Genomic DNA, 57,671 nt, shown 5'->3' on the forward strand with positions numbered 1-57,671 from the left:
AGCATAAAAATTCTATAATGCTAAACAACTCTTATTTAGTTTATAAATATAATAAATAGGGAAGTGAAAATTTGTGCAATTAAATAAGTAAAATTGGTTTTAAAATTTTACAGTCAGATGTATTTAAAATAAAAAAAGGCTATAAAAATAGCCTTTAAAATTTGTTAAAATTTAAATCTAAACTTCCATGATTTCAGCTTCTTTGTGTTTGATCAGATCATCAATTTTCTTAATATGTTCATCGGTATATTTTTGTACATCATGTTCTGCATCACGACGTAAATCTTCAGAAAAATGTTTTTCTTTTTCAGCTTTTTTAAGATGATCATTTGCATCTCTTCTTACATTGCGGATTGCAATTTTTGCTTCTTCACCAAATTTTTTAACAAGTTTAACTAAATCGCGTCTTCTTTCTTCATTTAAAGGTGGAATAGGAACTTTGATATTTGTACCATCGCTAATTGGATTTAATCCCAAATCAGCAGAAAGAATAGCTTTATCAATATCATTAATTACACTTCTATCCCAAGGTGTGATTGATAAAGTATGAGAATCTAATACCGAAACATTTCCTACTTGATTTAAAGGAGTTTGTGTTCCGTAATAATGGACTTTTATTCCGTCTAAAAGAGCAGTAGTAGCTTTACCGGTTCTAATTTTTGCAATTTCATTACGAAAAGCTTCAATAGTTTTATCCATTTTTGATTTAGCTTCATTAATAATTTGATTATTCATATTGACCTCGCAAATTATTTTATTCTAATTTTTATTATTTACTTGTGTTCCAAGATTTTCGCCGGTTACTATCTTTAAAAGATTATCTTCTTTATTCATATTAAAAACAACAATTGGGAGCTGATTTTCTTGACACAAACTAATTGCTGTTAAATCCATAACACGAAGATTTTTATTCATAACCTCAAGATATGAAATTTCTGTAAACATTGATGCATTTGGATTTTTTTCCGGATCTGAATCATAAACTCCGTCAACTCTGGTTCCCTTCATAATAACGTCAGCTTCAATTTCAACGGCTCTCAAAGAAGCTGCAGTATCAGTACTAAAATATGGATGTCCGGTTCCGGCACCGAAAATTACAACTCTTCCTTTTTCTAAATGACGAATTGCTCGTCTTCTGATATATGGTTCAGCCATTTCATCCATTCTAATTGATGTCATTAATCGTGTGTACATTCCGTTACTTTCAAATGCATTTTGTAGAGCAAGTGCATTTATCACCGTTGCCAACATTCCCATTTGATCGCCGGTTACTCTATCAATTCCTTGTTTACCGGCATTTAAACCTCTGTAAATATTTCCGCCGCCTATCACAATTCCAACTTCAACACCTAAATCTCTAACTTTCTTAACTTCCTTAGCAAAAAAAATTAAAATATTTGGATCAATTCCGTATCCCAAATTTCCCATTAAAGATTCACCGCTGAGTTTTAAAAGTATTCTTTTGTATTTTATCATTTTCTCCTCTATAAAAAAAAAGGTCTTAAATTAAGACCTTTTAAATTAATTATTTTTTTTCATCACTCAAATGAAAACGATGAAATAGCTTTATTACAGCTTCCGAAGAATTCTTTTTATTGTATTCATTAAGAATATCGCCGACAGATTTTGTATTATCTTTTATAGAAGTTTGTTCAATTAAGCAATTTTCTTGATAGAATTTATTTAATTTCCCCTCAGCAATTTTATCAAGAATTTGTTCTGGTTTACCTTCTTTGCGTGCAACTTCTTTATAAATTTCTTTTTCCTTATTAAGTACATCTTCAGAAACTTCTTTTCTGGTTACGTATGATGGTTTCATTGCTGCAACTTGCATAGCGAAGTCTTTTGCAAGAGCAGTAATTTCAGTTTTTCCAGAATCTTTTACATTATCAACTCTAATTAAAACAGCAAGTTTAGATCCATGATGAATATAATCAACAACAGCTCCATTTTCAGAACTTTCTATCAAAAATCGTGAAACCTCAATTTTCTCACCAATTTTACCAATAATTGCAGTTAATTCTTCTTGAACTAATTTACCATCGTGTTTTAATGCTAATAATTCAGAAGTATTTTTTGGCTGATTTTGAACAATAGCATCCAACACAAAATTCGCAAAATTTACAAAATCATCACTTTTCGCAACAAAATCAGTTTCACAATTAACTTCAACAATTACAGCTTTTGATCCATTATCTAAAGACTTGGTAAGAATGATGCCTTCGTTTGCACTTCTTTCAGCTCTTTTAGCCGCAACTGCCGCACCTTTTTTTCTTAGAACTTCGATAGCTTTTTCAAAATCTCCATTTGCTTCAGTGAGTGCTTTTTTGCAATCCATCATTCCGGCGCCAGTTTTTTCTCTTAGTTCTTTCACTAATTGCGCAGTAATTTCCATAATTTATCTATCCTATTTTTATAAACAATTTCTAAATTAATTTTCTTCTTTTGCTAATCCGGCATCTTTACTTTTTATCCAGCTAAAATCTTTTTCCATTTCATCAGCAGAATCATAATAACAGCTTCTTGCAATTTCTTGTCCGTTAACAGCTTTAAGAATATAATAATGTTGATTATTTTCAGTTGTTCCGGTTGACCATCTTTTTTCATTTCCGGCATTTTTACCAATTGCATCAATTCCATTTAACATTGCTTTTTCAGAAGTATAACCCTCTGATCTTAAATAAGTTTTTCCATTTGTTCCGTTAAATCCAAAATAAAATTCATTTTTTTCATTTGTAAATTTATAAAATCCAGAATCACCTTTATAAGATTCGCAGGGAAGATATTCATCAGTTGAAGCTTCTTTTTTATCAGATACTTTTAAATCTTTTCGTTCACCTTTTTCGTTAAATTTAACTTTTCTGATTTTTGGTTTTAATGATTTTTTGTCTTCACTTGTTTCTTCTTCTTGTTTTTTCTGTTTTTCTTTTTCTGCAGCTTTTTCTGCTTTCACTTCATTGTATTTTAAACCGCCTTCAATAACAGCATCAGAGATTGCTTTTGTAATAATTTCAACTGCGCGAACTGCATCATCATTTGAAGGAATTACATAATCAATTGGATCAGGATTGCAATTTGTATCAACAATTGCAAACAAAGGAATATTTAATCTCAAAGCTTCATTTATTGCAATTGATTCCTTTTTGATATCAACAATAAAAATTGCATTTGGCATTTTTTTCATTGTTTCAACACCATCAAGAATTTTTCTGAGTTTGTCTCTTTCTCTGGATTTATATAATTGTTCTTTTTTTGTAAGTTTTTCAAAAGTACCGTCTGTTTCCATTTTATCAATTTTCTGCATTCTTCCGATACTTTTTCTTATAGTTGTAAAGTTGGTTAACATTCCGCCCAACCATCTTTCGCTAACCCAGTTCATTCCGCATCTTTTTGCTTCTTGCGCAATTACACCTTTCGCTTGTTTTTTTGTACCAACAAAAAGTACAGTTCCGCCATCAGACGTAATTTCTCTTATTTTTTCAACGGCTTCTTCAATTGCAACTTGAGTTTTTTTGAGATCAATAATGTGGATTCCATTTTTCTCCATAAAAATATATGGTCTCATTTTTGGATTCCAACGACGTGTAAGGTGACCGAAATGTGCACCTGCTTCGATGAGTTTGGTAAGTTCTATCTTTGCCATTTTAACTCCTGTTTAATCTTCTATTTTCTTCAACTTTACCTTAGATCCCTATTTTTTTTGTAGGACACAGGCGGTAAATCAGAAAATATGAATGTTTGTGAATAATTGATTATATAATTTAAAATCTCTAGAATTTTATCTTTTAGAGAATTGAAATTTCTTTCTTGCTTTTGGTCTTCCTGGTTTTTTACGTTCAACCATTCTTGGATCTCTTCTTAATAAACCTTCAGGTTTTAACAACTGTCTTAGTTCAGGATTTATACTGATTAATGCTCTTGAAATTCCCAAACGAATTGCTTCAGCTTGTCCGCGAACTCCTCCGCCTTCAACTGTAGCAAGAACATCATATTTACCTAAAGTTTCAGTAAATTTAAATGGTGTAATAACATCATCTCTATTATCTGCAATTGGGAAGAAATTATCAAATTCTCTTTTATTTACTGTTACTTTTCCACTTCCGTTTCTTAAAATAACGCGGGCAACAGCATTTTTTCTTCTTCCAACAAATATTTTATCTGCCATTTAATTTCCTATAAATTTTTATATACTTAAAGCTTCAGGTTTTTGCGCTGAATGAGGATGTTGAGCGCCAGCATAAACTTTTAATTTTTTTAACAAATGTCTTCCTAATCTATTTTTAGGAAGCATTCCTTTTACAGCTTCTGTAATAATATAATCCGGCTTTTTTGCTCGTAATTCTGAAAAAGATTTTGTTTTAGCTCCACCTGGGTACATTGAGTGTGTAAAATAAGTTTTCATTAGTTCTCTTTTACCAGCTAATTTAACTTTTTCTGCATTTACAACAATTACAAAATCACCAGTATCTGTATTGGGTGTAAAAATCGGTTTATGCTTTCCACGAATTACTGATGCAGCTTTTGCTGCTAATCTGCCTAAAATCAAATCATTAGCATCAATTACGTACCATTTCTGATCGGCATCTTCTGTTTTAATAAAACGTGTTAATTTTTCTTGTTTCAACTATTTCCTCCGTTTAAAGAGATTTTTTTAGAGCTTGTAAATATATCTTAATCGATTTGAAATGTCAAGAATTTGAATATAAATTTATTTTCCCGTTTATCTTTAAAAATTATTAGGAATAAATGCAAAAATTGTTTTCGGAAATGTATCTGTAATTATCAGAAATCCTTTTTCATCCAATTTTGCCAAACCTTCCCAATTTCTGCTTTCATTTTCTAACAATTTTATATACATTGGATTTTTCTCAGAAAATGAAATTCTTCCATTTTTAATCTCAAATTCAACAATTCTTTCAACAACTTTGGAATTTTGATGGGATTTCCCAATTCCAAAAATGTTAAAAATATCATCATTTGCGGGATTTAATTTTTTTTCATCTTTTGGGAAAAAATAATTTATTGCCCAAAATTTTCCGTTTTCATCAATTTCCGTTGCATCGGTAATTCTATATTCTATATTAGGAAATATTACTTTTTCCAAGACTTCCAAATTATTGTTATAAATATTTACAAATGTATTTGGATTTACATTTTTTCCGTTAGCTTCATAAATTGGAATTATTGTATCATTTTTGGCAGCGATTGATTCACAGCTTAAATTGTAAATTTCTGTTGAAGTCGGAATTTCTGTAACAGAATTTTTATCCAATGAAATTGTAAAATATATTGTATCAATTTTCCCGGAAATTATTAGTGATTTCATTTTTCCGTCATTCATACTTTCAATAGAAAGATAAATTTTATCATTAATTACAGAAATTGCTTCAAATCCGGAACCGCTGTTTAAATATTCACCTAAATTGGAAAGATTGATTTCAAAAGTTTTGGGTGAAATTTCATTTATTTTTTTTTCGAAAAGATAATCTAATATCTCACTTTTTTTGATGAAATAAATTATTCCATTTTCATTCTCAGAAATAAAGTTTGGATATTGCGGAACTAAAAGTAGAAAATCGTTATACCAGCACAATCCGGAAATTTCAGAATTTCTTCCGGAAATTTCTCCATTTAACGGAATTATTTGCGGTTCAATTTCTTCAATAATTTTATATCTATTTTTATCAAAATTTGATTTTTCATTAATTGTTGAGCAAGAAATTATTACAAAAATTGTAAATAGAATTAAATTGAGAGAAAAGTTTATTTTCATAAGAAATAAAAAAGGTTGTAAAAAAATAGATCACAGATTACAGCGAAAAAACTGATTTTCGCAGTTTTAAATTCGAAAATATTTTGTTACAACCTTTTAGAGTTTTACATTCCCGGAATTTTCATTTCATTATAATCTGAAGGAATTTCGAACAAATCATTACTTAAAGATTGTTTATTTATTTCAACAGCTTCAAAAGTTGAGATTACTTCACCATCTGAATTTTTTGTAATTACTTGAAGCGGAAAATATCCTTTATCTTTTAATGAACTTCCCCAAGTAGGCGAATAACCAGCTCCCATTGGATTTTCCATAAATATAAAATTTCCTAATTCATCGGTTATCCAAGCTTCAACTTCATAATTATCATCATCAAATTCACTTTTATTAATCCATTGATCGCAATCATAACCTAAAAAAGTTTTTGTTTTTCCGGTTTTATAATTTTCAAAATTAAATTCCTTTTTATCTTTTTCATTTTCTTCTTCATCATTTTTCTTAAACATATCACCAAGTTTTGAGAAAAGAGAATTATTTAAATTCATATACATTTTATCTTCCGGCATTAAAATGTATGAATTTTCTTTTTTGTAGATAAAAATTGCAGAAACATCTTCATCTTCAAACATAGTAATTCTAAAATTTCCATCTTTTAAAAAATATTCCATTAAATGAGATTCATCGTCATCATCCGTAATTTTAAATTTAACTTTTCCTTCAAAATAATTTTGAGCATTTGTTAAAATTGCTGATGAAATTAAAATTAGAATTGCGAGATTTAAAATTTTTCTAAGCATATTTTCTCCTTTTCGTTTTAAAAAATTCTTTACAAAACTAAACTAACTCAATATAAATATTTTTGTGTAAAAACTAAATTGGAATTATAATTGACTTTTTAATTTTATAAAATGTAAAAATGATTTATCTTTGCGCTGTAATTAAAAGGAGAAAATAAATGCAAGAAAAAAAAGATTTTTTAAGAGATGTAATTGAACATATTGATATAAAAGAACATAACGTAATTAAGTTAGTTGATTCGATGGAAAAGATGGCATTTTCTGCAAGAGATTTGAATCGTGCTGCAAAAATTTACAACATGATGTTGGAAGATAAAAATTGCTCGGTAATTTTAACTTTAGCCGGAAGTTTATTCAGCGCCGGTTTAAAAAAAGTTGTTTTCGATTTGGTAAATAATAATATGGTTGACGCAATAGTTTCAACCGGAGCAATAATGGTAGATCAAGATTTTTTTGAAGCATTAGGGTTTAAACATTATTTGGGAACTCCGTTTAGCGATGATAATCAATTACGTGATTTACACATTGATAGAATTTATGATACTTATATTGATGAAGATGAATTAAGAATTTGTGATGATACAACTGAAAAAATATTTAATAGTTTGGAACCAAGACCATATTCTTCCAGAGAATTGTTATGGAATTTTGGAAAATATTTGGATGAAAACGGCGGACCAAAAGTTGATGACAGCGTAATTTATGCGGCTTACAAAAAAAATGTTCCGATATTTGTTCCGGCATTTTCAGATTGTTCAGCGGGATTTGGAATAGTTGTACATCAATATAACAATCCAGAAAAACATGTTTCGTTTGATTCCGGGAAAGATTTTCTTGAATTAACAAAAATTAAAATGAATACAAAAGAGACCGGAATTTTTATGATTGGCGGCGGAGTTCCAAAAAATTTCACACAAGATATTGTTGTTGCTGCGGATATTTTAATGGAAGATGCACCAATGCATAAATACGCAGTTCAAATTACAGTTGCTGATGAAAGAGACGGCGCACTTTCCGGTTCTACATTAAAAGAAGCAAGTTCATGGGGAAAAGTTGAAACAACTTATGAACAAATGGTTTATTCTGAAGCAACAATTGCTATGCCTTTAGTTGCCGGATATGCTTATCATAAAGGCGCTTGGAAAAGCAGAGAGAAAAGAGAATTTCAAAAATTGTTTTAAAGTATTTGATAAAAACCTCGGAAGTATTTCCATATTTCCGAGGTTAAAAAAAATTATTTTAGCAAAATCATTTTTTTAGTTGAATTAAAATTTTCACTTTCCAATCTATAGTAATAAATTCCCGAAGCGAAATTCCTTCCATCAAATTCTATAGAATAATTTCCGTTAATAAGATTTTTATTAATCAATGATTTAACCAATTCTCCGTTGCTGTTAAAAACATTTAACTTAACATTTTGCGATTTGGTAATTGTAAAATTTATTTTTGTAGTTGGATTAAATGGATTGGGATAATTCTGATTTAATACAAATTCATTTTCAATTTTTACATTATCTTCAATATTTACGGCACCGTTTGGTTTACCGATAAATAATCCTCTTCCATGTGTTGCAACTGCAATTATTCCATCTGAGGTTCTCGCATCAAGAAATTCTACAATAACATTACCAATTTCATTCGAACTTTCTTGTTCCCAAACTGTATTATTTCCATTTAAAGTAGAAGTTGAATACAATCCCGTACTGGTACCAACAAAATAATTTGTTGAACTATTATTGGGATGAATTATTGCAGATCTTATTGAAGGTCCCGGATTAGTTTCATCGCCTGCTAAATTTCCTTCAATTTCTGTGTAATTTTGTCCTCCATCAGTTGAGTGAAATAAACTTGGAACATTATAATTTGATATAACAACAAGAATTTCGTTACCATTTTCCGGATTGATTGCTATATGATGAATATAAGCTCCTAAACTTGCGGTTGGAATTGAAACATCTACGTTTCCGGTTGTTGCGCTATTTGCACTTTCAAGTTTATAAATTTTTGGAATTTCATTTTCTTTATATCCAGCATAGTAAAGTAAATTTGTTGGATTTGAACTTGTCACATTAATCGCAGTTATTGAATATTCCTCAGGCATTTTCATATTAGCAAGTTCAATCCATCCACTTTCTGTTCCTCCTTGCAAATAAGGAGAAATTAAAGTGATTGCAGCATTTTTCCATACTGAATTTCCTGCTGGATAATACATAATATTTTCTTTATTTGCATCAATTACAAATGGGTTAATAAAAAGTTGCCCGGTTGCATTTAAAGGAGTAATTTCTGTCCAACCAGCATCAAAACTTGGAATACCAGAATTATCATAATTAAGTCTATAAATCTGTCCATCGTAAATTGAGGAATATGCGAATTTCCCGGAAGTAAAATGAGAATAACTACCATCGCCAGAACTTAAGTCAGAAGTTGCTTCATTTGAGTTATTCCATATAAAAAACGGTGTTCCATTATCTTGTGTTCCACCCATTATTCTAAAATCATCAGCTTTACTTGGAATACTTACGGTGTAAAATTGGGTAACATTATATCCATTATTTTTGTTTACCCAAGGAAAAAATTGAGAATATGAAACGTCAGAAATGTTATTAGAAAAACTTAAACCCCCCGTCATGCCCAACCCAAACTTGATTTGAATTATTAGGATCAAATGTTATGTTATGAATATCGGGATGTAAATTTGGATAGAAAAATTCACTTGAATGATATCCACCGATCCATCCTAATTTAGGATTAGTAATTGCTGTAGAAAATCCATCAGTTGATCTAAATAAACTAGTACCGGCAATTAAAACAAAATTATCATCATCAGGTTTTACTGCAATTGCTAAATTATAACTACTTTGAGTATATAAATGACCTTGATATTCGAAAGATTCAGAATCGAATTTTGGTAATTTAGCTGTTAAATTTTCTGTAACTGAATTATCCAAACTCAATTTGAATAATTTCACATCTTCATTTCCGTCAGTTAAATTATTACCGGTAAATGTGAGTATGTAAAAAATTGGTGTAGATAATTTTGAAGTTCCTAAAACACTTCTATGATGATCAGAAGGGAAATCCACCGGAGTAATATTTGTCCAACTAAATCCATTATTTGTTGATTTATAAATTCCCGGTGTATTCGTTTTTGTTTCATTAAATCCATAATCTGAAATTACTCCTATTAAAGTTCCATCAGATTTTACAATTATATCGCTATAATAATGGTCATTCAAAGCACCCAATGAAATATTAAAGTTTACACCACCATCGGTTGACTTAATAATTCCCAAACCATTAGCAACTGCAAATAAAGATCCAGTTGTTGGATGAATTAATAATTTTGACATATAATCAAAATTTGAATCCCATTTGGTTGGATTACTTTTTGAATTTTCAACAGCAGTCCAAGTTTCTCCATTGTCAATAGATTTAAACAATCCGTTTCCGTAATAACGAGCGGTAAATCCTCTATCTGATGCACTGTTTCCATTTATTTCACCACCACAAGCATACCAAGTATTTGTAAATCCGTTTCTTGGATCTTGTACAATTGATGTAATACTGAATGCTTCATTATTACCACTCTTTTGCTGCCAAGTTTCGCCATTATCAATTGATTTCCAAATTCCTCCGGAAACTCCACCGGCAATAATTGTATTTGAATTAGTTACATCAATTGCTAAAGCTCTTGTTCTTCCGCCGACATCGTTTGGTCCAACTTCTGTCCATACAAATCCAGTTGAACTATTTTTGTATAAATCAGTACTATTTTTTTTCGGTAATTTTTTTGCAAACTCTAATTCTCTTCGTCTAATATTTTCCGGAATTGAATTTGTTTTTGGATCACGGATAATATTAAAAAAATAATCAGTTCTTGCTTTTTTTCTTTCCTTTTTACTTAACTTTTTAATTTGCAATTCATTACGATCTATTTTCAAGTTATCAAACAAAATGCTAAACGAGAAATATGATAGTAGGAAAAAGATAGAAAATACTAGGAAATTAGTACTCCAAAGGTTTTTCATAATATGCTCAAATTTATGTTAGAAAAAATCATTTAAATATTTATTCACAATAAAATTATAGTTTATTCTTTAAAAAATTGATTTTCATAATATGTAATAAGAAGTAAAAAATCAAAAATAAAATCTTTCTTAAAATAAATCTTAATGCTAATTTAATAATTAGTAAAGTTGAATTGTTAAAATTTTTGGAGATGTTATGTTTAAAACAGAAACTTATAAAAACAGAAGAGATGAATTAAAGAAAAAGTTCAAAGACGGAATTCTTTTATTCCTTGGAAATAATGAAATGCCAATGAATTATTTAGGAAACACATATCGCTTCAGACAAGATAGTTCCTTTTTATATTATTGGGGAATTAATGAACCAAACTTAGCTGCAGTTATTGATATTTCGAAAAACAAAGAAACTATTTTTGGTGATAACAGAAGTTTGGATGACGTAGTTTGGATGGGATTTGACGATACAATTGAAAATAAATCAGCAAAAGTTGGTGTTGAAAATACAAAACCTTTTTCCAAATTAGAAAGTTTTATAAGAAAGAAAATTTCTCATGGAAATAAAATTCACTATTTACCGCAATATCGATCAGATAATTTATTATTACTTCAAGAAATTTTGGATATAAAAGCTGGTGAAATTAATAACAATTCTTCAGTAAAATTAATTAAATCTGTCATTCAACAAAGGTCAATAAAATCTGAAGAAGAAATTACTGAAATTGAAAAAGCTCTTGAAGTAAGTTATTATATGAATATTACAGCAATGAAAGAAATTAAAGTTGGTATTACAGAAAGAGAAGTTTGCGGAAAAGTTGAAGGTATTGCAATTTCAAAAGGAAATGGAGTTTCGTTTCCAATTATATTTTCAGTTAACGGGGAAATTCTCCATAACCACTCGCATGAAAATATTATGCAAGATGGACAAATTGCAGTTCTGGATTCGGGTTCAGAAACAATGTTAGGTTATGCAAGCGATACAACAAGAACAATTCCGGTAAGTGGAAAGTTCACTCAAAAACAAAAAGAAATTTATAATATTGTTTTGGAATCACAACTTGAATCAATTAAAATGATGAAACCCGGAATTAAATATAAAGATGTTCATTTGAATGCAGCAAAATAATTGCAAACGGTTTGAAAAAATATGGAATTATGAAAGGTAATATTGATAAAGCCGTTGAAGAAGGAGCGCATGCTTTATTTTTTCCGCACAGGCTTGGGCACATGCTCGGCTTGGATGTTCACGATCTTGAAAGTTTAGGTGAAAATTATATTGGTTATGATAAAACTGTAAAAAGAAGTAATCAATTTGGTTTAGCATATTTAAGATTAGCAAAAAAATTAGAAACGGGATTTGTCGTAACAGTTGAACCCGGATGTTATTTTATTCCCGCATTAATTGATAAATGGAAAAGTGAGAAAAAATTTATTAAGTATATCAATTATAAAAAATTAAGTGAGTACAGAAATTTTGGCGGAATTAGAATTGAAGATAATGTTCTAATAACGAAAGATGGAAATAGAGTTTTAGGAAAACCAATACCTAAAACAATTAAAGAAGTTGAATCTGCTTGTTCAAAATAATTTATAGAGTGGAATATCATTTAGATATTCCATTTTTATTTTTCTAAATTTAACTTATCAATACTTCTAAAAATCTTCAAAATGTTAAAAGAAAATTATCAAAGATTAATTAACGAATTAAAAATTGTAATCCCCCAAAATAGAATTTTCGAAGATGAACTAAATACTTTAGCTTACGGGACCGATGCAAGTTTTTATAGGTTGATTCCTAAAATTGTTGTTAAAGTAATTTCAGAAGATGAAATTATTTTTATAATAAATTCATGTAACAAATTTAAAATCCCAATTACATTTCGTGCATCCGGCACAAGCTTATCCGGTCAATCAATTTCAGATTCTGTTTTACTTGTTGCCGATAGGTCATGGAATAAAATTAAAATTTCCGAATGCAAAACTAAAATTACTTTGGAACCAGCTGTTTTAGGCGGAAGAGCAAATCTTGAACTTAGTAAATTCAATAAAAAAATTGGACCAGATCCCGCTTCAATAAATGCCGCAACGGTTTGCGGCATTGCATCAAATAATGCAAGCGGAATGACGAGTGGTATAAAAAATAATGCATACAATACAGTTTCAGAAATGCGTATTGTTTTTCCAAACGGAAAAATTCTTGATACTTCAAACGCCGATCAGAAATTAAAATTTATAGAAGAAAATAGAAAATTAATTGTTGAATTATTAAATCTTTCAATAGAATTAAATCAAAATGAAATTTGTAGAAATAAGATTAAAAAGAAATATCAGATTAAAAAACACTATGGGATATAGCGTAAACTCACTTATTGATTTTAAAGATCCCATAGAAATAATTAAACATTTAATGATTGGTTCAGAAGGCACGTTAGGATTTATTTCAGAAATTACTTTAAATACTGTGAATTCTTTTCCCTATAAAGGAACTTCACTAATAATTTTTCCAAATGTGAAAAAAGCTTGCTCAACAATTCCAATTCTTAATGAACTCCCAATTGATGCCGCAGAATTAATGGATAGAGCAGCTTTAAAATCTGTTGAAGATAAAAATGGAATGCCCGTTTACTTAAAAAATCTTTCGCAAGAATCTGCTGCACTTTTAATTGAAACTTCAGCTCCCGATGAAATTGTTTTAGATTTTAATATCAATAGAATAAAAAATGCGTTGAGTTTAGTAAAAACTGTAAGACCAGTTGAATTTACAAAGGATAAAAATGAATATTTGAAATTATGGAATGTAAGAAAGGGATTGTTCCCATCGGTAAGTAAATCAAGAAAAGAAGGAACAACCGTTATAATTGAGGATCTAAATTTTAATACAAAAGATTTAGCAAATGCCGTTGAAGATCTTAAATCAATTTTGCAAAATATAATTATTCGGAAAATATTATTTGGGGACATGCGCTTTCGGGAAATATACATTTTGTTTTTGCGCAAGATTTTAACGATGAAAAGAAGTCGATCGATATAAAAAATTTATGAATGAAGTTGTTGAATTAGTTATAAATAAATATGATGGCTCGCTTAAGGCAGAACACGGAACCGGAAGAAATATGGCTCCGTTTGTAAAATATGAATGGGGAATGAGATTTATGAAATTATGATCAGAATCAAAAAATTATTTGACCCGAATGGAATTTTAAATCCAGGAGTATTAATAAATAATGATGAGTCAATTCATATAAAAAATTTAAAACCAACACCAATTGTAAATGAATTAATTGATAAATGTATTGATTGCGGATTTTGCGAAAATAATTGTCCTTCAAAAAATTTAACATTAACACCTCGACAAAGAATTACAGTTTGGCGAGAAATTAATAAAATGAAATCTGAAAGTATGAATATTGATTTAATCACAAAACTTGAAAATTCATACCAATATTATGGAGAACAGACTTGTGCAACTGATGGTTTATGCGAATTAAGTTGTCCGGTAAATATTGATACTGGAAAATTAATAAAGCAAATTAGAAGTTCATTGCACACAAAAAGTGAAAAATCTTTTGCGTTATTTATTTCAAAACATTTTTCAGCAATAGTAAGTTTTATAAAATTTGGATTAAACTTCGTAATAATTCTTCAGCAAATTTTTGGGGATAAATTTTTAAAAAGTTCATCAAATTTAACTAGAAGAATATTTAAAAATAAAACTCCAATGTGGAATGAAGCTTTGACGAAAGGAGCAAAATTTAATATTCAAAAACAAACAATTCAGCAATCAGAAAAACTGTAATTTATTTTCCAAGCTGTATAAGCCGCACTTTTGGAAATCAAAAAAATCAAAGTATAATGAAGAATTAAATTCAGCTATGGAAAATTTATTAAGGAAAGCTGATTATCATATTATTTATCCAGATAATTTAAATTCGCTTTGCTGTGGTATGCCTTTTTCGAGTAAAGGATTTTTTGATGCAGCCGAACAAAAAAGTAAGCAACTGATTTCAAGTTTAACTAAAGCAAGCAACAATGGACAAATAAAAATTATTTTTGATACGAGTCCATGTGTTAAAACTATTAAAGATGATTTACAAAAACTGAACAATCCACAATTGAAAATATATGATTCAATTGAATTCATTCATGATTTTCTATTAGATGAATTAGATTTTAATACAATTGAAGATTCTATAACAATTCATACAACGTGCAGTGCCGAGAAAATGGATTTGAAAAACAAACTTATTACTATTGCAAAAAAATGTTGTAATAATGTTTTCATTCCGGAAGAAATTTATTGCTGCGGTTTTGCCGGTGATAGAGGATTTATACATCCTGAACTCAATGAATCAGCATTAGAAAATTTAAGTGAATTTGTAACCGATCATAATTGTAAAAATGGTTACTCAACAAGCAAAACTTGCGAAATTGGTTTAACAAAACACAGTGGAATTAATTATCAATCAATTATTTATTTAGTTGATGAATGCAGTAAGGCAAAGAATTGAGTATTTAAGTAGATTCTTGAACTTCAATTTTTTATTTGTTTCCTCAAAAAATATTTTTTCCGAATTTAGCAAATCTTGTAAAGTAAGATTATTCATAACTTGATCAATTGATTTTGAATCAACTGCCAGAATGATCTAATTGAACAATCAGTTGAATGAGTGCAAGTAATTGATTCGGAATTATGTAATTGGCAATATGATGATTCAAAAAATTTACCGCCTAAAATACCCATCACATCGCCAATTAATATGTCTTTTGGATGCTTTGTTAAAGAATAGCCCCCAATTCTTCCTCTTTCGCTTTCTAAATATCCGTTCAATCTAAGAAGTCTTAATGTTTTGGCCACATTATCTTCTGAAATCCCTTCATTACTGCTGATATCCGGAATTGTTAAGCCCCTCCTTTTGTATAGAGTTTCCTAATCTAACTAAACATCTTAAGCCATATTCTTCTTGTGTTGTAAATTTCATTGTTTAGAAATTTATTCGTCATTCAAAGGAATTCTTGAACCGCACATTTTAGCATGAACCAATTTATCATATTTTTCCTTTGGGATTGAGGGACCTTGTTTTGTACAATAATTAGAAAAAATATTTTGAAGAACTTCGGCAATTTGTTCCGGTGATCTTCCTTCAATATGATGACGAGGCAGCATGGATATTACTTCTCCATTTTTTATCAATGCAGCTGAAGGAGATGAAGGAGGAAATTTTGCCAAATATTTTTCGCGTACAGTTGTTACTGATAATTTATCTTGCCCACAAATACAGTCACAATATTATCTGGAATTAAATTATTTTGTAATGCCAATGAAACTCCTGGTCTTGCACTTCCGGCGGCACATCCGCACACCAATTAATAAACACAAGAGTTGTTTCATCATTATTTTTGACAAAATTTCATCAACTTGTTCTGATGTTGTCAATTCTTTAAATCCAATATATATTAACTCATCTCGCATTGGTTGAACCGCACGCGGATCATAGGTTGGAGAAAAGATTATTTATTTCAAACATTTTTTCCTTTCTAAAAATTATTATAAAAATCCTAAATTTAATTTTGCTTCATCACTCATCATATCCTTATTCCATGGAGGTTCCCAGACTAAATTAATTTTTACATCATTAACATTTTCAATTTCTTTAATTCGTTGCCTTACTTCTCCGGGTAAACTTTCAGCAACCGGGCATGCTGGTGAAGTTAGTGTCATCATGATTTCAACATTAGCACCATCATCTATTTTAATATTGTAAATCATACCAAGTTCGTAAATGTTTACGGGAATTTCCGGATCATAAACAGTTTCTAAAACAGAAATTATTTTTTGCTCTAAATATCCTTTATCAATCATTGAAGTACCTAAGAAAACATTTTTTTAACTTTTAAAAGTGCAGAATACAATTGATCAATTTCTTCAATTTTATTGTACATTGAAAATGATGCTCTTGCAGTCGCCGGTTGACCAAATCTCTTAATAAGTGGCATTGTGCAATGGTGTCCGGTTCTTATTGCAATTCCGTCCGTATCAATTATTGTCCCAATATCATAAGGGTGAATTCCTTTAATAACGAATGACACAACTGAAGCTTTTTCTTTTGCAGTTCCAATAATTTTCAATCCTTCAATCTGAAGCAGTCTATCGGTTGCATACTTTAATAATTTATCTTCATGTAGAGCAATATCTTCGGAGTTGAATGAGGTTAAATAATCAATAGCTGTTCCCAGAGCAATTCCTCCAACAATATTCGGAGTTCCAGCTTCAAATTTTTGCGGGAGATCATCATAAGTTGTCCCTTCAAACGTAACTTCTCTAATCATATCGCCGCCACCTTGAAATGGAGGCATTTTATCTAAAAATTCTGTCTTACCATAAAGAACTCCAATGCCGGTAGGACCAAAAACTTTATGTCCGGAAAAAACATAAAAATCACAATCCAAATCTTGAACATCAACCTTAACATGAGAAACTGCTTGGGCTCCATCTAACAAAACTGGGATATTAAATTCGTGAGCTTTCTTTACAATTTCTTTAACCGGATTTATTGTACCCAATGCATTTGAAATATGAACAACCGAAACAAGTTTTGTTTTAGGTGATATTAATTTTTCAAATTCTTCAAATATAAATTCACCGCTATCATTAACTGGAACCACTTTTAGAATTAAATTTTTTCTTTCACAAAGTAATTGCCAAGGGACAATATTAGAATGATGTTCCATATACGAAATTATAATTTCGTCACCTTCGGAAAAATAATTTGCTCTGCAAAGTGAATTAGATACTAAATTTATTCCTTCCGTTGCTCCTCGAACAAAAATTATTTCCGAAACACTCATTGCATTTAAAAACTCTTTTATTTTTAAACGAGCACTTTCATAAGATTCAGTCGCCAGTTCACTTAAGAAATGCAAACCCCTATGAATATTGGCATTTTCGTAAGTGTAATAATTTGTAATAGCATCAATTACAGATTGAGGTTTTTGTGAAGTTGCGGCATTATCCAAATAAACTAATGGCTTTCCATTAACAAATCTTTTAGAATTGGAAAATCGTTTCTAACATCATCAAAAAAAATTTTCTAAAAGTTTTTGTTTGCTTTGTACTGTGCTTAATATCAACATCAAAATTCATTAGAATGCTTCTCTATGTAAATGCTCAAATATTATGTGATTTACTTTATCTTTTAATTGTTCTATTTAATCTCACTTACTACATCATCGATAAATGCTCTTATGAGCATTGATCTTGCAGCTTCTGCAGAAACACCTCTTGATCGAATATAAAAATAGCTTGTTCATCAAGTTTTCCAACTGTTGCTCCGTGCGACATTTTACATCATCTGCATAAATTTCAGTTGCGGTTTTGCATCAATGCTGGCTTCATTTGAAAGCAGTACTGATTTATTTGACTGAAACGCATTTGTTTTCTGAGCAATTCGATCAACTAATATTTTCCCGGAAAACACTCCTTTAGCTTTATCATCCAAAATACCTTTATATAATTCATTGCTCATACAATTTGGTTTTGCATGATTTATAAAAGTATGGTTATCAATATGCTGTTCATCATTTCCTAAGTATAATCCAAAAAGATGGCATTCAATATTTTCGCCATCTAATTTTGTGTTAATATCGTTTCTTGCAATTTTACTTCCGAATGAAAGCGAAAGTGATTAAGAATGCTTGAATTATTTTTGATGAATATCTGTTTTATCAATATGAAATGAGGCATTTGATTCATTCTGTAATTTTATAAAATTGATTTGCAATTTTCTTTTACATAGATATCTGTAATCACATTTGTAAAATATTCGTCCGTCTTTTCCTAAATAATATTTGCTTGAGTATTTTCCTCTGCAATAACTAAATTTCTTGGCTGTATAAGTTGCTTTACCAGCGTTGTTTACAGCAATATTTATAATATGGATTGGTTTTCAACAATTTTATTCTTAGGAATGTGAATAAAAAAACCATCATAAGTAAAAGTGTGATTTAATAACGTAAATGAATTTAAATTGTTAGATGAATTGTTTAAGAGTTGTAAATCAATTTAATTTTATTTTAAAATGAAAAAAAAACTATCAACAACTACACCATTTTCCAGATCATTAATTTTGGACAATTCCTTATTATAAATTCGACAATGAAAATTAAAAGATGCACTTCCAGATTTGGAATTAAATATTTTCTAATAAAATTTATCAACATTGGTTTTAGTCAATGGTGACGGGATAAACTCATGATTTAGAATTGGTGAAATATTTGTGTATTTCCATTCTTCATTTTTTTTGTAGGAATTCTAAAGTTTCAAATAATTTTGCTGCTTCATTTCTATTATTGCTAATTTCATCATTATTTGCTTTTGCAAATTGTGAAAAATTTTCTAAATACCAGTTTTTTATATTATTTTCTTTCATTGAGAAATTATCCTAAACCAATTCAGTTTGTTCTTTTATTATCCAATCGTAACCTCTTTCTTCTAATTCAAGAGCTAAATTTTTATCACCGGATTTTACAATTTTACCTTTATATAAAACATGAACAAAATCCGGAACGATATAATCAAGCAGTCTTTGATAATGAGTTACAAGAATTACAGCATTTTCTTTATTTTTGAATTTATTTACACCATGCGCAACAATTTTGAGTGCATCAATATCAAGACCGGAATCAGTTTCATCAAGTACTGCGAGCTTTGGATTAAGAGTTAAAAGTTGTAAAATTTCATTGCGTTTTTTCTCACCGCCTGAAAATCCTTGATTTACCGAACGACTAATTAATGCGCTATCCATTCCTAAGATATTTGCTTTTTCCTTTATAAGATTTAAGAAATCTTTTGCGGAAATTTCTTCTTGATTGTTATGCTTTCTAATTTCATTTATTGCGGTTTTTAAAAATACGGAATTACTAACACCCGGAATTTCAATTGGATCTTGGAAGGCTAGAAATAATCCTTCGCGGGCTCTAACATCCGGTTCCATTTCAACAATATTTTTTTCATTAAAAATAATTTCACCTTCGGTAACTTCGTAAGCTTCGTTTCCGGCTAATACATTTGCAAGGGTACTTTTACCAGATCGGTTTGGACCCATAATAGCATGGATTTCTCCGGCATTAACACCTAAATCAATTCCTTTTAGTATTTCAGTTCCTTCAACATTTGCATGAAGATTTTAATCTTGATCATTTAATTTTCCTTTATTCTTTTTCAATTTCTGGATTCCCGATTAGAAACTTCGGGAATGACAACTTTTATGTTTAATTGTGGTTTTAACTTTTCATTTTTTCTGTTAGCTAAGGATTTTAACTTATTTACCCAACACTGCCTTCTAAACTAATTGCTAGCAACTTTTGAGCTTCAACCGCAAATTCCATCGGAAGATTATTAAATACTTCTTTACAAAATCCATTGACAATCATATTAACTGCATCTTCCGTAGAAATTCCTCTTTGGTTCAAATAAAATATTTGATCTTCACCAACTTTGAAGTTGTTGCTTCATGCTCAACGAGTAGCAGTATTGTTATTTATTTCTAAATACGGAAAAGTATGTGCACCGCAATTATTTCCCATCAACTATAGAATCGCTCTGAGAAAAGTTTCTTGCGTGAGTGCGTTCTTCCCAATTTTAACTAAACCTCTGTAAGATTTATTGCTTCTTCCGGCGGAAATCCCCTTGAAACAATTGTACTGCTTGTTTTTTTCCCCAAGTGAATCATTTTTGTTCCGGTATCTGCTTGCTGATAATTATTTGTTACTGCAACGGAGTAAAATTCTCCAACTTGAATTATCCCCTTGCAAAATACAGCTTGGATATTTCCAAGTAATTGCGGAGCCGGTTTTTCGACTTGCGTCCACGAAATTTTAGAATTATTACCTTTACAAATTCCGCGTTTTTAACAAAATTATAATTCACCTTTACCTTCTTTATCTCCCGGGAACCAATTCTGAACTGTTGAATATTTAATTTCCCGCATTCTAGAGCAACTAATTCAACAATTGCAGCGTGAAGTTGATTTGTATCTCTCAAGGAGCTGTGCAACCTTCTAAATAACTAACGTAACTATTTTCATCAAGCAATTATTAATGTTCGTTCAAACTGTCCAGTATCCATTGCATTAATTCTAAAATAAGTTGAAAGTTCCATAGGACATCTAACACCTTTAGAATATAGACGAATGAGCCATCACTAAATACAGCAGAATTTAAAGTCATAAAATAATTATCTGTTTGAGGAACAACAGATCCCAAATATTTTTTTACCAAATCTGAATGTTCTCTAATTGCTTCGAAATCGAACAAAAAAAATTCCTTTTTCTGCAAGTGTTTCTTTGAAAGTTGTAGCTACGGAAACCGAATCAAAAACTGCATCAACTGCCACACCGCTTAAAATCTTTTGTTCTTCTAAAGGTATTCCTAATTTTTCAAATGTTGCTAATAATTCGGGATCAACTTGATCCAGACTTTCCAACTCCGGTTTTTCTTCGAGTAGAATAATATTTGAGATTTTGGTAATCAAATTTATCTTTTTAATTTTTGCCCAATTTGGTTCTTCCATTGTTAACCAATGCCTGTAAGCCTTTAACCGCCATTCGGTCATCCATTCAAGTTTCATTTTTCTTTTGAGAAAGCAACCTAATTATACCTTCATTTAATCCTTTGGGAAATGCATCTTCTTCAATTTCGGTAACAAATCCCCATTTATATTCTGTATTGGTATGCTCTTCAATTGTTTTAATATCTTCGCGTAAATCTTCGCTCATTTAAATAACCTTGTTTATTTCTAAAGTAAAAGTACGTAATCTTGCAAAAAAAATCAAGATTAGAAAAAATCCTTTTTTTCTTTTTTCAAATGTTAAAAAACAGAAAAAACTTAAGAAGAAAATTTTTAATGATTACCTAATTTTTTATTTTAGTGTATAAATTATTCCAGAATTCATAAATAGAATTCCAAATAAAATGAGGTAAAAATGAGAAAAGTAATAAGTATTTTTTTGTTAGGTACAATTGCGTTGGCAATAATAGTTGTCTCGTGCGGTGAATCTAAACCGGAAATTGATAAAATTGCATTGTAAGCAAAAAGCGAAAGTATTTTTATGAAATTACCAGCTTCAATGCTCTGAGCTGAAACCGATACTCCGAAAAAAAATTGCATTAGGGAAAAAATTGTATTTTGAAGAAAAATTATCTAAAACAAATTCGCAATCGTGTAATACTTGTCTCTCAATTGATCCGGGCAAAGCCGGAGTTGATAATAAACCAACTTCACCAGGAGCAAAAACCAGAACAATTGTACAAGAAATTCTCCAACAGTTTTAAATGCTGTTTTCAATTTGCACAATTTTGGGATGGAAGAGCTAAAGATTTAAAGAACAAGCATTAGGTCCAATTTCAAATCCTCTCGAAATGGGAATGGATAATCCAAAAGAAGTTGAAGATAAATTATCCGCAATGCCGGAATATGTTGGAAATGTTTGCGAAAGCATTTCCAGCAAATCCAAAATTTCTTGGGATAATTTAGGTGAAGCTGTTGCCGCATTTGAAAGAAACATTAATTACAAAAGATAGATTCGATTTCTTTTTAGGCGGAAATCCAAATGCATTGACTGATGAAGAAGCTCAAGGTTTGGAAATTTTTATGAACAAAGGTTGTACCACTTGTCATACCGGTCCACTTTTGGGCGGAAACATGTATCAAAAAAATGGGATTGTATAAACCTTATACAGATACAAAAGATATGGGCAGATTTGATATTACAAAAATGAAGCTGAGAAATTTATGTTTAAAGTTCCAACTTTAAGAAATATTGCTTTTAACCGCAACTCATATTTCCATGATGGTGCTTCAGCAACTTTGGAAGATGCAGTAACTCAAATGTCAAATATGCAATTAACAACTCAACTAACTCCGGAAGAAGTTAAAAAGTTGTAACATTTTGGGTGCCTTGACAGATATTGAATTAGCAAAAGCGAATAAAAAGTAGTTAGTAAAAAAGAAGTTAGAATTTAGGAGTAAATAAAAGAAACCTCCGGAAGTTTCAAACTTTCGAGGTTTTTTTATTAGATATTTTCAAAGTTCTTATCTTTAATAAATCTCTAGGTTAATTTGAAAAATGTAAAAATTTTGGAATTAAAATTTTTCCCAAAAATTGTCCGAGAAAAAAACTTCCTATCAAAATTTGATAAGTATAAAATTCAAACCCAACATTAGAATAAATTCTTAGTAGAATTACGAATGGAACCGGAAGATGAATTGCTAAAAACCATTGCGGTGAAAATTTTTTAACTTTTGATCGCCAAAATCCAAATGGTAAATTTATTAGAAAGACTGAAATTGCAGCTATAAAAATTATCATGGATTTTCTGATTTCGGAAAAGATTTAATTATTTCTCGATCGTAAAATTTCAAAAAGTAAAACACCGGTTGCAACTGAAACATTAAGACTTTGAATTTTTTCTTGCATCGGAATTTCTGCAAGAAAATCACACTTCTCAGAAATTAAATGTCGAATTCCTTTTTCTTCATTTCCAATAATTAATGCGATTGGTTGTTTGTAATCTATTGAAGTATAATTTTGAGAATTGCCAAGTTTTGATCCAACAATCCAATATCCATTTTGCTTTAGAATTTCAATTGTGTTTACAAGATTATTTACTCGCAATTTTATTATGATTTGTTGCACCAGCAAGTTTTTTCAACAGTATTGTTTACCGAAACGCTATTTTTAATTGTTGTGATAATTCCGTTTACACCGGCACATTCTGCTGTTCTAATTATTGCTCCAAAATTATGCGGATCTTGAATTGAATCCAAAAGCAGTAATAAAAGGAAATTTAGAATTTTCAGCTTCAATTAAAATTTCATCAATTTCAGAATAACCGAAATCACTTTTTATATGCGATAATTCCTTGAGTGTTTTTATCTTCCGCAATTTGCTCAAATTTTGCGGTGAAAGCTGAGTAACTTTACGTTGGATTTATTTGCGAGATTTTTAATTTGATCAACAATAGAGCCGTTTAAGCCATATAGGATATAGATTTGATCAATTTCTGCATTTAATTTAAAGCTTCAAGAACTGGTTTTTCTTCCAAATATTTTTTGCATCTAAGTTTGTGGAATTCCTATGTAGAAAATCAAAAAATAGTATGTTTAATATTGAATTTAATACTTTTTGTGATTTTATTAAAACCGCAACTTGTCTTAAACCTTTATTTAATGGTTTTAAATTTAGAAGTTCTGAAAGTAGAATTTCTTCTTCAATTTTCATTTTCATATCTTTTAATTTAACACGACCAAAGTAATATTCATCACCGCCGACAAATAATAACATATTTTGAATTTAATTTATTTGCTTCACGCATTTGAGCTTTACCACTTCTTGATAAATAATCAAATTCAACCTTAAAATTATTTTTCTTAACACACTTGCAATTTCAAAAATTTCGTCTCAAGTTCATTATTCAATCTGATAATGTAAATATCAATTATTTCATTATCCGGTTGAAATGAATTTTCAGATTTGCATGCGAGTAAAATTCTTTCAATTCCAGCTGCAAATCCAACTGCCGGAGTTGGATCACCGCCAAGTTGTTCAATCAATAAATTGTATCTTCCGCCGCCGCACAAAGCACTTTGTGAACCTACGCTTGAACTAAGAATTTCAAAAGAATTGTGAGGAGGTAATAATCCAAACCGCGAACCAATTTATGATTTTAAATGGAATTTTAGCAATTGTTAAAAATTCTTTTACTTTATTAAAATGTATAAACTTTCTTCGCCAAGAAAATCAATAAGTTTAGGTGAACCAATTAATAATTTTTGGTCGTGTTCATTTTTGCTGTCTAAAATTCTTAGAACATTTGTATCAAATCTATTTTAATATTTCGGATAATTCATTTTTTTATATGCAATAAATTCTTTCTAAAGCTTCGGCAAATTTATTTCTTTCTTTTCGAACGCCAAGAGAATTCCAAATTTACTTCAATATTTTCAATCCTAATTTTTCTAAAATATTAAATGCAGCCGGAATTACTTCAGCATCCAATGCGGGATTGTAGCTTCCCAAAGCTTCAATTCCAAATTGATGAAATTGTCTTAATCTTCCGGCTTGCGGTCGTTCTTGACGAAACATCGGAGAAATATAAAATAATTTATTCAATCCCGTTTGTTTTCCCAAAGAATGTTCAATAAACGCGCGAACAACCGATGCAGTCATTTCCGGTTTTAGTGTTAAATTGTTTTCACTTCTATCAAAAAACGAATACATTTCTTTACTAACAATATCTGTGTTGTCTCCAATTCCTCTTGCAAAAAGTTCGGTTAATTCAAAATTGGAGTTCTGATTTCTTTGTAATTAAAATGCTTCATCTGATTTAACACAATACTGGTAAGGTGATTCCAATATTGAATTTCATCTGAGAATATCTTTAGTTCCGGTAATTTAGCTTAATCATAATTTAAGCAAAGGAAATTATTATGAAATGTTTTTTTCTTCGTCTTCAAAGATATTGTAAATCTCTGGAAACCGAATTGGCAGAAAGTAATTTTTCTCTGAAATCTTTTTGTTCATCAGCAAAGAAATTCTGCTTAAAAGTTTAATATGAGGGAGCAACTAAATTATCTCTTCCGATTAATAAAATTAAATTTACCGGAGAACCATCCAACGATTCAAAATCGATTGGAGATTTTGTTTTACCAAATGCTGCTAAAATTTCTGTAACTTTATTTGTTTTGCAATGAGGAATTCCAAAACCATGACCAATACCGGTGGACATAATTTTTTCTCTTTCGTGAACGCTTTCTTTAACTTCTTTTATATCAAGAATTCTTTCATCTTTTAAATAAATCAATTAGCCCATTATTACTTCTTCTTTTGTTGTTCCCTTTAGTTCGGGAATTATATTTTCTGGTGCTAAAACTTCGCAAATTCTCATTTAATTCAACTTATATTATTTTAAAAATTGTGAATACAAATTTAACAAAGGAACTCTGTATTTACAATCGAAACAATTTTTATAATTTATACAATACTGATAAAAATGCTTGCAATGGTATTTTCATTAAGCTAAGTTTTATTATTAGGAATTTAAAAGTTTTTGAGGAAATTATGGATATTGAAAAAAAAACAGTTTTAGTTTTAGGCGGCTGGGGATTAGTTGGAAACGCCGTTACAAGAAAATTAGTTTCGGAAAAACCCGCAAAAATTATTGTTACTTCTTTAAGAAAAGAAGAAGCAGAATCTCACGTTGTTCAGTTAAAAAATGAATTCTCAAATTTGCCGGAAGATTATTTTATTCCTCGGTGGGGAAATATTTTTGTAAGAAATGAATTCAAAGATACCGATCGATTTGAAATTTTAAATGATCCGGTAAGAAGAAAAGTTTTAATGAAAGATATTATGGAAGAATTAACAGATGAAATTTTACAGCAATCTTCTATTTATCAACTTCTTACGCTTCATAAACCGGATATAATAATTGATAGTATAAATTCTGCAACGGGAATTGCATATCAAGATTTATATACAACTTATCACAGAATAAGTACAACAATTCAAAATAACCCAACTACAGAAACAATAATTGAAGAAACCGAAAAATTGTTGTGCACGCAATATGTTCCGCAATTAATTAGACATATACAAATTTTGTATAATTCGATGAATAAAGTTCAGACAAAAATTTATGTTAAAATTGGTACTAGCGGAACTGGCGGAATGGGACTTAATATTCCATATACACACAGTGAAGAAAAACCATCTCGTATTATTAAGCAAATCTTCAGTTGTTGGAGCCCATACATTGCTTTTATTTTTAATGGGAAGGACTCTCGGTGGAGCAATTACAAAAGAAATTAAAACCAACCGGAGCAATTGCTTGGAAAAGAATTGCTTTTGATGAAATTAAAAAGAGGAAAATCAATTGAATTAGTCGATGCTTCGCTGGAAAATGTAATAAATCTTGAAAGTGAACTGAAATTAAATTTGGATAAACCATTTAAATTAACGGGTGAAAAATTAAAATCGGTTTTTATAGATACCGGTGAAAACGGAACTTTTCTCGCGTGAATTTGAAGCTATTTCTGCTCTTGGTCAAATGGAATATGTTACTTCCCGAAGAAATTGCTGAAGATGCAATTTTGAAATTAAAGGCGGAAATACGGACACGATATAATTAATGCACTTGATAATGCAACTTGGAACCCACTTACAGAGCAGGTTATTTGCAGCATGCGGCAGTTGAAAAATTGCAAGAACTTGAGGAAATTCATAACGTAAATAGTGTAGCATTTGAGTTATTGGGTCCGCCAAGATTATCTAAATTACTGCACGAGTTGAATTTAATAAAATTAGTTTCAGGAAAAATGAAAGAAATTTTAAACATTTCTGCAAATAATTTATCTGAAAAAATCTTAGAACTTATCAAATCAAATGAAAAATTAAGAAGTGAAATAATTTCAATTGGAATTCCAATTTATTGCCAGATGGAAAATCTCTTTTACGTGAAATGAAATGAAAATTCCACCATTTAGAGGTGAAAACAATTTAAAAATTACGGATGAAAATATTGAACTTTGGTCGAATGACGGATGGGTTGATTTACGAGTTGAAAATATGATAGTTTGGCAGAATAGAATAAAAGGGATTATGGATGAAGCATCTTTAATTCCCGCCGATGATAAGTTCAATGCATGTTAGAAATAAGAGATATTGGAACAATTTTGAACAAATTAATATTGGGAAAGTTGTTAGCTGGATTTTCATTCATGAAGAAAAAGGTAAGCGAATGAAGTCGTAAAAAGATATGAGATTCAAAATTTGAAAAATTCAAAATACTATATGCAGTCACAAATCATTTATGGCTGCATATAAATATAAATTTAGTTCAAAAAACTACACAAATATTCTAGAAGATTTAACCATATTTATTAAAAATGATAAGTATTACTGAGACTTTAAAAAAGCAAAATTTAAGAATAATTATTACAGATTCCGGATTGGGCGGACTTTCTGTCCACGCATTAATTGACAAAAAGTTGAGAATTAATAATGATAAACAAATTGAGTTAATTTATTTCAATTCATTTGCCGGTGGAAATTTAGGATACAATAGTTTAAAAAACACAAACGACAAACTTCTGATTTTTGAATCTGCTCTAAAGGGAATGATGAAGTTAAATCCCGATATTATTATAATTGCTTGTAACACACTTTCAGTTTTGTTTAATCAAACAAAAATGTTTAAGGAAATTGAAATTCCCGTTATTGGAATTGTTGAAAGTGGAATTGAAATGGTTTTGGAAAAAATAAATGCCGTATCTGATTATAATATTATAATTGTTGGAACAGAAACCACAATAAGTTCAAATCAACATAAAACAAAGTTAGTTCAACATGGAATTAATGAAAATAAAATCGTAAATCAAGTTTGTGAAAATCTAGAAAGTGAAATTCAGATTAATCCGAATAGCAAAATTGTGGAAAAACTAATTGCGGGTATTTATTAGAAGCAGTTCAAAAGATACAAAATCCTAGATTGCAAACTTTGTTATTGTTGGGTTGTACTCATTATGGATATAGTAAAGAAATTTTTGAAAAAGTCTTAACTGAATTTTGTGGAAATAATTTTGAAGTATTAAATCCAAATGAAAAAATGGCGGAAATATTTAATAATAATAAATATAGAAATGAAGCAAAAAAATATTATCAAAAATAGAATTATTTCGCGTGTTAAAATTCGTGAAGAGCAAATAGAAAAGCTTAGTAAACTTTTAATTTCAGATTCAATTTATCTTGTAGTAGCTTTGGAAAATGCAGAATTTATTCCGGATTTATTTACATTTGATATAAATTCGTTAAATCAAAATTAATTTTATTTATGAAAAAGTATAAGTTTAACGCAGAAATAATGTTAAAGGAAAATGGAGCATTTGTTTATTTTCCTTATGACGTTATTAAGGAATTTGGGACCAAAGGTCAAGTTAAAGTAAAAGCTAAATTTAATGGTGTTAAATATCGCGGATCTTTAGCTCCAATGGGAATGGAATTTCACTTGCTTGGAATTAAAAAAGAAATTCGAGATGCAATTAAAAAAGATATTGGAGATATTATTGAAGTTATTGTTGAACAAGATTTAGAACCAAGAATTGTTGAAGTTCTAAAAGATTTTCAATCTGCTTTAAATAAAAATAATTCGGCAAAAGAAATTTTTGAAAAATTTGCCTATACTCACCGTAAAGAATATGTTCGCTGGATTGAAGAAGCAAAAAAGGAAGAAACAAGAAATAAGCGAATTGCAAAAGCAATAGAAATGATTTCCGTAGGTAAGAAATTTTCTTGATAATATTTTGCATAAAGAAATAAATTTCAGAGTAAGATTAAGAATAAGATTAAGATTAAGAAAAAAAGTGTTGGCATAAAATTAGGTTGATATAATTTTTCTCAAATTACTTTTCTTAATCTTACTCTTAATCATAATCTTAATCTTTTTTATAAAGATGTGATCTTACATAAGGAAAATAGTTTAAGAGATCCCATCTTTATCAAACTTTAAAAATTAGTATTAGTTTAAGATTAAGAGTATGAAACAAATAAAATGAAAAAGTTCTTTTCAATTTTAAATCTTACTCTTAATCATAATCTACATTTTTTTCCTAAAAATTAGGCGTTAACTTTTTACCTTTATGGAAATTATATATTATTTGAGCTGCTTCTTGGGGATCATCAGTGACAGAAAATAAATTTAAATCTTCTTTATTTATGTAACCGGCTTTAAGTTGAAACTCTTTCATCCAATCTATCAATCCGCTCCAAAATTCTTTTCCCATGAGCACCACCGGAAATTTTGTTGTTTTTCCAGTTTGAATAAGTGTTAAAACTTCGAATCCTTCATCAACGGTTCCAAATCCACCGGGCATTAAAACATAACCTTGAGCATATTTGAAAAACATTGTTTTGCGAATAAAGAAATAACGAAAATTTAAAAGTTTATCGAAATCAATATATGGATTTGCATATTGTTCGTGAGGCAATTCAATATTTATTCCGGTTGAACTTCCGCCAGCTTCTTTTGCTCCTTTGTTTCCGGCTTCCATAATTCCTGGACCGCCGCCGGTAATTATTCCAAATCCTTTTTTAACAATTTCCTTTGCAACATCTTCTGCTAATTTATAGAACTTGTCTTCCGGTTTTGTTCTGGCTGAACCAAAAATTATTACACTTGGTTTAATTTTTTCCCATTGTTTCAAAACCTTCGACAAACTCCGACATTATTCTGAAAACTCGCCATAAATCTTCTTGAGAATTTTGTAATTGCTGTTCAATCTGTGAATGATTATTGTTTTCCATAGTAATCCAATATTTTTTGAAAAAAAATTATACTTATTTCATTACTAATATATCATCGAAAATTTACTTGGAAAATAATTCTTTTCTCACAGTAACTTTTTCCAATAAAGTTTGATTTACTTCAACTCCAGTTCCGGATTTGGTTGGAACATTCATTGTTCCGTCATTATTTACTAAAATTCGGGTTCAACAATATCTTGTTTGTAATATCTTTTGCTCGCAGAAATGTCTCAGGCAAAGTAAAATTTGGTAATGAAGCCAAGGCAACATTTCCGGCTCTGCCAATTCCGGATTCCAACATTCCGCCGTGCCAAACGGGAACATTATTTTCATGCAATAATCATGGATTAATTTCGATTCTGTAAATCCGCCTACTCTTCCAGGTTTTATATTAATTATTTTGCAGCTTTTTAATTCAATTGCAGCTTTTGTATCAGCTAGCGAATGAATACTTTCATCAAGACAAATTGGAGTTTTTAATTCACTTTGCAATTTAGAATGTTCATAAATATCATCATAAGATAAAGGCTGTTCAATTAATAACAAATTGTATTGGTCCATTGCTTTAAATAAATCTAAATGTTCTAAACCATAAGCAGAATTTGCATCTACTTGAAAAAGTATTTTTGGAAATTCTTTTCTTATTGCTTTAACATATTGCATATCTTCGCCGGGAGCAATTTTAATTTTTATTCGCTGATAACCTTCAGCTAAATAACCCTCAATTTTTTTTATCAGTTCATTTTCACTTTTTTGAATTCCAATGCTCACGCCGACATCAATTTTTTCTCTTGTTCCACCTAACATTTTTGATAAAGAAATATTTTTCGATTTTGCAAATAAATCCCATAACGCAGCTTCCAATCCGGCTTTGGCCATTCTGTGTCCGTACTTTTTCCCAAAATAAAATTGCTTGATCAACACCTTCCAAATTTTTATTTAATATTTCCGGAATTAGAAATTCTTTTAAAATATGCCAAGCAGTAGTAACTGTTTCATAAGAATAAAAGGAGTTCCCTCGGCAACACTTTCGCCGAATCCGGAAATTCCTTCCGAGTTAACTTTTACAATAATATGTTCTTCGTCATATTCAGTTCCCATTGAAGTTGTAAATGGAGAAACTAATTCCATTTTGATATGATATAGTTCAATGTTTTCGATCAACATAATTCCACTCCTAAAAAATGATTATGGAAAACTATAAATCTTAGCTGAATTTTTATCTATAGAAATAAAAATATTATTCAAATAAATTATTTGGCGATAAAAAATATTCTTGACATACAAATTATTTTTTTGTAATCTGTAATATCCATTACACAACAAATATTAAATGAAAAAGTAATTACACTATGAATTCATTCAGACTAATAGAATTGTTTTTAAAACTTGCCAGCATTGATGGGGTTTCTGGAAACGAGAAAGGTGTTGCAAACTATATTAAGAATTTTTTAATCAATTTGGGTTATTTTGTTGAAGAAGATTCTGCCTCGGAATTTACAAATAGTAACACTAACAATTTAATTTGCAAAATTGGTGATGGCGGCAATTTTATTATGCTTTCTCATATGGATACAGCGCGACCAACCGAAAATTTAAAACCAATAATTCTTGAAGATAAAATTGTTTCATCGGGCGATACTGTTTTGGGCGTTGATAACAGAGCGGGAATTGCAATTTTACTTTTTGCATTGGAAAAAATTTCAAAAGAAAATATTCCAGTAAAAGATTTTACAATTGCGTTTACAACTTGCGAAGAAACTACTTTGTTCGGTTCAAAATATTTGGGAATAAATGGAAAAATAAATCACGCATTTATTTTTGATTCCGGTTACCGACCGGGAAATTTTATTTTTTCCTCTTGTGGAGATTTAGGATTTAAAATCAAAATTTTTGGAAAAGCTTCACATTCCGGAATTGCTCCAGAAAAAGGAATTAATGCATTACAAGTTGCGGCAAATGCAATTAGTAAACTTCAGCTTGGAAGAATTGACGATGATTGTACGATGAATATTGGATTATTAAAAAGTGGTTCTGCCGTTAATGTAATTCCCGAATATGCAGAACTTGAAGGTGAAATCAGATCGTTTGATGTGGAAAAAGTTAAAAAACAATTTGATGACACAATTAAAATTTTTGAATCGGAATCAGTAAAACTGAATGCTAAAATTGAATATGAATATTTTTGGGATTTTAAACCTTTCACAATTTCGGAAAATTCACGCGTTTTTCAAGAAGTAAAAAATGCAATTGAAAAAGTTAATTTAACCCCAATTCCAAAAATTTCACTTGGCGGAAGCGATGCAAATTCGTTAAATGAAAGAGGAATTGATGCAATAAATTTAGGCATAGGAGCTCAAAATCCTCATTCAAATGATGAATTTATTTATATTGAAGATTTAGTTAAATCCGCAGAAATAGCACTAGAATTAATCAAAAAATAAAATACTATGAAAAAATTTTTATTTACAATCTTAACTTTAATTATTTTGATAATTCCAAACTTCGCAAAAACAAAAGGTAAATTAGTTATCATTGGAGGAGTTCAAACCACTGAAATAATAGCCAAATTTGTTGAGCTTGCTGGTGGAAGTGATGCTAAAATTATTGTAATTCCCAATGCTGGATCTGAACCGGTTTTAAATAGTGAAATTCAAGTTAAAGAATTAATAGAACTTGGTGCCAAAGCCGAGTATTTACTTTTTACCAGAGAAACTGCAGATGATGATGCAAATCTAAAAAAAATGGATTGGGCAAATTCTGTATTCTTTTTAGGCGGTGATCAAAGTGATTTAGCAAGAGATATGCTTGGCACAAAACTCTTAGATAAAGTTTTTGAAATTCATAACAATGGCGGAACAATTGGCGGAACCAGTGCCGGAGCAGCAATAATGAGCGAAGTTATGATAACCGGAAATGAATTAATTAGAAATGATACAACCGGAATTTTCCTTACAATTGAAAAAGGAAATGTTGAAACTATTCGAGGATTCGGATTTCTTAAAACAGTGATAATTGACCAGCATTTTCTAAAACGAAAAAGACATAATAGAACAATCGCATCATTAATTGAGCATCCAACTTTAACCGGCGTTGCTATTGATGAATCGACATCAATAATTGTTAATCCGGATAGCACTTTTGAAGTTTTGGAAAACCAAGTTTTAGTTTATGATCCTACAAATTCAGAAAATATCCGCCAAGATAAAAGTGGAAATCTTGGAATTTCAAATATGAAACTCCACGTTTTGATAAGCGGCGATAAATTTAATCTCAAATCTCATAAAGTAATTGAATGATGAAAGAAAAAAAGAAATATAAATTTAAAGTTCCGAATACTTATCTACTTATATTTCTAATTCTTATATTCATTGCCATTCTTACTTGGATAATTCCGGGTGGACAATATGAAAGAATTATAAAAGATGGACGTTAAGTAGTTGTTCAAAATTCTTTTAAATATATTGATAATAATCCCCAAGGATTTTTTGCGATATTTATTGCACCTTTTAAAAGGTTTTGTTGAAGCTGCATTAATTATAGGTTTTATCCTAATTGTTGGCGGAGCTTTTAATGTACTTGCTAAAACTGATGCAATAAATTCGTTTATCAATAAATTAGTAGTTGCTCACAATAAATCTTCATTTTTAAGAACATTTTTCATACCAATACTTTTCTTAATGTTTTCACTTGGAGGAGCAACTTTTGGAATGAATGAAGAAATAATTCCATTTGTTTTAATTTTAGTTCCGGTAGCAATTGCTTTAGGTTATGATTCAATTATTGGAGTTGCGATTCCGTTAGTTGGTGCACACATTGGATTTGCCAGCGCATTCTTAAATCCGTTTAATGTTGGAATTGCACAAGGAATAGCAGAAGTTCCACTATTTTCCGGAATTGGTTATAGAATTATTAGTTGGGCTATTTCTACACTTGTTGCAATTTTATTTTTGCTCTTTTATGTGAATCGACTTTCCAGAAATCCTAAAATTAGTCCAATGTATAATGAGGATTTACAAAGAAAAGAAAATGAACATTTTAACAAAAGTAACAATATAGAATTTACCAATAAGCATAAATTTGTTTTGATTACTTTTCTACTTTCATTAATTATGCTTGTAGTTGGTGTTATAGAATTTGGCTGGTATATTGAAGAAATTGCTGGAATGTTTTTTATTATGGGAATTTTAGTAGGAATTATCGGCGGATTAAATGGTGAAGTTATTATTAGAAGTTTTATTGAAGGAGCTAAAGATTTGGTTGGCACAGCTCTAATTGTTGCTTTAGCTAGAGCAACGTTGGTTATTTCCAGAGATGGACAGATTATAGATACAGTGCTTTTTGAATTGTCGCCATACATTCAATCATCATCACCAATTTTTGCCTCGCAGAAAATGTTTGTCGTTCAAGCAATAATTAATTTTTTTGTTCATTCCGGAAGCGGACAAGCAGCTTTAACCATGCCAATTATGGCTCCTCTTGCTGATTTAGCTGGAGTATCGAGACAAACAGCAATTCTTGCGTTTCAATTTGGTGAATATACAAATATAATAATTCCAACTTCTGCTGTTACTATGGGGGCTCTTTCAATGGCAAAAGTTCCATGGGAAAAATGGGCAAAGTGGGTTTTACCACTTCAAATAATTTTAATGTTACTAGGTTTTTTACTTTTAATTCCACCGAATTTGATTGGTTGGCAGTAATAAATTATTTATTTAACTAACAACAGAGAGGCACAAATGAAAAAAGCGATACTCATAATTATATTTTTTCTTCTAAATTTCTTAAGCATCAATAATAATACAAATGCACAGGTTGATTTGTATATTGGTAAATTGAATGTCTATGTGACTGAATATGGCAGAATAGCAATTTATACAATGCCAGATACAATTCGACAAATTTATAGAGTAACAACATTAGTCGGAACCGGAGAAGATGAAGTTTTTGATTACGACAATGATGTTGAAATTGAAGAAGATACTCAATTACTTACAAATCCAACTTTTGGAGATTTTGAAATTTATGGAAGTTTCAATAATGATTACTCCGGATTACCCCCAAGTATATTTCAAAAACAAAATGTTTATTGCTGGCAAGATCAAAACTATATTATAGCAAAATATACACTCATTAGTAGAGAGACAAATGCAATTGATGCAATTGTAGGGCTTGATATTATTACAGAAGTTGAAGGAACATATGACGGTGGAGATACAGTTAAGTATGATAGTGATTCCAAAGTTCTAACAGTAAAAAAAACAGAAGCAGTTGGATTTAAGTCACTAAATAATGATTTTAAATCCTTAAAAGCTTTTGTTTGGTATGAAGATTATCAAGTTGATTCCTCTTATAACAGTTGGTTAAATTATAATTCATACGATAGTCCATTCATAATAAATGAAACTGATCCTGTTGTAGATGCTCCGGTATTAATTCCAGCATATAATTCTAGAACTATTGCTGCCGGTGATTCGGTGGTAATTTATCTTGCAATTGCTTATGGAGAAACGGAAGAAGCAATGTTGGCAAGTTTGGCTCAAGCACAAGAAAAATATGATATGTTGACCGACGTAAAATCAGATATAAAAAATCTTCCATCCGCATATTCATTAAATCAAAATTATCCTAATCCATTTAATCCATCAACAACAATATCTTTTGGATTGCCGGAAAAATCTGAAGTGACACTAAAAATTTATAATATGCTTGGTGAAGAAGTTGCTCAAATTTTGAATCAAACTTTAGATGCCGGAAATCATTCTATTGATTTTGATGCAAGTTTGCTTTCATCCGGAATGTATGTTTACAGCTTACAAACAAAAAATCAGTTCATTACAAAAAAAATGTCTTTGATTAAATAATTGAAAAAATTAGGATGGATAGATATAAACAAATAAAAGAAAAAATTATTCAGAGTTATAAAGAATTACCAAAAAATCATAAAAATGTTGCAGATTATGTGATAAATAACTTTGATAAAATTCCCTTTCTTAATGTTCAAGATTTATCCGTTTCTACAAATTCAAGTGTTGCTACAATAGTTAGATTTTCTCAAAGAATTGGATTTAAAGGATTTAGCGAACTCAGAGACGAAATTGCATTTTCACTACAAAGAGAATTGCAGAAAAAAGAAATCTTTCCTCTATTTGAAAAACATCGGATAGAGGAAGATTTACTAACAGAAGTTGCAAATGTAGATATCAAGAATATTAATGATACTTTAAATTTAATTGAACGTAAGAATTTTAATTATACTATTAGTAGAATTCTAAATGCAAAAATTGTTCACACTGCCGGACTTGGAATTTCTTACTTATTATCAGAAATATTAGCATATCAATTAAATCAGATTGGTGTTAATTCGTCAGTTTTAAAACACACGCATACATTATTCCATGAACAAATTTTATTTATGGATTCAAAAGATCTATTAATTGTTTTTTCTTTCCCGCCATATTCAAAAGAAACAATTGAAGCAGCAAAGTTTGCATTTGAAAGAAAGATAGATGTAATTTCAATAACTAATGAAGCGGCTTCTCCGGTAACTTTTTTTTCTAAATCAAGTTTAATTGTGAATAGTGAAAATATGCTCTACACAAATTCATTCGCTGCTATATCTGTTTTAATCAATGCCATTGCAACAGCTTGTGCAATAAAAGATAAAACACGTGCAAAAAAAATTCTTAAAGAATCTGAAGCAATAATGGTTTTACAAAATTTAACAATTTCTAAGAGTACCAAATGAAGAAAATATTTTTTCTGATTTTATTTTTCCCATTTATAATTAATGGAGGAATTACCGGAAAAATTTCGGGTTCTATTAAGGATGCTCAAACTGGTGAACCGTTAATTGGTGCAAATATTTTAATTGAAGGAACAAATCTTGGTGCCGCAACCGATGTGAATGGAAATTATGTAATTCTAAATATTCCTCCCAAAAAATATAATATTAAAATTAGTTTTATTGGCTACGAATCAACAATTATCAAAGATGTTTCCATTGTTGTTGATCAAACAACTCAAATAAATGCTGAATTACATTCATCATCAATTCAAGTGCAAGATATTATTGTTACTGCAAAAACTCCTTTGATACAAAAAGATGTAACAAGCAGTATCTCAGTTGTAACTCGTGAAGAAATTGAATCTTTGCCGGTTCAAACATTTACAGAATTACTTTCACTGCAAGCTGGAGTTGTTGGAAGCGGTTCTAATCTTCATGTTAGAGGCGGAAGATCAAACGAAGTTGCGTATATGATTGACGGCACTTTGGTTGTTGATCCTTTGCTTGGTGGACTTGCAACTCAAATTAACAATGATGCAATTCAAGAAATGAGTTTATTAAGCGGAACATTTAATGCCGAATATGGGAATGCTTTAAGCGGAGTTGTTAATATTGTTACACGAGATGGGTCTGAAAAGTTTTCCGGTAAACTTGAAGCTCGAACAAGTCAATTTGGGATTAAACGATATTCGAATTTAAAGGAAAATAGAATTAACGGAAGTCTAAGTGGACCTATATTTTCCCCGGAATTTAATTTTTTCATAACGGGAGAAATTGATAAAAGAGGAAGTTATCTTCCATTCGGTTTTGATGATAATAAATCCTTCTTTGCAAAAATTTCTACAACTGCAATTTCCAATATTAAAATTTCATTAACAAATAGAGGGAGCATTGGTAAAAATCAAAATTACAGTCATTCTTATAAATATGTGCCAGACCAATATCTTGTAACAAATTCAGATAGCTGGCAAAGTACTTTGGCTCTAACTCATACTGTTGCAAATAATTTTTTCTATGATGTAAAATTTTCATATTTCAATCAAGGTTATTATTCCGGTGTTGGAAAAGATACTTCAGAATATTTAGGCACAAGTGATTTCCAATATTTTGAAGATTATGGCGATGGTTTTGAATTTTATAGTTTGGCAAATCCCTTGGAATTAGTAGATGCAAGAACAGCAACTACTGATTTTAAAACTGATGCGGTTTGGCAGATAGGTTCAGTTAATGAAGTAAAATTAGGATTGGCATTTAAAAAACACTGGGTAAAATTGTATGAAATTTATGATCCTAAAAGAAATTTTCCTTACATAGATAATTATTATGTCAAACCGTTTGAAGGTGCAGCTTATATTCAAGATAAAATTGAACTACCATATTTAGTTATAAATTTGGGTTTACGATTTGATTATATCAATGCCAATGCAGAGTTTAGAGATGATGCATTAAAACCTAATTCTATTGTAAAAGTAAAATCACGTTCACAATTTTCTCCAAGATTTGGAATTGCTCATCCGATTTCTGATAAAACAAAATTACATTTTTCTTACGGGCATTTTTTCCAAAACCCGGATTTTCAATATTTATTTGAAAACAGACAATACGATTTAAACGTACGTGAACCGCTTTTTGGTCAGCCGGATTTAGATGCGCAAAGAACAATCTCATATGAAGTTGGAATTGCTCATCAATTTACTGATAGAATTGCACTAAATTTAACTTCCTACTATAGAGATATTACCGGATTAATTGGTACAAGATATTATTTCCCATTTGTTGATGGAAGATATACTGGATATACGCTTTACGTTAATGAAGATTATGCAAACGTAAAAGGTTTTGAATTGACATTAGACATTCGTCCGGATAAATATTTCTCCGGAGGTTTAACATATACTTATTCTGTTGCTAAAGGAAGTGCATCATCTGAAACCGAACAATATCCGGGAACGGAAGAATCAACACAATTATATTTTTTAGATTTTGATAGAACACATTTATTCAATGCCAGCTTGACTTATATAATTCCCGAAAATGAAGGATTGAATTTATTTGGACAAAATATTTTTGAAAATATGGATTTCAGTTTAATCTTTAAAGCAAGTTCCGGTGCTCCATATACACCGGGTGGTAGAGACGTAGGTTTTGTAATTAAAAATTCATTGCGTCAGCCGGGAGTTTACAATTTGGACTTAATGCTAGGTAAAGAATTTAATGTTTACAATGATATGTCTATAAGAATATTTGCTGAAATTTTGAACCTAACAGATCATAGAAATATTTTATATGTATATACAGATACTGGAGATCCGGAATTTACTTTACAAGGAGACTATTCACTCGAGTATATTAAAGATCCATCTAATTTTGGTCCTCCAAGATCAGTGAGATTAGGATTTACTTTTAGATTTAATTAAAATCTTCAATGGGACAAACTTACATGAGAAATTATCTTTTAATATTTTTCTTAATAATTGCTACAACATTATTTTCTCAAGATAAAAAAGGTAAACTTGAAAATGTTGAAACAAAAATTAAGAAAACTTCTCGGATTGAAGATAGGGCTGCCGGTATTCATAATGCAAGCAATATTGGTTTATTTTTTGAGAATAGAGGAAAACTTTATCCAAGAAGTATCACTCAAGGTCCATCCGGAGAATTTCCAATCAATAGTGCAAAACATTATATCTATCGAGTAAATCAATTTGTTGGAATTCCAGGGAATGTTGTTCAATCAAGATATACCGATAATGAAGAATGGGAAGCTGCAAACGGATATCATAATAGTGATACTGCACGTGTTGCAATGAGCGATGATCCAAATTCATGGAATGAAGATTTAGGCTGGCCGGTTAAAAATTTAAATGGTGAAAATATAATTCTTTCTGATCAAGACAGTTATTGTGTTTTTAATGATAGCAACAATACTGTTGGAATTATTGGAATTCAAATAGCACAAACTGGATATGCATTTGGGACGAAGTTTGCGAAAAATATTTTATTCTTTAAATATGAATTAACAAACACATGTAACAAGAAACTTGAAAATCTTTATTTCGGACTTTATAACGATATTGATATTGGAGATGCGAGCGGCGGAATTGCTGAATACAAAGACGATAGGCTTGATTTTATCAAAGAGAAAAATTTGCTTTACTTTTTTGATGATGGGGCAACAACAGAATGGACAGATGGCAAAACCGGATTTTTCGGAGTTACACTTCTTAAGACTCCGCAAGTAAATGGGGTTGAATTAGGAATTACAGATATGCATTACAGTTTATATGATGATGATTTGGATATCGATTCTATTCAATATGGTATTTTGTCATCAAGCGAGAGTTTATATAATTCATCATTAGGAAATAGATATTTCCATTTGGGCAATAATTCGAATTTACATTATGATGATCCCAAAACGATTCCAGCTTCCGGTTTGGATTTAGTTGGATATTTATCTTCCGGTCCATATAATTTGGATGTAAATGATACACTTGTATTTTACACAGCTTTTGTAGCTGGCGATGATTATGAAGAATTAATTAAATATACGGATGTTGCAAAAAATGCAGTTGAAGTAAATTTCAATCTTCCTAAACCTCCTACCAGACCTCAGCTCTCGGCATCTGAAGGAGATTTTAAAACAAGTTTATATTGGAATGATGAAAGTGAATTAAGCTTTGATGAATTTTCAGGTTATGATTTTGAAGGATATCGTTTATATAGAAGTAACGATAAAGGAATAAATTGGAAACTGATTGCAGATTTTGATCAAATAAATTCAATTGGAAAAAATACCGGATTACAATACAATTATATTGATTCGACAATCGTAAATGGTTTTGAATATTGGTATTCAATTACTGCATACGATCAAGGAAATGATGTAGTGGAAAGTTTGGAAAGTCCGATTGGAAATACACTTGATGCAATAAATACAGTTTCGGTTACACCGCGTTCTGAAGCAATCGGTAGACAAGTTGTTGCAATTAATGATATTACAAATCTTAATACTGGCAATACAAATTATGAATTGAATGCATTTGTAATTGATAATGATAATTTGCAAAACAATGAATATAAGACAACATTTAACTTTATCCCGCGAATTGAAAAAGGTGATCTTACAACAAATATTTCCATTTCAATTACTGATTCAAATGATACGAAACCTTATAAATATTCCATCGCATTTACTTCTTCGAATACTTTTGATTTAAGAAATGTTACATTAAATGAAGATATTAGAACTGGATATAATTACCCGGCTGGCGGAAGAGTATTAAATATTTCCGGTGATGGTTTAAGAATTAGTATGCTAGATAATTCAACAACCGAATCAAAATATTTGCCTGAAGATGGCGATGTAATTACAATAAATTATGCAATGAATGTTACAAGAAATAATGTTGAAAAATTAATAAAAAATCGACCCCATAATTTAAACCAAACACAAACAACTCCTGATGGAGTTTCACTAAAATTGAATCCTCCAAATTCAATTAAAAGTGTTTCAAGAATTGGCGGAAATGATAACATTGAATTAACTTTTGTGGTTGAATATCCGGATTCAGTATTGGATAAAATATATGTCATTTCAATTGATGGAAGCGGAACAAAATCTGGTAATAATTATGTTTTAATTTCTGTTAGCGGAACTCAAATATTATCTGATACTTTATTTAATGAAGACAATTTTAATTTTGACGGAATTACCGGAACAATAACTTTTGATGGACTACCATCAAATAATAATAAATTTTCTGTTGAAACTATAAAACCAATTCTACCTAATATTAAAGATTCGTTTTCATTTAGAGTAAAAGGTTCGGAAGTTGACACAAAAATTATTGAAGAAAATATTTCAAAAATTCGAGTTGTTCCAAATCCATATGTAGCTTCATCATTATACGAAATAGAATATGGCGAGTTAAGAAAAGAGCCATTACGACAAATTCAATTTATTAATCTTCCTCAAGAATGTACAATTTATATTTTCACAGTTGATGCTGATTTGGTTAAAACCATAAATCATAATGCACCAAATGGAACAGAAGTTTGGGATTTAAGATCCGAAGGAGGCAGAGAAATTGCAGCGGGAATTTATTTATATGTAGTAAAAACAAAAACAACAGAATATAAAGAACGATTTGCAGTAATTAAATAATTAGGAATGGAGAAATAAATGAAAAAACTGCTTCTGATTATATGCTTATTGATTTCTGCGAATTTGATATTTGCACAAAATCCAAACCTCGGAACATCTGGAGCACAATTTCTGCAAATACCGGTTGGAGCAAGAGCTGAAGCAATGGGGGGAGCGGTTATCGGAATTACAAATGATGCTTCATCTGTATTTTGGAATCCCGCCGGAATTGCAAAAATCAATAATGTTCAAGCTCATTTTTCATATATGAATTGGTTTGATCTTTTTGATTTTAATGCGGCTTCATTAATTTCGAATATAGAAAATGTTGGAACTTTTGGCGCTTCAATAATTGTTTTCAGTACGGATAAAATGGAAATTACAACTGAAGAAGAACCAAATGGAACCGGAAGATTTTTTGATGGAGGTGATGCTGCAATTGCTTTATCATATGCAAGAAATTTAACAGATCGTTTTGCAGTTGGTTTATCAATAAAATATATTTCTCAAAGAATTTGGAATGAAAGTGCAGAAACTTTTGCATTTGATATTGGGACACAATATTCTTTGGATTTTCAAAATTTAGTAATTGCAATGAGTATGACAAATTTTGGTCCGGATACCAAATTTGATGGAACCGATCTTGATTTTATTTATAGAAAAGATGATAACTATCCTCTCAGTAGATTTGTGCCAAGCCGATTAACAACCGATGATTTTCCATTGCCGTTAAATTTTCAAATCGGAATAGGTTTTGATATTATAAAATATGATTTTGTAAAAATGATTGGCGCAATTGATGTAACACATCCGAATGATAATAAAGAACGTGCGCATTTCGGAACTGAACTTTCAATCTTTGATAGAGTTTTTTTACGAGGCGGGTATAAATATAATTATAGTGATCAAGATTTTACATTTGGTGCCGGTGCAAATATAATTTTTGAAAATACATCTGTAAATTTTGATTACTCATATTCACTTTATGATATTCTTCCGAGTGTTCATAGAATTTCAATTGGACTTGGTTTTTAAAATTGTTACATAACTTTTTAAAAACAATTTTAATATTCATACTATTTCATAATTCAATTTATTCACAAGGATATATTTGTGCAATTGGTGGTGGTTCTGAAGAATATAATGATTGGAGCGACAAACCATATTCGTGGATTGTTGAAAAATCAAATTTTGGAAAAGTAATTGTACTTTCTGTAAATGACGAAACGAATTGGATCCCTAACTATTTCATTTCATTTGGAGCCGACACATCCTATAATTTGCGTATCAACTCTAAAAGCAAGGCTAATCAGCAAAGCTTATTTGATGAAATTATTTCCGCAAACGGAATTTTTTTAAAAGGTGGAGATCAATGGGATTATGTTCGTTTGTGGAAAGGTACTAAAGTTGATTCTGCAATAAATTACGTCTTTCAAAATGGAGGAGTAATAGCTGGAACAAGCGCTGGATCTGCTGTGCTAGGAGAATCTGATTTTAGTGCAAAAAATGGAACAGTTTATTCTGATGAAGCTCTTCAAAATCCCTTTAACGATTTTATGCAGTTTGAAACGTCTTTTTTAAATCTTGTAAATGGAGTTATTTTTGATTCTCACTTAACTGAAAGAGCAAGGCAAGGAAGATTATTTACATTTCTCTTTAATAATTTTTTCAGTGGTAAAGATTTGCTGGGTATTGGAATTGATGACCGCACTGCGCTTGGTATTTCTCCAAATAGAATTGCAGAAGTTTTTGGAAGTGGTTCAGTTATCTTTGTTACAAAAGATGAACAATCAAAATATTTTCAATACGATAGCACATTAACAATTGAAAATTTACGTGCTGATTTACTTATTGATGGCTGGAAGTTCAATATTGATAAGCGTAGAATAGAAACTATTCCAAATTCTGCAAAAGAAATATCGATGCAAAGTGATAATGATATTATTGGATATAAAATAATATTAATTAGCGGAAATGAAATTAACCAAAATGTTAAAAAAAATATTTTATCTGAATCTCAAGAATTATTAAATAAAAACATTTTAATTATATCAAATAATGGATTTTCAGAAAATTCGGAGATAGTAAATAATTTTTTAGATTCTTGCGGATTTATATCAACTACAATTTACATCTCAGAAGATGAATTAAAATCAAATATATTTGCTGACAAAATTAATGAAGCGCAAGTTTTTATTTTTTACGGAGATTCCCTAGAATTATTAAGCAAGTTAGGAAACACAGAATATTTAGTTTCTGAAGCATTTCAAAATTCAGTGAAACAAAACAAAACCCTTATGTTTATTGGTGATTGCGGGAAAATTGTTTCAGAACAATTTGTTGATTATGAAATAGATGATATTTATGCTTCGTATTATGGAAGAATGAATTTGAAACAAGGATTAAATTTAACAAATGATTTTGTTTACCAACCTTCAATTTTTGTTGATAGTGATTATTTTGAAAACAATATGAGTGCGGTGTTTTTCAATCAAATGAGAAATAAAAAAAAGTATGGAATTTATGTTGATGGAAACGATAAAGTTACTTTAGATTTTGTGCATTCCAATTTATCCGGAAATTGTAAAACTCCGTTTATTATTATTGATGCAACCGAAACGACATATATTGATTCTTCAAAATATAAAGCTGTATCAAATGCTGGAACAAGGCAAATTGTTGCAATGAATAATTTGAGAATATCTTTAACAAACAATTCTAGTTTTCAATATTCAATGATAAATAGAAACTTCGGGATAATTAATTCTATAAAAGTTAATGATGAAATTCATACCAAAAATATTTTTACTTTGAAACAAAATTATCCTAATCCGTTTAATCCAAACACAACAATAAATTATTCAATTCCAAATGTAGGCTCAGACTTAAGTCTGAGCAATGCAACACTGAAAGTTTATGATATTTTAGGAAGAGAAGTTGCAGAATTGGTAAACCAAAAACAAAATTCCGGATATTATAAAATTCAATTTGATGGAAGTAATTTTCCAAGCGGTATATATTTTTATACGTTACGCATAAATAATATTTCTATAACAAAATCAATGGTTTTGCTAAAATGAAATCATATTATTTTTTATTTGCACTTTTCATATCTACAATATTTTATTCACAAAATCATATTACTCCATTGGAAAAATCAAATTATGAAAAATTTACTAACTATTCTGAACTTGTTAATTTTATTGGGGTAATTGACAATTCAAGTGATTTGGTTGAAGCAAAAATTATTGGTCAATCGGTTGAAAAACTTAATTTACATTGTTTGTTTTTTTCAAAAGACAAATTTGGTGAAGACGAATCAAAACTTAAAGTCATGTTCTTTGCTCAACAACATGGCAATGAACAATCCGGAAAAGAAAGCGCACTAAAATTAATTTTAGAATTATTAAAACCAGAAAATATTTATCTTTTTGAAAAAATTGACTTAGCGCTTATTCCTCAAGTAAATCCGGATGGCTCTGAAAAAAATCAGAGAAGAAATGCAAACAATGCTGATTTAAACAGAAATCATTTAATTCTAACTGAGCCAGAAACTATTGCATTACATAATTTATTCAATGAATATTTATTTGACGTAACACTTGATGTTCATGAATATTATCCTTTTGGAGAAGAATGGGAAACTTTTGGTTACAGAAGAAATTTTGATGAACAATATGGGAGCAATACAAATATTAATGTTTCTCAAGAAATTAGAAATATGTCAAATAATTCTTTCGTTCCTTTTATTAAAAATTATTTGAATGAAAGAAATTTTTCATTTAATATTTACTCGCCTGGTGGTCCACCGGAAAAGGATTATATTAGATATAGTACTTTCGATATTAACGATGGTCGTCAATCATTTGGAATTCAAAATACATTTTCATTTATTCTTGAAGGAATAAACGGAATTGATTATTCGGTCAGTAAAATTCAGAGAAGATCAGAAGGACAAATGCAAGGAATGCTAGGACTACTTAAATATTTATACAATAATAATTTGCAAATAATTGAATTAGTAAAAAATGAAAGATTGAAATTACTTAATCCAAAAGAGGATGAAAAAATTGCAATTCAGTTAGATCATTTTAATAATGGAAGTAAACTGGAACTTCATTTGCTTTCGCTTAAGACAAATACTGATACAACTTTTTATGTAAATAATTTTAAGCCGGAAGTTCGATCAATTTATGATGTTGTAAAACCGCAAGGTTATTTAATACATAAAGATTCTGTTGAATTAGTTGCTTGGTTAAATCGGCATAAAATAACTCATAAAATTTATGAAATAATGAATGATGATTTAATTGAAGAATATTCCATTCAAGATATTGATTCAATTGACTTTGAAGGAGATATAATTGTAAATCCAATTGTTGATGGAGGTTTTATAAGCAGAAAAATTATACCGGAAAATTATTATTTTATTCCCACAAATCAATTACTTGGTAATTTGATAGTAAATGCATTAGAACCAAAATCAATGCTGGGATTAGTTACTTATAAGAAATATGAACATTTATTGAAAAGGAAAAACACTTTTCCTATTTTACGACTAATTAGAAAAACTAAAAATAATTGTACAAATTTAAATCACAATGAATAAAATATTTTTTGGATTCAAAAATTATTTTTCTGCAATTGCATTTCTCAATCGCTTCAGCGGACTCTAATCCCTTCTGAGATATTTTAAAATTATTAAGCAATTTATTCAAAATTATTCTCGGAGAAATTAATATGAAAGTGTTAGTATTAGGAAGTGGATTAGTCGGCAGACCAATGGCAATTGATCTTTCAAAGGACAAAGAATTTGATGTGACGATTGCTGATATAAATAAAAATAATCTTAACAGAATTCCAAATGAATTTGCGATAGAGAAAAAAGAAATTGATATATCTGATAAAAATAAACTTAAAATTCTTCTTGAAAATTCTGATATTGTGTTAAATGCTGTCCCCGGTTTTATGGGATTTGAAACTCTAAAAGAAATTATAAAATCTGGTAAAAATGTTGTGGATATTGCATTTTCGCCGGAAGATACTTCTGAACTTGATAAATTAGCAAAAGAAAATAATGTAACTGCAATTGTTGATTGCGGTGTTGCACCGGGAATGAGTAATTTATTGGCAGGTTATGTAAATTCAATTTTGGATGAAACAGAAACAATTCTAATATACGTCGGCGGGTTGCCGGTAATTCGAGATTATCCTTTTGAATATAAAGCGCCGTTTTCTCCAATCGATGTTATTGAAGAATATACGCGTCCGGCAAGATATGTTGAAAATGGAAAACTTGTAGTTCGTCCCGCACTTTCTGATCCGGAGTTAATTAATTTTCCGGAAGTTGGAACACTTGAAGCTTTTAACAGTGATGGATTAAGGTCATTAGCATTCACTTTAAAAGTTCCGAATATGAAAGAGAAAACTTTAAGATATTTGGGACATATTGAAAAAATGAAAATATTTCGTGAAGCCGGATTTTTTAGTTATGATGAAATTGAAGTTAGAGGAATGAAAATTAGACCGATTGATTTCACTTCAAAATTATTATTTCCAATGTGGGAATTAAAAAATACTGATTTAGAATTTACATTAATGAAAGTAATCATCGAGGGAAAAAAGGAGAACAAAAATTTAAGATATACTTATTATTTGCTTGATAAATACGATGAAAAAACAAATACGCATTCAATGGCAAGGACAACCGGTTATACTGCAACAACTGCAATTAGAATGCTTGCAAAGGGATTATTTGATAGAAAAGGTGTTTGTCCGCCCGAATTTATTGGTCAAAACCAAAAGTGTGTAGATTTTATGTTAAGCGGATTAAAAGAAAGAGGCGTAATTTATAATCAAACAATTGAAGAATTAAAATAATTTTTTTTTCAAAATTTATTTATTTTGAATTGAGTTATTAACTTTAAACAACTAGAAATAGAACAATCATAAAAAAATGTAATGTTGGATAACCTCAATTCATATATAATTAATTCTGATGAAATCATTGGGGAGATTGAATATATTCACGAATTTTACAGCGTTCATTTAAAAAATGAACGCGATATTATAATTTGGCTCCCTCCATCATATCATTCAAGCATTAAAAAATATCCCGTTTTATATATACAAGACGGACAAAATTTATTTGATCCTAAAACTTCTTACATTGGCTACGATTGGAAAGTTGACGAAGTATTAACAAAATTAATTCATCATAAATTAATTGAAGAAATTATTGTTGTTGGAATTTATAATCACAAAGATAGATTGGAAGAATATAATTACTTTACGGAAAAAGGAAAAAAGTACGCAAGTTTTTTAATCAAAGAATTAAAATCATTTATCGATGAAAATTATCGCACGATTCCACTTTCATCAAAAACAGCAATAATGGGCTCATCTTTAGGCGGATTAATTTCATTTCAACTTTTTTGGAATTTCCCGAAAATATTTGGCAAAGCCGCATGTTTATCAAATTCATTTTGGATTGATAACGGTGAAGTTTTTAATATGGTGAAAAATATTTCAACAAATATTAATGACAAAACAAAATTATATATTGATTGTGGAAGTGAAGAAAAAGAATTAGTCGGCGATTTTATAAAAATGTCTGAATTCTTGATAGAAAATAATTTTAATGATCCGTCAAAAATCAAAATATATTTGGATGAAGGAAGTAAACACACAGAAAGTGATTGGGCAAAGAGATTACACATTCCGTTGCAATTTTTATTTGGGAAAACAACTATTAATTTACCTTGATATCAACATTCAATAATAATTAAATTTCTTAAAAAAATAATATCAAAATGAAAAATTTATTCATTTCATTTATTTTAATATTTCTAATAACTTCATGTGCAATTTCCAAATTTGTTTCAAAAGAAAGTATTTCAAAAATTATAATAAAAGATGCAGAGAATTGGTCAATTGAAGAATGTGATAAAATCTTAAATTATTATTCGTGTAGCAATATGGAAGCTCCAATTTTGAATGTAAATCCAAAAGTAAAAATTAAAGTTTTGCTATTAAATATAAATAGCGTGAAAGCTATTGCCAGAAAAGAAGTAATTGAGAAAAGACTTTTAGAAAACGAATATTTTCAAATTCTAAGTAATTATTTAAATGAGTTTACAAATTTTTCTTACGATGAAAAATTGAAAAAAATAGTTGAGAATAATTCTGATTCATTAAAAGGATTTTCATTTAAAATGTATTTTGAAAATATGAGTTCACCTTTTGAGCCAATATTTTTAGAAGATGGATACTCATATTTTTTTCTTGAAAACATGAATGGAAATTTTAGCAGAATTACAAATGTAAAAGGTCTTTTTGTTGAGGAATATTTTCAACTTGACGGATATTTAAATGCAATAATTACATTTTCGCAATTTGATCAAAACGGCAAACGAATTTTTAATTCTAGTGATTTGAATGAGGATTATAAAATTGTATTTAATGGATTTCAATCAAACCCGATTAACATTTCTTGGAAAGTGTTGTAGGATAAAAATATTCGTTTTAAAAATTAATTAACCCCAAAAAGTAGAGACGCAAAATTTTACGTCTCTACATATAATGTATTTAATTATTAATTTTTGATGTTTCCGTTTTTTCCGGCTTTTTCAATTCTTGTTCAATAACATTTCCGTCAGTATCAATAAGTTTTATTTCCATACCTAATTGTTTTAATCCTTCTTCAACTTGTGCTTTATCACCAACAACAACCCAATCAATTTTATCTGGATTTATTACTTTCTCAGCAGCCTTATTAATATCATTCAAATTCAAAGCATTCATTTTATCGGCATAAGTTGAAAAATAATCTTCAGGATATCCATATTGAACCATTTCTGCAAGTGAACCGGCAATTGCACCGCCTGTTTCCCAGCTTCCGGGTAAACTTAAAGTTTCGTTAAGTTTTATTTTATTTAATTCATCTTCGGTAGCTGGTTTAACACCAAGAATTCCGTTTAATTCTTTTTTAACTTCATCAACGGATTCTTTTGTTTTATCAGATTGAACCATTGCAAAAACTAAAAATGGGCGTTGACCTTTTGCACCAAGCAAAATACTTTGTGATCCGTATGACCAATGTTTATCTTCGCGTAAATTCATATTAATTCTTGAAGTGAAAGATCCGCCGAGTATTGTATTCATTGCTTCAAGCGCAATATTATCTTTGTCTGATTTTGGAGGAGCTGCATGTCCAGCTAAAATAATTGATTGTTGTGAACCGGGTCTATCCATTAAATAAATTGTAGATTTTTCTTTTAATCCAACTTGAGAAATATTCTTTTTTGGAACTTCAGATTTTTCCCAATTTTCAAATAGATCTTCTAATTTATTTTTAACTTCATCCATTGTAATATCACCAACAACAACCAATGTTGAATTATTTGGTCTTATCCAAGTTTGATGGAATTTTTCTAAATCAGCTTTGGATATTTTTGCAACGGATTCTTCATATCCCGAACCGGTAAACGGCAAACCGTAAGCATGATCTTTTCCATAAATATATTGTGGAAAAACTCGCAATGCCATTTGTATTGGAGTTGCTTTTTCTCTCTGAATTCTTGAAAAAGTTTCTTTTTTCAATCTATCCAATTCATTTTCCGGAAAGGAAGGATTTAACAAAACATCTGCAAAAAGATTTAATGACTTATCTAAATTTGACTTAAGAGATGAGAGCGAAATTGTTGAAATATCCAAATTTGAAAATGTATTTAAATTTGCTCCCAACATTGCTAATTCTTCGCTTATTTGTAATGATGTTTTAGATTTAGTTCCTTCTTGCATCATTGATAATGCTAGTGAAGCTGTTCCCGGTAATGCAAATTGATCGGAAGAATAACCAGCATCAACAATCATTCTGAAATTTACAACCGGAATAGCATTGCTTTGTGCTAACATTATATTTAATCCGTTTGATAATGTTGCTTTTTGGATTTCTGGAAATTTTGCAGCTGGTGGAGTTCCAGTTTCCGGTAATTTTGATCTATCAGCACCAATAGGAGCTTCTGCATATTGCGGAAAAGGATGAACTTCTAAAATATTTACTCCATCAGAAAGCCATTTTACTGCGGAATATTGTAAATCTTTAATCGTTGCCGATGATGCAACTTTTAGTTTTTCTTTGTAAAAATCTGGTGAGCCGCCAAAAACTTGAGACTGAGCAAGAATATCAGACTTTCCGCCAAATCCGCCAATTCTTTCAATTCCTCTAACAAAATTTGCAATGTGTTGAGTTTTAACTCTTTCCAATTCTTTTTGAGTTGGACCTTCTTTTAAAAATTTTGCAAGTTCTTCATCGATTGCTTTTTCAACTATTGCTAAATCAATTCCTGGTTTTGCAGTTGCAGTAATATTAAATTGACTTGCAATTTCTCCCGGACTATAACTCGCATTTACTTCTGTTGCAATTTGTTCATCATAAACTAATCTTTTAAACAATCTTGAAACTTTTCCAGAAGCAAGAACATCGCTAACCAAATCTAAATAAACCAATTCTTGATTTTTCCATTCGGGAATATTCCATGTTTTGTAAATTCTTGCCTGTGGAACTCTGTCTTGTGCAATTTGTCTTTTTGTTCCTTCCATTTTAGCTACCCAAGCCTCATGTTTTTTAATTGGTGGACCGGAAGGAATATCACCAAAATATTTTTCAACTTTTGCTTTTGCATCTGCTGCTGTTATATCTCCGGCAACTACTAAAACTGCGTTTGCAGCACAGTAATAAGTTTTAAACCATTCGTGAACATCTTCTAAACTTGCGGCATCCAAATCTTCCATTGAGCCGATTACAGTCCAAGAATATGGATGACCTTTGGGAAATGTATTATGTTGGATCATTTCAAAAGCAATTGCGTAAGGCTGATTTTCACCTTGGCGTTTTTCATTTTGAACAACACCGCGCTGTTCATCAAGTTTAGCTTGAGTAACGGCTCCAAGTAAATGTCCCATTCTGTCGGATTCCATCCAAAGCGCTAAATCAACTGCGGAAGTTGGAACATTTTGAAAATAATTTGTGCGGTCTTCGTTTGTGGTTCCATTTAAATCTGTTGCCCCAACTCTTTCCAAAGCTTGAAAATAATCGTCATCAAAATTTTCACTTCCGTTAAACATCAAGTGTTCAAATAAATGTGCAAAACCGGTTTTCTCGTCTTTTTCATTTTTTGATCCGACATGATACCAAACATTTACAGCAACAATTGGAGCTTTATGATCTTCGTGAACAATTAGTGTTAAACCATTATCCAACACAAATTTTTCGTATTTGATGTCAATATCTTCAACTTTTTGGGCAAAAATTGCCAATGAAAAAAACATCAAGAAAAACCCAACTGATTTTAATTTCTTCATATTTCCTCTTTTTTTAGTTTCGTGAATTACTAAAATTTAATAATAATTTAATTTTATTGATATGTAATAATTTGACGGAATGATTTAGCTAAAGTTTCATGCAAAAATTTTTCAATAATATAGAATTAGAAAAATTATTGGGATTAAAATTCCAAGTAATGCAAACCATTTTCCTCGTCCGGAAAATCCCAATTTACCTTTAATCATTAACAAACCGGTTACGGCGAGAAAAATTAATGCAATTGCAAAAAGATCTGCAATCCAAGTCCATAATTTTTTTGGATGATTTAAATGAAGAAAATTTGTCTCGCGAATTATTGTTCGGCTTTCCACTTTTTCTAAAACTGCAATTTTTGTTCTGATATTTGCGGAAAGAGTTTTATTCTGATAAAAAATATCAATTGAATTTGGGCTTGAGCGAAATGAACTTTTTATGCTGTCTTTTATCGAAAAATATTCGGTTAAATTTTTTGTAAGTTTTTCTGTAGAAAATGTTGAATCAATTTTTGAAGAAATTACCAATGTATCTTTTGAAATACTGTAATTCGGATTCCAATCACTAACATGATTAACTGCTATTCCGGAAATTGAATAAATTATTATTAAACCAAATGCAACGTAACCAATATCTCTGTGTAAACTACGGATAAGTTTTCGGATTTTCATCAAATAAACTTGAATATTTCAGAATTTTGATGAAAAAGATAATCAATTTAGCTCGAATTTTTCCTTAAAATTTTACAATAAAATTTTAAAAATATCCCAGAAAAATAATACAAATAAAATTTACACAATTAAATCAAAGTGTAATTAACTTTATTTGCATCAAGTTTTTCCGAAATTTGAAAATCCATTTTTGCTCCTTCAATATCACCCAAATTCATTTTTATGCTTGCTCTGTTAAAATAAGATACAAAATTCTTTGGATCGGTTTCAATTGCCTTGTTAAAATATTGAAGTGCCTCAATGTAATTTCCCAAATCGGCTTTTTCAACGCCATCAACATTAAATTCGAGAAACTCAGTTTTCGAAATGTTTTTATTGGATCTTTTTTTCATGTTTTCTCCTTTTAATTTTTTAGATAAAAAGAGCAAAACCGGTATCAATATAGGAATGAAACAATATTAAATGTGATTGTATATTAGTAAAATATTACAATCTTTTCAAGAGAAATATTAGAACTTTTTTATAATTGTTCTAATTATAACAAGTTATAAAATGGAACACTGTAGCTTTTGATTATTTGATAGTGAAAAAAAATGAGACCCTGGATGAATAAAAAATCCCAAATGAAATTTGGGATTTTAAATTTTGAAAATCAGTAGGGATATGGAGAAATTTATTTAATAACTGCACCTAATCCTTTGATTTGGTATACTTTTTTTGTGGTTTTTTCATGTTCACATTTGTGATTTTCATCTTTCTTTTTTTCATCGGCACAATCTCCGCCGCATCCTTCACCTTCAACAACAATTGAGTAAACTTCACCTTCCACTAACGCTTTTTTTCCCTTTGCTTCCATTGGAAAAACAATTTCGCCGTCGTTAACTTTTACGCGCATCGTTTCAAATTCTTTATCACTACTCAAATTTATCCAGCAACCCCTTTTCTCACAAACTTCAACAACATTTCCTTCAACTAAAACTTTTTTACCAATAAAACTTTCTGGATTTTCCATAATTTTTGAAATTGGAGTTTTATCATTTAACGATATTTCCTTTCCATATTTTTTTGCATCATCCGCATTAATTGTTAAAGTTGATAGAACAAAAACCGTAATCAATACAATAATTTTCTTCATTTTTACATTCCCGTTAATTTTGAAAAATTTATTATGTAACTTAGTTTTGGCAAAAGTAAAATTCAAGGTTATTATGCGATTTTTTAAAAGTTCATTGCAAATATTTTTTTCTACAATTTTATTTTTCGGCGGATGTAAATCACTTGAAACACCAAATTCCGAAAACTTTTTTCATCAAAAGTTAAAAGCAAATAAATTAAAATTTGGAGATACAATTGGACTAATTTCTCCGGCAAGTTATATAAATGATAAGCAGTTGAACGAAGCAATTTATAATTTGGAAAATCTTGGATTTAAAATAAAATACAATCCAGCGATAAAAGATAAATATGGATATTTAGCCGGAAGCGATTCAACTCGCGCGAAAGATTTTAATAAAATGATTTTAGATAAAGAAGTTAAAGCAATTGTTGCTGTTCGCGGAGGTTACGGTTGCGCAAGAATGTTGCAATTTATTAATTATGAAGCGATTAAAAAAAATCCTAAAATAATTGTTGGCTACAGCGATATTACTTCTTTACTTTATGCAATTTATAAAAAAACCGGATTAGTTTGTTTTCACGGACCGGTTGGAACTTCCACTTTTAATGACTATTCATTGGATCATTTAAAAAATATTTTGCTTGAACCAAAAGAAAATTATAAAATGAAAAATTCTTATTCCGATGAAAATCAAATCGAAATTATAAATAATGGAATTTGCGAAGGAGAATTAGTTGGCGGAAATTTATCAATTGTAGTTTCAATGATTGGAACCGAATATGATATTGACACAAAAGGTAAAATTATTTTTTTGGAAGAAATTGGCGAAGAACCATACAGAATTGATAGAATGTTAACTCAAATGAAACAAAGTGGGAAATTTAAAAATTGCGCGGGAATTGCTCTGGGAGTTTTTAAAAATTGTGATGTAAAAAAAGAAGATCCCGAATTTGAAAATTCGTTATCGCTTCAACAAGTTTTTAAAGATGTTTTAGGCGATTTGAAAATTCCCATTATTTATGGTTTATCTTTTGGTCACATCGAGAATAAATTTACTTTACCTTTTGGAGTAAAAGCCAGTTTAAATACTTTCGATAAAAGTTTAACATTGTTAGAAAAATCAGTCGAGTAAAATTTGTTTGCAGAAGTAGTTTTTCCTTTGCCATTCAGAAATTCATTCACTTATTCAATTCCAGAAGAATTTGATGAAAATATTCAAATTGGAGTAAGAATAGTTGCGCCTTTTGGAAAAAGGACTTTAACCGGTTTTGTAGTTAAAATAAAATCTGCTTCCGATGTAAAAGAAAAAATAAAACCAATTAAAGATGTTTTGGATAATCAACCGATCTTCAGTGAAAATTCTTTGAAATTTTATGAGTGGATTTCCGAGTATTATTTGTGTTCGCTTGGTGAAGCGCTAAAAAACTCAGTTCCATATGGATTAGAAGTTGAATCGAAAAAAACAATTATTTCTGATAGGGAATTTTGTGAAGAATTGTTTACAAAAGAAAAAAATCAAAAAAGTACAAAATCCATTTTATTGCAGATACTTTCTGAAAAAGAAATTACCAAAATCGGATATCTTCAAAAGGAATTAAAGAAAAAAAATATTTATTCACTACTCAAAACTTTGGAGAAAAACGGAGCAGTTACAATTTTAGATGAAATTGAAGGATCTAAGGTAAAAATTAAAAAAGTGAAATTTGTAAAACTCCAGAAAAGTGTAGATGAAGTTTATGAATTAATTCCCGGAATTGAAAAAAAATCTGAAAAACAAATTGTAATTCTTCTCGAATTATTGAACAATAATGAAAATGAAATTCAGCAAAGTGAATTGTTAAAGAAAACAAATTCAAATCAATCGTCAATAAATTCGCTTGAGAAAAAAGGAATTATAAAAGTTTTTGATAAAGAAATTGAAAGAGTTTATTCTGAAAATTATTCCGAAGTAAAACCAAGATTTGAATTAACTGAAAATCAAAAGAATATTATAGAAAAAGTTTCTGATGATATTATTCAACAAAAATTTAAAACATATTTATTGCACGGAGTTACCGGATCCGGCAAAACTCAAGTCTATATTGAGTTAGCGAAGCAAACCAGAAAAATTGGAAAAAATGTTCTAATACTTGTTCCGGAAATTTCTTTAACTCCTCAAATTACTTCTCGCTTTTTTAATACTTTTGGAAATGAAATTACAGTTATGCATAGCCGAATGTCGCTTGGAGAAAGATATGATTCGTGGCGTGGAATTATTAAAGGAAAATATAAAATAATAATTGGTGCGCGTTCCGCAGTTTTTGCTCCTTTAGAAAATATTGGATTGATAATTGTTGATGAAGAACATGATCAAAGTTATAAGCAATATGATTTAATACCAAAATATAACGGAAGAGATGCTGCAATTATTAGAAGCATGTTAGTAAATGCGCCGGTTTTATTGGGCTCGGCAACGCCATCAATTGAAAGTATGTTTAATTCAAAAAATGGAAAATATGAATTATTGGAATTGCCTCAAAGAGTTGATAATGCAAAACTTCCTAAAATTAAATTAGTTGATATTACTTTAGAAAAGAAAAAAAATAGAGTTATTGGAGTTTTTTCCAAAACACTTTTGGAAGCTGTTGATACGCGATTAAAGAAAAAAGAGCAAATAATTATTCTGCAAAACAGAAGAGGATTTGCAACTCAAGCATACTGCGATGATTGCGGAACAATAGAAATGTGCGATAATTGTTCGGTCTCTATGGTTTATCACATAAATAAAAATGTGATGAAATGCCATTATTGCGGCGCTGTAAAACAATCTCCCAAAGCTTGCAGATTTTGCGGTTCAATAAATATGAAATATTTTGGAACCGGAACACAAAGAGTGGAAGACGAAATTTCTTATCATTTTCCAAATGCAAAAATTGAGAGAATTGATTCCGATACAATTGCGCAAAAAGGAAAGTTGGGAATAATCTTAAACAATTTTAGAAAAGGTGAAATTGATATTTTAGTCGGAACACAAATTGTTTCAAAAGGAATGGATTTTTCGAATGTAACTTTAGTCGGAGTAATTTCTGCGGAAACATCATTGTGGCTTCCAGATTTTAGAGCCGATGAAAGAACGTTTCAATTGTTAACACAAGTTGCCGGAAGATCCGGAAGAAGTAAAGAAGAAGGCGAAGTAATTATTCAAACTCAGAATTATAAAAATTTTGTTCTTCAAAAAGTTTTAGAAAACAATTACCAATCATTTTACGAAAATGAAATTTTGTTGCGACAGCAGAATTTTTATCCGCCGTTTTCTAGAATTGCAATTGTTGAAATTAAAAATGAAGATGAACAGAAAGCGAAACAAGCTGCATTTGATTTTAATAAACGATTAATGAAGTTTAGCGATAAATTAATTATTCTTCCGCCGAATGAAGCAGTAATTGCAAAAATAAAAGGAATTTTTAGATATCAAATTATGATAAAAAGTTTGCGTAAATCAGATCCCAATGGAAAAATTTTGCGAAATGCTTTGATGAATGCTTTTGTTGATTATAATCAAAAATCCAGATTTAGAGATGTAAAATTATATTTTGATATTGATCCGCAAAGTGTGGTATGAAGAAAATTAAAAATTAAATGTAGCCGCAGACTTCAG

Annotated in this window: 55 protein-coding genes and 8 pseudogenes (1 of these 63 running past the window's edge); 30 read left to right on the top strand and 33 right to left on the bottom strand. The window is 29.8% G+C overall.

What is annotated here, in order from left to right; all coding sequences use genetic code 11:
* The 9 genes from IPM32_07660 to IPM32_07700 all read right to left on the bottom strand — a co-directional run.
* On the bottom strand, positions 1–5 hold the beginning of the coding sequence (locus IPM32_07660; protein MBK8945139.1) for a L,D-transpeptidase. Its footprint begins 622 nt before the window's first position; the window shows 5 of its 627 coding nt (coding positions 1–5); the start codon lies at positions 3–5; the stop codon falls past the left edge of the window.
* A 172-nt stretch (positions 6–177) separates the two neighbouring features.
* Entirely contained in the window at positions 178–735 is a 558-nt protein-coding gene (frr, locus tag IPM32_07665) for a ribosome recycling factor (GenBank protein ID MBK8945140.1), read from the bottom strand.
* A gap of 24 nt (positions 736–759) precedes the next feature.
* Positions 760–1,476, bottom strand: a complete 717-nt coding sequence (locus tag IPM32_07670) for a UMP kinase (protein ID MBK8945141.1) — start codon at positions 1,474–1,476, stop codon at positions 760–762.
* 49 nt (positions 1,477–1,525) lie between these two features.
* Positions 1,526–2,395, bottom strand: coding sequence for an elongation factor Ts (locus IPM32_07675; protein MBK8945142.1), 870 nt, complete (start codon positions 2,393–2,395; stop codon positions 1,526–1,528).
* Between the two features lie 36 nt (positions 2,396–2,431).
* Positions 2,432–3,643, bottom strand: coding sequence for a 30S ribosomal protein S2 (rpsB, locus tag IPM32_07680; protein MBK8945143.1), 1,212 nt, complete (start codon positions 3,641–3,643; stop codon positions 2,432–2,434).
* 135 nt (positions 3,644–3,778) lie between these two features.
* Positions 3,779–4,165, bottom strand: coding sequence for a 30S ribosomal protein S9 (gene rpsI / locus IPM32_07685; GenBank protein MBK8945144.1), 387 nt, complete (start codon positions 4,163–4,165; stop codon positions 3,779–3,781).
* An 18-nt stretch (positions 4,166–4,183) separates the two neighbouring features.
* Positions 4,184–4,624 carry a 50S ribosomal protein L13 gene (gene rplM, locus IPM32_07690; GenBank protein ID MBK8945145.1) on the bottom strand — a complete coding sequence of 147 codons (441 nt, stop codon included), beginning with the start codon at positions 4,622–4,624 and terminating at the stop codon, positions 4,184–4,186.
* Positions 4,625–4,726: 102 nt separating this feature from the next.
* A complete protein-coding gene (locus IPM32_07695; protein ID MBK8945146.1) occupies positions 4,727–5,773 on the bottom strand; it encodes a hypothetical protein in 1,047 nt (348 codons plus the stop codon).
* Positions 5,774–5,877: 104 nt separating this feature from the next.
* On the bottom strand, positions 5,878–6,570 hold the full coding sequence (locus IPM32_07700) for a DUF4412 domain-containing protein (GenBank protein ID MBK8945147.1): 693 nt from the start codon (positions 6,568–6,570) through the stop codon (positions 5,878–5,880).
* 158 nt (positions 6,571–6,728) lie between these two features.
* On the opposite strand from IPM32_07700, the gene IPM32_07705 reads away from it, so the two are divergent.
* The gene (locus IPM32_07705) at positions 6,729–7,751 is read left to right on the top strand and encodes a deoxyhypusine synthase (protein ID MBK8945148.1); all 1,023 of its coding nucleotides are present in this window, start codon (positions 6,729–6,731) and stop codon (positions 7,749–7,751) included.
* A gap of 53 nt (positions 7,752–7,804) precedes the next feature.
* Here the strand turns inward: IPM32_07705 and IPM32_07710 are convergent, their stop codons facing one another.
* Both IPM32_07710 and IPM32_07715 read right to left on the bottom strand, forming a co-directional pair.
* Positions 7,805–9,202 (bottom strand): T9SS type A sorting domain-containing protein, encoded by a 1,398-nt coding sequence (locus IPM32_07710; GenBank protein MBK8945149.1) that lies wholly within the window; start codon positions 9,200–9,202, stop codon positions 7,805–7,807.
* Positions 9,177–10,514 carry an exo-alpha-sialidase gene (locus IPM32_07715; protein MBK8945150.1) on the bottom strand — a complete coding sequence of 446 codons (1,338 nt, stop codon included), beginning with the start codon at positions 10,512–10,514 and terminating at the stop codon, positions 9,177–9,179. The genes IPM32_07710 and IPM32_07715 overlap by 26 nt, the downstream gene beginning before the upstream one ends.
* 283 nt (positions 10,515–10,797) lie before the next feature.
* Here IPM32_07715 and IPM32_07720 point away from each other — a divergent pair.
* The 6 genes and pseudogenes from IPM32_07720 (at position 10,798) to IPM32_07745 (ending at position 15,106) form a co-directional block, all read left to right on the top strand.
* A pseudogene (locus IPM32_07720) lies at positions 10,798–12,185 on the top strand (aminopeptidase P family protein).
* An 81-nt stretch (positions 12,186–12,266) separates the two neighbouring features.
* Entirely contained in the window at positions 12,267–12,953 is a 687-nt protein-coding gene (locus tag IPM32_07725) for an FAD-binding oxidoreductase (GenBank protein ID MBK8945151.1), read from the top strand.
* Positions 12,892–13,629 (top strand): FAD-binding oxidoreductase, encoded by a 738-nt coding sequence (locus tag IPM32_07730; protein ID MBK8945152.1) that lies wholly within the window; start codon positions 12,892–12,894, stop codon positions 13,627–13,629. Before IPM32_07725 ends, IPM32_07730 begins: the two co-directional genes overlap by 62 nt.
* A 7-nt stretch (positions 13,630–13,636) precedes the next feature.
* Positions 13,637–13,762, top strand: a complete 126-nt coding sequence (locus tag IPM32_07735) for a hypothetical protein (GenBank protein MBK8945153.1) — start codon at positions 13,637–13,639, stop codon at positions 13,760–13,762.
* The gene (locus IPM32_07740; GenBank protein ID MBK8945154.1) at positions 13,759–14,394 is read left to right on the top strand and encodes a 4Fe-4S dicluster domain-containing protein; all 636 of its coding nucleotides are present in this window, start codon (positions 13,759–13,761) and stop codon (positions 14,392–14,394) included. The genes IPM32_07735 and IPM32_07740 overlap by 4 nt, the downstream gene beginning before the upstream one ends.
* A gap of 76 nt (positions 14,395–14,470) precedes the next feature.
* Positions 14,471–15,106, top strand: coding sequence for a (Fe-S)-binding protein (locus IPM32_07745; GenBank protein MBK8945155.1), 636 nt, complete (start codon positions 14,471–14,473; stop codon positions 15,104–15,106).
* Here IPM32_07745 and IPM32_07750 read toward each other — a convergent pair.
* The 9 genes and pseudogenes from IPM32_07750 to sufB all read right to left on the bottom strand — a co-directional run bounded on the left by IPM32_07750 (position 15,074) and on the right by sufB (position 21,370).
* Positions 15,074–15,577: pseudogene (locus IPM32_07750) on the bottom strand (Rrf2 family transcriptional regulator). The gene IPM32_07745 and the pseudogene IPM32_07750 sit on opposite strands and share 33 nt — an antisense overlap.
* 11 nt (positions 15,578–15,588) lie before the next feature.
* Positions 15,589–16,068 (bottom strand): annotated as a pseudogene (locus IPM32_07755) (BrxA/BrxB family bacilliredoxin).
* Between the two features lie 75 nt (positions 16,069–16,143).
* A complete protein-coding gene (locus tag IPM32_07760) occupies positions 16,144–16,455 on the bottom strand; it encodes an SUF system Fe-S cluster assembly protein (GenBank protein MBK8945156.1) in 312 nt (103 codons plus the stop codon).
* Positions 16,456–16,466: 11 nt separating this feature from the next.
* Positions 16,467–17,612: a cysteine desulfurase gene (locus IPM32_07765; GenBank protein ID MBK8945157.1), complete on the bottom strand. Its 1,146-nt coding sequence runs from the start codon at positions 17,610–17,612 to the stop codon at positions 16,467–16,469.
* Positions 17,613–17,800: 188 nt separating this feature from the next.
* Positions 17,801–17,887 (bottom strand): hypothetical protein, encoded by an 87-nt coding sequence (locus tag IPM32_07770; protein MBK8945158.1) that lies wholly within the window; start codon positions 17,885–17,887, stop codon positions 17,801–17,803.
* Positions 17,888–17,938: 51 nt separating this feature from the next.
* Positions 17,939–18,253: a SufD family Fe-S cluster assembly protein gene (locus IPM32_07775; protein MBK8945159.1), complete on the bottom strand. Its 315-nt coding sequence runs from the start codon at positions 18,251–18,253 to the stop codon at positions 17,939–17,941.
* A gap of 633 nt (positions 18,254–18,886) precedes the next feature.
* Positions 18,887–19,024, bottom strand: a complete 138-nt coding sequence (locus tag IPM32_07780) for a hypothetical protein (protein MBK8945160.1) — start codon at positions 19,022–19,024, stop codon at positions 18,887–18,889.
* Between the two features lie 12 nt (positions 19,025–19,036).
* Positions 19,037–19,750, bottom strand: coding sequence for a Fe-S cluster assembly ATPase SufC (gene sufC, locus IPM32_07785; GenBank protein MBK8945161.1), 714 nt, complete (start codon positions 19,748–19,750; stop codon positions 19,037–19,039).
* A 169-nt stretch (positions 19,751–19,919) separates the two neighbouring features.
* Positions 19,920–21,370 (bottom strand): annotated as a pseudogene (sufB, locus tag IPM32_07790) (Fe-S cluster assembly protein SufB).
* Positions 21,371–21,773: 403 nt separating this feature from the next.
* On the opposite strand from sufB, the gene IPM32_07795 reads away from it, so the two are divergent.
* The 4 genes from IPM32_07795 (at position 21,774) to IPM32_07810 (ending at position 22,539) form a co-directional block, all read left to right on the top strand.
* A complete protein-coding gene (locus tag IPM32_07795; GenBank protein ID MBK8945162.1) occupies positions 21,774–21,926 on the top strand; it encodes a hypothetical protein in 153 nt (50 codons plus the stop codon).
* 87 nt (positions 21,927–22,013) lie between these two features.
* The gene (locus tag IPM32_07800; protein MBK8945163.1) at positions 22,014–22,175 is read left to right on the top strand and encodes a hypothetical protein; all 162 of its coding nucleotides are present in this window, start codon (positions 22,014–22,016) and stop codon (positions 22,173–22,175) included.
* Positions 22,147–22,323 carry a hypothetical protein gene (locus IPM32_07805; GenBank protein MBK8945164.1) on the top strand — a complete coding sequence of 59 codons (177 nt, stop codon included), beginning with the start codon at positions 22,147–22,149 and terminating at the stop codon, positions 22,321–22,323. The genes IPM32_07800 and IPM32_07805 overlap by 29 nt, the downstream gene beginning before the upstream one ends.
* A gap of 63 nt (positions 22,324–22,386) precedes the next feature.
* On the top strand, positions 22,387–22,539 hold the full coding sequence (locus IPM32_07810) for a hypothetical protein (protein MBK8945165.1): 153 nt from the start codon (positions 22,387–22,389) through the stop codon (positions 22,537–22,539).
* A 169-nt stretch (positions 22,540–22,708) separates the two neighbouring features.
* Here IPM32_07810 and IPM32_07815 read toward each other — a convergent pair whose 3' ends face one another.
* The 7 genes from IPM32_07815 to IPM32_07845 form a co-directional block, all read right to left on the bottom strand.
* Positions 22,709–22,963, bottom strand: a complete 255-nt coding sequence (locus IPM32_07815; GenBank protein MBK8945166.1) for a hypothetical protein — start codon at positions 22,961–22,963, stop codon at positions 22,709–22,711.
* A gap of 24 nt (positions 22,964–22,987) precedes the next feature.
* The gene (locus tag IPM32_07820; GenBank protein MBK8945167.1) at positions 22,988–23,290 is read right to left on the bottom strand and encodes an RNA methyltransferase; all 303 of its coding nucleotides are present in this window, start codon (positions 23,288–23,290) and stop codon (positions 22,988–22,990) included.
* On the bottom strand, positions 23,275–23,460 hold the full coding sequence (locus IPM32_07825; GenBank protein MBK8945168.1) for a hypothetical protein: 186 nt from the start codon (positions 23,458–23,460) through the stop codon (positions 23,275–23,277). Before IPM32_07825 ends, IPM32_07820 begins: the two co-directional genes overlap by 16 nt.
* Positions 23,461–23,668: 208 nt before the next feature.
* Positions 23,669–23,938: a hypothetical protein gene (locus IPM32_07830; protein ID MBK8945169.1), complete on the bottom strand. Its 270-nt coding sequence runs from the start codon at positions 23,936–23,938 to the stop codon at positions 23,669–23,671.
* Between the two features lie 86 nt (positions 23,939–24,024).
* Positions 24,025–24,234: a hypothetical protein gene (locus IPM32_07835; protein ID MBK8945170.1), complete on the bottom strand. Its 210-nt coding sequence runs from the start codon at positions 24,232–24,234 to the stop codon at positions 24,025–24,027.
* 349 nt (positions 24,235–24,583) lie between these two features.
* Positions 24,584–24,907 (bottom strand): ATP phosphoribosyltransferase regulatory subunit, encoded by a 324-nt coding sequence (locus IPM32_07840; GenBank protein ID MBK8945171.1) that lies wholly within the window; start codon positions 24,905–24,907, stop codon positions 24,584–24,586.
* 295 nt (positions 24,908–25,202) lie between these two features.
* Positions 25,203–25,457, bottom strand: a complete 255-nt coding sequence (locus IPM32_07845) for a PTS sugar transporter subunit IIA (GenBank protein ID MBK8945172.1) — start codon at positions 25,455–25,457, stop codon at positions 25,203–25,205.
* A gap of 257 nt (positions 25,458–25,714) precedes the next feature.
* Here IPM32_07845 and IPM32_07850 point away from each other — a divergent pair.
* From IPM32_07850 to IPM32_07865, 4 genes and pseudogenes are all read left to right on the top strand, one after another.
* A pseudogene (locus tag IPM32_07850) lies at positions 25,715–27,404 on the top strand (short-chain dehydrogenase).
* Positions 27,405–27,540: 136 nt separating this feature from the next.
* Complete coding sequence (locus tag IPM32_07855) at positions 27,541–28,113, top strand: aspartate/glutamate racemase family protein (protein MBK8945173.1); 573 nt, start codon at positions 27,541–27,543, stop codon at positions 28,111–28,113.
* Between the two features lie 138 nt (positions 28,114–28,251).
* Positions 28,252–28,476 carry a hypothetical protein gene (locus tag IPM32_07860; protein MBK8945174.1) on the top strand — a complete coding sequence of 75 codons (225 nt, stop codon included), beginning with the start codon at positions 28,252–28,254 and terminating at the stop codon, positions 28,474–28,476.
* Between the two features lie 8 nt (positions 28,477–28,484).
* Entirely contained in the window at positions 28,485–28,946 is a 462-nt protein-coding gene (locus tag IPM32_07865) for a DUF1905 domain-containing protein (protein MBK8945175.1), read from the top strand.
* A 313-nt stretch (positions 28,947–29,259) separates the two neighbouring features.
* On the opposite strand, the pseudogene IPM32_07870 reads toward IPM32_07865, so the two are convergent.
* A pseudogene (locus tag IPM32_07870) lies at positions 29,260–29,953 on the bottom strand (TIGR00730 family Rossman fold protein).
* 63 nt (positions 29,954–30,016) lie between these two features.
* A pseudogene (gene menC, locus IPM32_07875) lies at positions 30,017–31,120 on the bottom strand (o-succinylbenzoate synthase).
* A 185-nt stretch (positions 31,121–31,305) separates the two neighbouring features.
* On the opposite strand from menC, the gene IPM32_07880 reads away from it, so the two are divergent.
* From IPM32_07880 to IPM32_07940, 13 genes and pseudogenes are all read left to right on the top strand, one after another.
* Complete coding sequence (locus tag IPM32_07880) at positions 31,306–32,397, top strand: M20/M25/M40 family metallo-hydrolase (protein ID MBK8945176.1); 1,092 nt, start codon at positions 31,306–31,308, stop codon at positions 32,395–32,397.
* A 6-nt stretch (positions 32,398–32,403) separates the two neighbouring features.
* The gene (locus IPM32_07885) at positions 32,404–33,252 is read left to right on the top strand and encodes a cyanophycinase (GenBank protein ID MBK8945177.1); all 849 of its coding nucleotides are present in this window, start codon (positions 32,404–32,406) and stop codon (positions 33,250–33,252) included.
* Positions 33,249–34,656, top strand: a pseudogene (yfcC, locus tag IPM32_07890) (putative basic amino acid antiporter YfcC). The gene IPM32_07885 and the pseudogene yfcC overlap by 4 nt, the downstream one beginning before the upstream one ends.
* Before the next feature lie 36 nt (positions 34,657–34,692).
* The gene (locus IPM32_07895; protein MBK8945178.1) at positions 34,693–35,817 is read left to right on the top strand and encodes a T9SS type A sorting domain-containing protein; all 1,125 of its coding nucleotides are present in this window, start codon (positions 34,693–34,695) and stop codon (positions 35,815–35,817) included.
* Between the two features lie 14 nt (positions 35,818–35,831).
* Positions 35,832–36,701: a MurR/RpiR family transcriptional regulator gene (locus IPM32_07900; GenBank protein MBK8945179.1), complete on the top strand. Its 870-nt coding sequence runs from the start codon at positions 35,832–35,834 to the stop codon at positions 36,699–36,701.
* Positions 36,698–39,157, top strand: a complete 2,460-nt coding sequence (locus IPM32_07905; GenBank protein MBK8945180.1) for a TonB-dependent receptor — start codon at positions 36,698–36,700, stop codon at positions 39,155–39,157. Before IPM32_07900 ends, IPM32_07905 begins: the two co-directional genes overlap by 4 nt.
* 23 nt (positions 39,158–39,180) lie before the next feature.
* A complete protein-coding gene (locus IPM32_07910) occupies positions 39,181–41,907 on the top strand; it encodes a hypothetical protein (GenBank protein ID MBK8945181.1) in 2,727 nt (908 codons plus the stop codon).
* 18 nt (positions 41,908–41,925) lie between these two features.
* The gene (locus IPM32_07915) at positions 41,926–42,921 is read left to right on the top strand and encodes a PorV/PorQ family protein (GenBank protein ID MBK8945182.1); all 996 of its coding nucleotides are present in this window, start codon (positions 41,926–41,928) and stop codon (positions 42,919–42,921) included.
* Positions 42,922–42,923: 2 nt separating this feature from the next.
* Positions 42,924–44,966, top strand: a complete 2,043-nt coding sequence (locus tag IPM32_07920) for a Type 1 glutamine amidotransferase-like domain-containing protein (GenBank protein ID MBK8945183.1) — start codon at positions 42,924–42,926, stop codon at positions 44,964–44,966.
* Positions 44,963–46,495 (top strand): hypothetical protein, encoded by a 1,533-nt coding sequence (locus tag IPM32_07925; protein MBK8945184.1) that lies wholly within the window; start codon positions 44,963–44,965, stop codon positions 46,493–46,495. Before IPM32_07920 ends, IPM32_07925 begins: the two co-directional genes overlap by 4 nt.
* Positions 46,496–46,620: 125 nt before the next feature.
* On the top strand, positions 46,621–47,766 hold the full coding sequence (locus IPM32_07930) for a saccharopine dehydrogenase NADP-binding domain-containing protein (GenBank protein MBK8945185.1): 1,146 nt from the start codon (positions 46,621–46,623) through the stop codon (positions 47,764–47,766).
* Between the two features lie 81 nt (positions 47,767–47,847).
* Entirely contained in the window at positions 47,848–48,651 is an 804-nt protein-coding gene (locus IPM32_07935) for an alpha/beta hydrolase (GenBank protein ID MBK8945186.1), read from the top strand.
* Between the two features lie 47 nt (positions 48,652–48,698).
* A complete protein-coding gene (locus IPM32_07940) occupies positions 48,699–49,394 on the top strand; it encodes a hypothetical protein (protein MBK8945187.1) in 696 nt (231 codons plus the stop codon).
* A 79-nt stretch (positions 49,395–49,473) separates the two neighbouring features.
* Here the strand turns inward: IPM32_07940 and IPM32_07945 are convergent, their stop codons facing one another.
* The 4 genes from IPM32_07945 to IPM32_07960 all read right to left on the bottom strand — a co-directional run bounded on the left by IPM32_07945 (position 49,474) and on the right by IPM32_07960 (position 54,052).
* Positions 49,474–52,251: an insulinase family protein gene (locus tag IPM32_07945; protein ID MBK8945188.1), complete on the bottom strand. Its 2,778-nt coding sequence runs from the start codon at positions 52,249–52,251 to the stop codon at positions 49,474–49,476.
* Positions 52,252–52,362: 111 nt separating this feature from the next.
* Positions 52,363–52,917, bottom strand: a complete 555-nt coding sequence (locus IPM32_07950; protein MBK8945189.1) for a PepSY-associated TM helix domain-containing protein — start codon at positions 52,915–52,917, stop codon at positions 52,363–52,365.
* Between the two features lie 128 nt (positions 52,918–53,045).
* Positions 53,046–53,309 carry a tetratricopeptide repeat protein gene (locus IPM32_07955; protein MBK8945190.1) on the bottom strand — a complete coding sequence of 88 codons (264 nt, stop codon included), beginning with the start codon at positions 53,307–53,309 and terminating at the stop codon, positions 53,046–53,048.
* 281 nt (positions 53,310–53,590) lie between these two features.
* Positions 53,591–54,052 carry a DUF4920 domain-containing protein gene (locus IPM32_07960; protein ID MBK8945191.1) on the bottom strand — a complete coding sequence of 154 codons (462 nt, stop codon included), beginning with the start codon at positions 54,050–54,052 and terminating at the stop codon, positions 53,591–53,593.
* A 73-nt stretch (positions 54,053–54,125) separates the two neighbouring features.
* Here IPM32_07960 and IPM32_07965 point away from each other — a divergent pair, with 73 nt between their 5' ends.
* Both IPM32_07965 and priA read left to right on the top strand, forming a co-directional pair.
* Positions 54,126–55,166: an LD-carboxypeptidase gene (locus IPM32_07965; protein ID MBK8945192.1), complete on the top strand. Its 1,041-nt coding sequence runs from the start codon at positions 54,126–54,128 to the stop codon at positions 55,164–55,166.
* A 3-nt stretch (positions 55,167–55,169) separates the two neighbouring features.
* A complete protein-coding gene (gene priA / locus IPM32_07970) occupies positions 55,170–57,635 on the top strand; it encodes a primosomal protein N' (protein MBK8945193.1) in 2,466 nt (821 codons plus the stop codon).
* The last annotated feature ends 36 nt before the right edge of the window (positions 57,636–57,671 follow it).

The organism is Ignavibacteriota bacterium, from assembly GCA_016716225.1.
Classification (GTDB): domain Bacteria; phylum Bacteroidota; class Ignavibacteria; order Ignavibacteriales; family Melioribacteraceae.

Excerpts from the sequence above, each read along its gene's own strand:
- IPM32_07830 (MBK8945169.1), bottom strand. The coding sequence starts at position 23,938 with ATGTTATTATTTGTCGGCGGTGATGAATATTACTTTGGTCGTGTTAAA.
- IPM32_07895 (MBK8945178.1), top strand. The coding sequence starts at position 34,693 with ATGAAAAAAGCGATACTCATAATTATATTTTTTCTTCTAAATTTCTTA.
- rpsB (MBK8945143.1), bottom strand. The coding sequence starts at position 3,643 with ATGGCAAAGATAGAACTTACCAAACTCATCGAAGCAGGTGCACATTTC.
- frr (MBK8945140.1), bottom strand. The coding sequence starts at position 735 with ATGAATAATCAAATTATTAATGAAGCTAAATCAAAAATGGATAAAACT.
- IPM32_07900 (MBK8945179.1), top strand. The coding sequence starts at position 35,832 with ATGGATAGATATAAACAAATAAAAGAAAAAATTATTCAGAGTTATAAA.
- IPM32_07780 (MBK8945160.1), bottom strand. The coding sequence starts at position 19,024 with ATGAAAGAAAATAATATAAAAAACTGGTATTTAGAAAATTTTTCACAA.
- IPM32_07865 (MBK8945175.1), top strand. The coding sequence starts at position 28,485 with ATGAAAAAGTATAAGTTTAACGCAGAAATAATGTTAAAGGAAAATGGA.
- IPM32_07960 (MBK8945191.1), bottom strand. The coding sequence starts at position 54,052 with ATGAAGAAAATTATTGTATTGATTACGGTTTTTGTTCTATCAACTTTA.
- IPM32_07880 (MBK8945176.1), top strand. The coding sequence starts at position 31,306 with ATGAATTCATTCAGACTAATAGAATTGTTTTTAAAACTTGCCAGCATT.
- IPM32_07695 (MBK8945146.1), bottom strand. The coding sequence starts at position 5,773 with ATGAAAATAAACTTTTCTCTCAATTTAATTCTATTTACAATTTTTGTA.
- IPM32_07745 (MBK8945155.1), top strand. The coding sequence starts at position 14,471 with ATGGAAAATTTATTAAGGAAAGCTGATTATCATATTATTTATCCAGAT.
- IPM32_07800 (MBK8945163.1), top strand. The coding sequence starts at position 22,014 with ATGGGAATGGATAATCCAAAAGAAGTTGAAGATAAATTATCCGCAATG.
- IPM32_07925 (MBK8945184.1), top strand. The coding sequence starts at position 44,963 with ATGAAATCATATTATTTTTTATTTGCACTTTTCATATCTACAATATTT.
- IPM32_07675 (MBK8945142.1), bottom strand. The coding sequence starts at position 2,395 with ATGGAAATTACTGCGCAATTAGTGAAAGAACTAAGAGAAAAAACTGGC.
- IPM32_07725 (MBK8945151.1), top strand. The coding sequence starts at position 12,267 with ATGTTAAAAGAAAATTATCAAAGATTAATTAACGAATTAAAAATTGTA.
- IPM32_07855 (MBK8945173.1), top strand. The coding sequence starts at position 27,541 with ATGATAAGTATTACTGAGACTTTAAAAAAGCAAAATTTAAGAATAATT.
- IPM32_07710 (MBK8945149.1), bottom strand. The coding sequence starts at position 9,202 with ATGACGGGGGGTTTAAGTTTTTCTAATAACATTTCTGACGTTTCATAT.
- IPM32_07700 (MBK8945147.1), bottom strand. The coding sequence starts at position 6,570 with ATGCTTAGAAAAATTTTAAATCTCGCAATTCTAATTTTAATTTCATCA.
- IPM32_07940 (MBK8945187.1), top strand. The coding sequence starts at position 48,699 with ATGAAAAATTTATTCATTTCATTTATTTTAATATTTCTAATAACTTCA.
- IPM32_07955 (MBK8945190.1), bottom strand. The coding sequence starts at position 53,309 with ATGAAAAAAAGATCCAATAAAAACATTTCGAAAACTGAGTTTCTCGAA.
- IPM32_07730 (MBK8945152.1), top strand. The coding sequence starts at position 12,892 with ATGAAATTTGTAGAAATAAGATTAAAAAGAAATATCAGATTAAAAAAC.
- IPM32_07905 (MBK8945180.1), top strand. The coding sequence starts at position 36,698 with ATGAAGAAAATATTTTTTCTGATTTTATTTTTCCCATTTATAATTAAT.
- IPM32_07740 (MBK8945154.1), top strand. The coding sequence starts at position 13,759 with ATGATCAGAATCAAAAAATTATTTGACCCGAATGGAATTTTAAATCCA.
- IPM32_07910 (MBK8945181.1), top strand. The coding sequence starts at position 39,181 with ATGAGAAATTATCTTTTAATATTTTTCTTAATAATTGCTACAACATTA.
- IPM32_07935 (MBK8945186.1), top strand. The coding sequence starts at position 47,848 with ATGTTGGATAACCTCAATTCATATATAATTAATTCTGATGAAATCATT.
- IPM32_07860 (MBK8945174.1), top strand. The coding sequence starts at position 28,252 with ATGAAAAAATGGCGGAAATATTTAATAATAATAAATATAGAAATGAAG.
- IPM32_07810 (MBK8945165.1), top strand. The coding sequence starts at position 22,387 with ATGTTTAAAGTTCCAACTTTAAGAAATATTGCTTTTAACCGCAACTCA.
- IPM32_07950 (MBK8945189.1), bottom strand. The coding sequence starts at position 52,917 with ATGAAAATCCGAAAACTTATCCGTAGTTTACACAGAGATATTGGTTAC.
- IPM32_07965 (MBK8945192.1), top strand. The coding sequence starts at position 54,126 with ATGCGATTTTTTAAAAGTTCATTGCAAATATTTTTTTCTACAATTTTA.
- IPM32_07815 (MBK8945166.1), bottom strand. The coding sequence starts at position 22,963 with ATGATAATTTTTATAGCTGCAATTTCAGTCTTTCTAATAAATTTACCA.
- IPM32_07735 (MBK8945153.1), top strand. The coding sequence starts at position 13,637 with ATGAATGAAGTTGTTGAATTAGTTATAAATAAATATGATGGCTCGCTT.
- IPM32_07670 (MBK8945141.1), bottom strand. The coding sequence starts at position 1,476 with ATGATAAAATACAAAAGAATACTTTTAAAACTCAGCGGTGAATCTTTA.
- IPM32_07915 (MBK8945182.1), top strand. The coding sequence starts at position 41,926 with ATGAAAAAACTGCTTCTGATTATATGCTTATTGATTTCTGCGAATTTG.
- IPM32_07705 (MBK8945148.1), top strand. The coding sequence starts at position 6,729 with ATGCAAGAAAAAAAAGATTTTTTAAGAGATGTAATTGAACATATTGAT.
- IPM32_07945 (MBK8945188.1), bottom strand. The coding sequence starts at position 52,251 with ATGAAGAAATTAAAATCAGTTGGGTTTTTCTTGATGTTTTTTTCATTG.
- rpsI (MBK8945144.1), bottom strand. The coding sequence starts at position 4,165 with ATGGCAGATAAAATATTTGTTGGAAGAAGAAAAAATGCTGTTGCCCGC.
- IPM32_07885 (MBK8945177.1), top strand. The coding sequence starts at position 32,404 with ATGAAAAAATTTTTATTTACAATCTTAACTTTAATTATTTTGATAATT.